The organism is Leptospiraceae bacterium, assembly GCA_016708435.1.
Lineage (GTDB): Bacteria > Spirochaetota > Leptospiria > Leptospirales > Leptospiraceae > UBA2033.
In genome coordinates, this window is record JADJFV010000010.1 from 1 (window position 1) to 57,671 (window position 57,671).

Sequence of the window (57,671 nt, forward strand, 5' to 3'; positions counted from 1 at the left end):
ACGTAACGGAGTAACTTATTTGCGACTTCTAGTCCAATGTTTCTTTGCGCTTCTTCTGTGCTTCCTCCAATATGGGGAGTGAGGATTACATTTGTTAGATTTTGAAGTGGACTGGTAAAAGGGTCTTTATTGGACTTAGGCTCTTCCGGAAAAACATCAATACCCGCTCCTGCGAGATGTCCTGACTTAAGGGCTGCGGCTAATGCGTCTATGTCCACCACTCTACCGCGAGACAGATTTAGAACATAGGATCCTTTTTTCATTGCTGCAATTTCTTTTGCTCCTAATAGATCCATTGTTTCTGGACTTTCTGGAACATGAAAACTTACAAAGTCAGCATTCTTTAGAACTTCTTCGTAAGAGTCAGCAGGCTGTGCATTTCCTAATGGAAGCTTTGTTTGGATATCATAGAAAATAACTTTCATTCCGAAGGATTCAGCAAGAATAGAAACCTGTGAGCCAATATGCCCGTAACCGATAAGACCTAATGTTTTACCACGCACTTCAAAACAACCGGTAGCAATTTTATTCCATTTGCCATTATGCGCATCTCTTGATTGATCTCCTGTCTTACGTGCAAGGAAAATAATCTCTGCGATCACTAGCTCTGCAACACTTCGGGTATTGCTATATGGCGCATTAAATACTGGTACGCCTTTTTTTTCTGCTTCGGAAAGATCTACTTGGTTTGTTCCAATGCAGAAGCAGCCAAGTGTTAATAGTTTGTGTGCGTTCTCAAAGACTTTTTCAGTTACGTTTGTCTTGCTGCGAATTCCCAATACATGAACGTCTTTAATCGCCTCACATAAATCCTCTTCCGTGTATGCATCTTTCATCAGTTTAACGGAAAAGCCATCATTCTTGAAAAGATTGAATGCATTTTCATGAATGTTTTCGAGTAAGAGAATGTTTATTTTATCTTTTGGAAATGAAATCATAATTACTAATTTTATAAAAAGACTATTCTTGTAATTGATTTTTTCGTAACGTTATTTAATTTAAAATAAAATTAGGAGTTTGTTTTAAAATGAGAAAAGTTCTTTTTTCCCAAATATTTTTTTTAAGTTTTTTGTTTTTTGTTATAAACTGCAATAGTTTGCAAGTCATACCCGAACCAAATCTAGAACAGGTAACTGTTAAATCAGAAACCATTTGCCCAGAGTTTACATGGTATTGGCCTTTTTGCACAAGAGGTAAAGCAAAAAGTTTAATGGTAAAAGGCGTTTACAATAACCTCACTGGAGATAAAAAATATTATCTAGACTACCATCTCGATATGTTAGATACCGATTTACCAGTTGGTCTTTCCGTCAATATTGATGGAACCTATTATAACCTCAAGAAGGTTTCAACAGATTACACTGACATTGTGAAATTAGAATCAGAGATAAGTTCAGAAGTAATTTCCAAAGTAAATTCTGCGAAAAACAATTTTATGCTAAGCTATTCCAATCGTAAGGATACTCACAATTTTACGCTAAGTTCAGGTGATACAAAAGAATTTGCAAAGCAATTAAATGAAGTCATCAAAAGAGTCGTGGCACAAGAAAAATTAAAGATTGTGAATTAAAGGGAAAATTAAAAGAGATTACGACCGACTTACACTGGGCTTAGTCGAATGTGTGAAAACATTCTATTGGTATCCTTAGAAAGCAACATTGAGTTTGATCAAATAAAAAAGTGTTTATTCTTCTAAGTGAGTCGGTTGTTACCTAACAAATAAAAATGAAAAAATATCAAATCATAAATCTATTCATCGTCATCCTTTTCTATTGTCAGTCATTCCCGGGCAAACGCGCATTAAACTTAATTTATATGAATCCCAAGAATTGTGGATTCGTTCAATTCTATAGAGATGGTAGCCTTAGATACTTTCTAGGAGATAAGTCCCAAGAAAAATGTGCGGATAATAAAACTATGCCAGCGCCACAAATAGGCGAAATCGGAAAGTATTCTTTCAAAGAAAAAACCGGTTTAACTCCCAAGCTACTTCTTACTTCTAAAGACCAAGACTCCTTTGAAATTAGATTTGAGGAAAATATGAAGACACTCTTCATAAAAAGAAAAAATGCTTTAGACGAAGAACTCTTTGAGAGAATGAAATGATGTATAGAATCTCGGATGATATAGTTAATTTTCTAGAAAATAATTTTTTAGAAATGGAACCAATTCTAGATCGAATAGAAAGGTTGATTGATTTCTTAGAGGAAAATGAAGTCAAAGAATCATTCGACAGAATCATTCGGTCTGTATTGTTTCTTTCTGCGGCTAATGAAAATTTGTTCCTACAATATCTAGAACTGGCAAGGCTTGATTATAGAGATTTAATTTATCTCGCTGAATACGAAGGCGAAAAGCAAGTTCGTGATTTCTCAGAGCCTTTTGTAAACTAGTAAGCGATGCCTACTCTCTTCTGAAATATAGCTTCTGTGCGAATGTTCTGCAAAAAGAAATCAGCAACGTCCTCTACTGCTATTCTTCTTCCATCAACGGGCAAATAATCTATAGCCGTTCTGTAGTTGCCTGTTCGTTTATCTTCAGGCATTTCAGGAGCACAAACAAGCGTCCAATTTAATTTTGTTTTTTGCAAAGCCTCATATACTTTCCAATTCTCTGCAGAGACAAGCTTAAATATCTCAGGATAATTAGGACGATTTCTTCTAAGCCCATACTCCGAGTCATCTAAGATTCCTGCACCGGCTACAATAAGTATCCGCTTGATACTAGCCTTTTCCATTCCAGAAACAATATTGTTCATCCCAACGGATAACACAGAGTAGTCGGGTTTTGTAGATCGCCCACTTAAAGCAGAGAATACTAAGTCCTTTCCAGCAATTGCATTTTCTACTTGTTCTGGATTGAATACATCTCCGGAAATTATTTCTAGATTCGAATCTGTTAGTTTTATTTTACTTCTATCTCGAACAAAAGCGGTTACTTTGTATTTGTCGGAAAGGGCATATTCGATAAGCCTTGTTCCTACACGACCACTAGCACCGAAGATAATAAGTTTATTCATAATGGGTTTTTAACCACGAAGAGCGCGAAGTTCACGAAGTTATTTAGTTTTTTCCTTCATTTATTCTTCGTGCTCTCTGTGTCCTTCGTGGTAGAAAAAAAAGTGTAAAGTAACCCTTTGCATGGTCATAGGTAATGAGACTAAGCAAAGGGTGGTTTGTCTTATAAACTATTTGGTTGAAATACAATCCAACTGAACAATACGAACAAAAGAGAAATTACAGTTGCAAAGGAAAGTCCAAAGCTTGGCTCTAGTGCTTCCGTTGCTGCTTCTCCCTTATCTTCTGTCATGAAGGCAGATACAGTTACTCGTAAGTAATAGTAAATCGCAATCGCTGAATTGATTACACCAATAATCAGTAAGAAGCGATTTAGAACTTGATCTGACTCTGCAATTTTTTGGAATAAGAATAGCTTTGTCCAGAATCCGCCTAATGGTGGTATACCGCCAAGCGAAAAGAAGATAGCAAGTAATCCTACTGCGGTTAATGGCTTTTTGCCTGCAAGGTATTTAATGGAATTGTAGGTTATGATATACTTTCCATTTTCCAGATAAGCAATCATAGCAAACGCAGCAATGTTCATGAAGGAATACATGATTAAATAATAAATCACTTCCATCTTAGCACCGCAAACAATCCCTGCGACTACGTAGCCCGCATGGGAAATAGAAGAATACGCCAAAACTCTTTTGAGATTGTCTTGTTGTAATGCAAACACGTTCCCCAAAGTCATAGAAAGAGCAGCAATTCCACCAATTAAATACATCCAAACACTTGGAGTCTCTCCGACTGGAATGTATTGAAAGATAATAAGCATTAACCCCATTGCTGCGGCTTTAGGACCTGATGCCATAAATCCAGTAATAGTAGTAAGAGCACCTTCATACACATCAGGAGTCCAAGAATGAAACGGAGCCAGAGCTACTTTGAAGCAAACACCTACAAGAAATAGTCCAAGTCCAACCTTAGTATACATTGGAATCTCGCCGCCCTGTGTGAGAGGTCTAAGTGCAACGCCCAATTGAGTAGATCCACTTCCTCCAAATAAAAAAGCAATCCCCATAAGCATAAACCCAGAAGTAAATGCACCGAGCAGGAAATACTTAAGAGTAGCCTCTAAGCTTCCCATTTCATTGTGTGCCATTCCGATTAATACATAAAGGCTAATCGAAAGTAGCTCTAATCCAACAAAGATAACAATTAGATCAGTGCCACTAGTCATAAAGAACATTCCCGAAACAGCAAATAGCATTAGCGGATAGAATTCAGGAAATGTAATTCCATGTTGGTTTAGTGTGCGGGGAGAAGCAATTACAGTCAAGAACGCTGTTACCATGTAGATGACATTTAGCCACATAGAGATTTCGTTTATTCCAATTTGGTTGTTAAAGAAAAGTCCTTTTCCCGGAGTTGTATTGTAGTTATAAATCACAGCATACAAAGCCGCCAAGAGGCTAATCCCTGTTAGGTAACGAATCACTCTATGATCGTTAGAATGAAAAATAAATTGAGTTAACAAAAAGAACAACCCAACGCTACAAAGTATGAGCGCAGGTAAAATAGAAAGTAGATCGTTTGTATTAGGAGTAAATACCATTACTTCTTCTCCTCTGTTACAGGTGTTTTTGGTTCTGGAGTAGGCTCTGGAGGCAATGGATTCACATTCACAGGAGCCGGTCCAAGTTTAGGATTTACGTTTAGGAGAGCATACTGAGTAGTATACCCAGCGAGTCTTTCTTCGAATGACTTCGGAGCTTTTCCTAAAGAGTTATAATCCTCTGTTAATACAAGTTTCTTGCCTTGCTCTAGATTGGTTCTTTCTCCAATCGCTTGCACGGATGCAGAGTTTAAATATACTCTAGCACTTGGCTCTAAGTATTTCATAAATGTTTGTGGGTAAACACCAAACCAGAATATCAAGATGACCATCGGGACTAAGACGAAAATTTCTCTTGCGTTTAAGTCAGATAGTAATTCGTTTTCTTTGTTTGTGATTTCTCCGAAGAGGAAACGCTTTGTAAACCACAACAAGTAACATGCAGCCCAGACAACTCCGCTTCCTGCTATAACACCAAGAACAACGTTTACTTTGAGTGTTCCAAGTAGCACTAAGAACTCACCCACAAATCCGTTCATTCCAGGAAGACCAACAGAAGATAACATAGCAATCATAAAGAAAGTTGCAAACAGTGGAACAATCTTCGCAATCCCACCGTAATCCGCTATCATACGAGTATGAGTTCTTTCGTAAATCATACCAATCATTAAGAAGAGCATTCCAGTTGACACCCCGTGGTTAATCATTTGGATCATTCCACCGAGAACTCCTTCTTCCGTAAATGTCATTAGACCGAGTAAACAAAATCCCAAGTGGGATACGGAAGAGTATGCGATGAGTTTTTTTCCGTCTTTTTGCACCATTGCAACGAGTGCGCCATATACAATTCCAATCACGCAGAAAATCATGATTAGCCCCTGATACTCAAGGGATACGATTGGAAAAAACGGAATACAAAAACGAATAAACCCGTAAGTTCCCATCTTTAAGAGAACACCGGCAAGTATTACAGAGCCAGCAGTGGGAGCTTCTGTATGCGCATCTGGTAACCAGGTATGAACCGGAAATACCGGAATCTTAATTGCAAAACTAATTGCGAAAGCAAAGAATAAAAATCCCTGTAGTGCAGGTGAGAAATTTGCAAACGACTTTGTAGAAAGGGATTCGATTGTGATATCACCTGTCTTAAAGTAGATAATCAAAATTGCCGCAAGCATTAAAACTGAGCCTGCCATCGTGTAGATGAAGAACTTGATTGCCGCATACAGTCTATTTTCCCCACCCCAAATACCGATGAGAAGTGCCATTGGTATTAACATCAATTCCCAGAAAACGTAGAATAATACTAAGTTAGCCGAAGCAAATACTCCAAGCACTCCAATCTCTAAAAATAAAAGTGCTATGTAGAATTCTTTGAGTCGTTTGTGAATGTATGTCCAAGAAGCAACACTGGAAATAAAAAACAAAAAGGAAGTTAATACAAATAATAGTAAAGCAACTCCATCGAGTCCAAAGTGGTAGTCTATTACCAATTTGCCGGAACTCATCCAATTTGGAATTCTATGCACAAATTGAAGCGCTGAACTATTTGTATTAAAATACCACATTAAAGGAGCACTTAAAACAAATGTAATTAAAGTAATGATGGCACTCGTCCATTTGATATGCTCTTCTTCTTTTAAGAAGGAAAGAATGGCAATTCCGAGGAGTGGTGAAAAGATAACCAAGGATAAAATTGATTCTGGCATGGTTAAAATCCTCCGTAAAGTAATACAACTAAAATGGCAATGGTTCCAATAACTATCGAGAGCGCATAATCACCTACTATCCCCGTTTGAATCTTACGGAAGATTTCAGAAATATGCATAAAGAATTTTCCAACTCCCACGACTAGTCCATCAATCAGAGCCTTGTCTACAGTTGCAGACAACCAATCTGACATTCTAAGAAGCGGCTTAATAATAGTAGCCTCATAGATTTCGTCTACATAATACTTATTGTAAACAACTTTTGTGAATCCTTTAAATCCCTCGTCAGAAGGAGGAACAGATTGTTTAATCTGGAATACAAAGTAGGAAAGAATAATCCCTGTTAGCGCCACGCAAATGGAAACAACAAGTAGAATTAACTCAGTCGATTCAGACATATGATGAGGCTCAGCAGTTATCTTCCAAGCAACTTCTACAATTTCTTTTCCGGGTGCAAAGATTGGTTTGAAGTAGTCAGTTAAGAAATGAGTTCCTCCAAAGAACAGGTGAGGCATTTGAATAAGCCCAGCACCCGCTGCACCAATCGCAAGAATCACAAGAGGAAGAGTAATCGTCCAAGGTGATTCATGTAAATGCTCTTTGACATGATGATCGATTCTTTCTTTTCCGTAGAAAGTTAAGAATACTAAACGGAACATATAGAATGCTGTGCAAAAAGCACCTGCAAGTCCAATCGCCCAAATTACATGTCCAATTCCGTGATGACCAAATGCTTTTTCTAATATTAAATCTTTTGAGAAAAATCCACTAAACGGAGGAATACCGCTAATCGCTAAAGTTCCAATCATGAAGGTAATCCATGTTATCTTCATATAGCCTTTTAGATTTCCCATATTTCTCATGTCTTGTTCGTGGTGCATTGCGTGAATCACAGAACCAGAACCAAGGAACATGAGCGCTTTGAAAAATGCGTGAGTCATTAAATGAAACATTCCTGCTTCATAAGCCCCAACGCCCATCGCAAGAAACATATATCCGAGTTGCGATACAGTCGAGTAAGCGAGAACTTTTTTAATATCAGTTTGAAATAAACCAATCGTAGCCGCAAAGAATGCAGTCACTGCACCGGTAATTGCAATGTAATTACTCGTAATCTCCGCTGCTAAGAAGATTGGATTCAAGCGGGCAATCATGAATACCCCCGCAGTCACCATCGTTGCCGCGTGAATGAGTGCAGATACAGGAGTCGGACCTGCCATCGCATCTGGAAGCCAAACATACAATGGAATTTGAGCTGACTTTCCAATTGCTCCAATGAAGAAAGCAAGTGCTACATAGTTAATGATTTCTTTAAATGGAATCGCAGCAGGCATTGCAGCCATGATGTCTACATATTTTACAGAGCCTAAATACCAATAGGTCAGAATAATTCCAACAGCAAATCCAACGTCTCCTATACGGTTAGTGATGAATGCTTTCATCCCAGCATTAGCGGCTGACGTTTTGTGATAGTCAAATCCTATGAGTAGGTAAGAGCAAAGACCCACACCTTCCCAACCTAGAAACATCAAAACAAGATTATCCGCTAGAACTAGATTTAACATCGAGAAGATGAATAAGTTCAGATAAGCAAAGAAGCGATTGAATCCACCATCGCCATGCATATAACCCGCGCTGTAAATATGAATCAAAGATCCAATCCCAGTTATGATAAGAGTCATATACAAAGAAAGTTGGTCTACTTGATAAGCGAAGTCTACTTGAAAAGCGCCAGCATGTATCCACGGAAGTAAAGTGAATAAATGAGGAGCGTTATTCGACATAGGGTGATAAGCTGTGAGAGAACCAAGTGTGATGAAAAACGGAATTAAGACCGCACTTGTTCCGATAATCGCCGCAGCCGTATTTGGCATTTTGCGATAATGAATCCCATTGACTAAAAATCCAATGAGAGGTAATAAAACTACAAGAGGAAAGTATTCTAACATAGTGCTACCATTTTAATAGATTGATTTCATCGACATTGGAAGTTTTCTTTTGTCTGTGTATTGCAATTACGATAGCAAGACCAATGCCTGCTTCTGCCGCCGCGATTGCCATAACGAAGAATACGATTACTTCCCCATTTACAATTGATAGAACTTTAGAAAACGCAATGAACACTAAGTTCACAGAATTTAACATCAGCTCTACCGCCATAAAAATAATTACTGCATTGCGTCTTGTAAGAACACCGAGCACCCCGATGGAAAATAAAATTCCTGCAAGAGAAAGATAATAATTAAGTGGAATTCCAGAAATATATGTTTGCAAAGTCTCCCCCTAGCCCTTCTTTACCACGTCTTTTTTGGCTATGATGACAGCCCCAATGACAGCTACTAAAAGCAAAATAGAAATGATTTCAAATGGAAGCAGATAGTCGATGAATGTAGATGCTCCGACTGCTGCCGTGTTTCCAGTAACGGTTACTTTTGATTCTGCGCTATCGCTTAGCTTGTATTCGTAATTCGGTGAAGTGATATTTGTAATCACTGTCGGATCAGAATCCTTTGTAGCTTTGAGAGAAACTAAAAGTAAAAACGAATACGAAATCACGATTAAAACAATGATTGTCTTCTTTACGGGATTACTCCAAATTTCTTTGTGTGTTTCTTCTCTTAAATTTAAAAGCATAAGAACGAATACTACTAACACCATAATCGCTCCCGCATAAACTAACACTTGCATGGTCGCAATAAAGACAGCGTTCATCAATGCGTAAATTCCTGCGAGAGAAAAGAAAGTAAGAACTAAGAATACAGCCGAAGCGACTGGGTTCCTATTTAATACTACTAAAAGTGCAGAGCCAACTGTCACTGCGGACAGGATCATAAATAAAATTGGTTGGATTTCAGTTAGGTTTAACATAATTAATTAAAAATCCCCTTCCAGTATTTTCCCCAATATACAACATAGGTTGAGGCTAATACGATATTAAACAGACACCAAGGGATAAGCTTTTTCCATCCAAGCACCATGAGTTGGTCATACCTAAATCTAGGCAATGTCCACCTCACCCACATGAATAAGAATGCGAAGAATAATACTTTTCCGACAAAGAACAAAAGACCGACTAATGGTTGTAATTCACTGCCATTTAAAATTCCAAATGGAACATTGTATCCACCGAAGAATAAAAGACTGACTACACAACTCATAGTAATCATGTTCATATACTCTGCGATAAAAAAGAGTGCAAATTTGAAAGCTCCATACTCAGTATGAAATCCCACAACAAGCTCAGACTCAGCTTCTGCTAAGTCAAACGGCAAACGGTTTGTTTCAGCAAACATGGCAACGGAGAAAATAAAGAAAGCAATCATTCCGGGTAAGGTAAAAATAAACCAAAGACCTTTTTGCGCGTCGTTAATATCTGTGAGTCGTAGTGACCCTGAAAGTAAAATCACAATCACAACCGAAAGACCAAGTGGTAACTCATAAGAAATCATTTGCGCTGTAGAGCGAATTCCACCCATAAGTGAGTATTTGTTATTGCTACTCCAACCTGCGAGGATAATGCCATACACAGAAAGCGAGGAAATCGCAAACATAAAAAGAATTCCAGTATTTGGATTAGCGATTTGCAAATCAATAGAAGGAAAACCAAATGCACTCGCTAAGAAAGGAGGAAGTGGAATTGTCCCCCCAAAAGGAATAATCGACCAAGCCATAATAGCACACACGATCGAGATGGCAGGTGCAATTAAATACATTACCTTGTTGACATTGACCGGAAAAACTTCTTCTTTGGTTAAGAATTTAATTCCATCGGCGACAGGTTGAAGCAGACCAAAAGGACCCGCTCTATTAGGACCCCTTCTGTCTTGAATATAACCTGCAACCACCCTTTCGGCTAATGTGTAATAGGCACATCCGGTGATGATGATAAAAAACAAAAATACGCTTTTAAGCGCCCAAACTAATACTAACATCCAATCCATAATTTATGCCGCATGTTCCTTTTGTAATCTGGCTTCGAAATCCGCTCTGAATTTTTGAATGGTAGGACGAACAGCACCAACGCAAGCATCTGCAAGCGGGCAAATCGTTGTTCCCCCCTCCATATTCACACTTAAAGATAAAATCAACTCTAAGTCTTTTTCAGTTCCATGACCTTCTCTTATTTTATGAAGTAAGTCTGCTACCCAATGAGTCCCTTCCCGACAAGGTGTGCACTGTCCACAAGACTCATGCGCATAAAACTCCGCCAAACGGTAAGTAGACTCAACTATATCGGTATCATCTGCGAGTACAATCACAGCACCACTACCAAGCATAGTCTTATGGTCTGCCATAGACTCAAAGTCCATGTTCGCAGTTTCGCATTCTTTAGCTGTGAGAATAGGAACAGAAGAACCACCGGGGATAATCGCCTTTAGCTTCTTACCATCTGCCATTCCACCGCATAGATCATTGATTAATGACATGAGAGGAGTTCCGAGTTCTATTTCATAAACGCCTGGCTTTTTAACAGGACCACTTACGCTGAACATTCTTGTTCCTGCTGACTTAGGTGTTCCCATTTTTGCATACCAAGCTGCCCCATTATTGATAATATGAGGAACAGCACTGAAGGTCTCCACATTATTTACGACAGTAGGACAACCATAAAGTCCTGCAACGGCAGGAAAAGGAGGCTTGAGTCTTGGATGCCCTCTTCTGCCTTCGAGTGAATTGATGAGTGCTGTCTCTTCTCCACAAATATAAGCGCCTGCTCCTGCATATAAACCTAGTTCAAAATCAAATCCTGAACCAAGGATATTTTTTCCAAGAAGTCCAGCGGCATACGCTTCATCTACCGCAGCTTGCACTCTATCGTAGGATAAATGATATTCACCTCTGATATAAATATAACCTTGGTGAGAGTCGATTGCACGAGCCGCGATAATCATACCTTCAATCATCTGGTGGGCAAATTCTTCTAGTAATACTCTATCTTTAAAAGTTCCGGGCTCCCCTTCGTCTGCATTGCATAGCAGATACTTAGGCTTATCCGTCTTTGGAATAAAAGACCATTTCATTCCAGTTGGAAATCCCGCTCCTCCACGACCACGAAGACCAGAATTTTTTACTTCTGTAACGATATCTTCTGGTTTCATACCGAGAGCTTTTTTAATGGCAGTGTAACCACCAACTGATTTATAATGAGCAAGTTTGTGGATGTCTTTCTCACCCTGGTGTTTAGTTAAAAGCTTTAATTCTGCCATTCTTTACTCCAGAGATTTTAAAATTTCGTCTATTTTTTCGGGCGTGAGGTGTTCATGATAATCATCATTGATCTGCGCCATGGGTCCGTAACCACATGCACCAAGACACTGCACTTCATCTACTGTGAATTTTTTATCAGCAGTTGTCTCACCTTTGTTAATGCCTAGCTTTTTACAGAAATGTTCTGTTACTTTGTCAGAGCCCATTACAAAACAAGAAATGTTTGCACAAACTTGCACATGGTATTTACCGACAGGCTTCTTATTGTAAAGAGTGTAAAAAGTAGCAACCCCGTATACATGAGAGACTGCGATCGGATTACCAATCTTAGCCGCAATGTATTCCATCCCCTCGGTATCTACATAGCCTCTATCTCTTTGTAATAGATAAAGGGCTGGCAAGATTACCGATCTTTTATCGGGAAACATAGTTAATAGTTTTTGAAAACGTTTTTCGGACGCTTCTGAAAATTGATAAGCCATACTAACAGTCTAACTCCCCTGCAATAACATTTAAAGAACTCATCGTTGCGATTGAATCTGCAATCAGGGAGCCTTTTACCATATGAGAAAATGCCTGGTAATACCAAAAACAAGGACGACGAACATGCACTCTCCAAGGAGACTTTTCTCCTTCTGAAACTACATAGAATCCAAGTTCGCCATTACCCCCTTCGGTAGCCATATAATATTCACCAGCAGGAACTTTGATTCCATGCATAATGAGTTTAAAATGATAGATTAATTCTTCCATACTTGTATAAACTTTTTGTTTCTCAGGAAGAAATATATGAGGAAGATCAGCATGGTAAGATCCTTCGGGAATACCATCAATTAGCTGCTCAATGATTCGAATCGACTGACGCATCTCTTCCATACGAACCAGAGTTCTATGAAGCACAGATCCATCTTCGCCAATTGGAATATCAAAATCGACTTTGTCATAGAGCATATAAGGAGTATCCTTACGAACATCAAAGTCAACACCCGCAGCACGTAAATTAGGACCAGAGAATCCAAAGGCTAATGCGTCTTCTGCGCTGATACCACCTACTCCCGCTGTTCTATCGTTGAAGATTTTATTACGAATGAGAAGTGTGTTAAATTCGTCCATTGCAGGCTTAAGCCCGTTAATCACTTCTTTTACTTCTTTTACAAAATCAGGATAGATGTCGCGTTCCATTCCACCTACTCGGCAGAAAGTCGTTGTTAGTCGCGCACCGGTGAGTTTTTCTAGAATGCTATGGATATTTTCTCTGTGGTGAAATAGATGAAGCATTCCAGAGAAGGCTCCTAAATCCACACCTAAAATTCCATTGCAGATAATATGATCCATGATACGAGAAAGTTCTGATATGATCATACGAACATAGGTAACTCTTTCAGGAACTTCAATCTGTAGCATTTTTTCGACAGTCAATATCCAACCGATATTATTAAGCGGTGTAGAAATATAGTTCATTCTATCCGTGCAAACTAGGAATTGATTGTAATCATAACGCTCGCCTAGTTTTTCAAAACAACGATGCACGTAGCCGATGATTGCATCTGCTTCTACAATTCTTTCTCCGTCGATTTGAATTACATTTTGTAGAATACCGTGTGTAGCAGGGTGTGAAGGTCCGAGGTTAACAAGGAGATGCCCCTCAGGAAGATTGTCAAATTTTCCTTTGAACTTCTGAGCTGTTTTATCATACATTGCCATGATTATTTCTCCTTATCTTCTTGGTGAATATGTAACAAGTCGGCAATCAGATAATCTTGTCCGAAGCCTTCTAGCGGATAATCCTTTCTTAATGGATGCCCCTGGAAATTATCAGGAAGTAAAATGCGCTCCATTTGAGGGTGTCCCGTAAATTCGATACCAAACATGTCAAAGACTTCTCTTTCAGGCCAGTTCGCTCCTCTGAAAATCGGAACAATAGTCGGAATGGTTTCCCCTTCTTCCAAAGGAACTTTTAACATGATTCGAAAATGTTTATTTGGAACAGAACGAAGCAAATAGCAAACTTCGAAGCGAGGTGTCTTTTTCCCGAGCCAATCAATTGCAGTTAAGTCATTCAAAAAATTGAATTGTAATTCTTTGTCTTCCTTGAGGGCTTTGATGACAGGGAAAATCCCTTCCGACTTGATAAAGAAGGTTGGTATATTGCTATTAACTGTTTCCTCTTTGAAAACGAAGGAAGACAGTTTGGATTTTATAAAGGATTCTACTTTTTCTTTCATCTTACTATAATTGGTTTGTTTTTCTCGTTGATCTCATCGATCTTTCTCATGACTTCTTGGCGTCTTGCTTCAAGTCCCTGGGTTTTAACTTTTTGTTGGAGTTTGATCAGAGCATCCATGATAGCTTCTGGTCTAGGAGGACATCCAGGAACATAAATGTCCACAGGTAGAAATCTGTCTACACCTTGGACAACTCCATACGTATCAAACATTCCACCAGAAGAAGCACAAGCTCCGACACTAACGACATACTTAGGCTCACAAAGTTGATCGTAAATTTCACGAAGAACGGGAGCCATTTTATAAGTAATCGTGCCAAGAACTAGAATCATATCAGATTGACGGGGAGAAAAGGAAGGACGCTCAGCACCGAAACGAGCGATATCATTGTCAGAGCAGGCTGTGCTCATAAACTCAATACCACAACAGGCGGTAGCAAATGGATAAGGCCAGAGTGAATAGCTCTTGCCCCAATTGACTACTGCATCTAAAGTTGAAACCTGCGCCATATCGCCGAGCATCTGCCCGGGTTTACTTAGAGTTTCGTTTAATCCCATTCTAAAGCTCCTTTTTTCCAGATATAGTATAAACCAACGACTAGAATGAATACAAATAAAAGCATCTCAATCAAAATGAAACCACCCAATCCAGCTTCAGTAAATTTACCTAAATTTACAGCCCAGGGATAGAGGAAAACAGCTTCAATATCGAATAAAATGAATAGAACCGCGACAAGGTAAAATTTTACATTGAATACACCGCGAGCATCACCATAATAGGGAACGCCACATTCGAATGTATCATGAGGTTTACTGCGCTTTTTGGGATTGAGAAGAAATGCGAGAGATAGGATTAATGTTGCGAAACCTACCCCAAATATGAGTTGAATGATGATTGGTCCAAAACCTTCAGGTGCACTGCCCACTTACAAACCTCCGTTTATCTGAATCTTTTTTGGCAAAAGGCTTTATGTCAATAAAATTAATCAAAATGAGTAAAAAAGAATAGTGAGAGATTTATTACAAATACATCGGCAAGGGCTTGCTCCCATACCGAGAGTATTGCACCCCGACGTAGTCTTCTGAAGCCATCAGGCGTGAAGGCATTATGGAACAACCCTAGGGAGTGACATTGAGTTAAGTCTGCTAGGTTTGTGCCTTCAGCACAAAGGGCGGGGGCTATTGTTCTAAAGCTCCAACGGAGCGAAATATCTGCCAGCATAGTCTGCAAGGACTATGCTGGTAACGGTAAAAAATTTAAAAGTAAACTTCGTTAGATTGTCCGTCTGCTTGATAAAGGTAGCAATTGTTATTTTACATGACCGTAAGCTTACTCTAATATAAAAGCCACCTTCGAGCCGAATTCGGCTTCTATGTGGCTTTTAGGTGGCTTCTATGTCAGTTCTAGATATATAAAAGCCACAAAGAGTGATACCCACTGCTCTGTGGCTCAATGCCATTGTGGCAAACGCTGCTTACCCAAAAAGGATTGGGTTACTGTTTTTTCTCTTCAGTAGAGAGTTTGAAAGGAACATAAAGTGGGCAAAATCTAAATATTGCAGTGCCAATTGGGATAATAGCTATTAACCCAAGCCAGGACGAAAAATAGAGACCTGCTCCAGCGATCACAAGTCCAATAACCCCTCTAATGATTCTATCAGTGTTTCCCATATTACATTTCATAGTTTTATTCTCCTTAAACCTATTATTTTACTTCGGGCATATCAGAAAGCCCGCCACCGTTTACGATGTTTTTAAATCCATTTGCTTCTAGAATACTTTTTGCTTTGGAAGACCTTCCGCCTGATCTACAGTATACAACGATTTTGCGGTCTTTGTCTCCAAACTCTTTAAGTCTTGATTCGACTTGGTCTACAGGAATGTTCTTTGCATTCGCATAGTGACCGGATGCATACTCTTCCCCAGTTCTAACATCTACGATCAAAGCCCCTTCTTTAATATGGCTAATAACTTCCTTTTTATCCACAGCTCCAATTCCTCCATTGAATAATCTCAAGGCAAGAAAAACACCAAGGACTCCCATTGCCAAGTAAATTAAATTTGTAATATTCATCTTCATATATACCATAGGGGGTATTATATAATATTTTGCAAGCGTTATTTTTTTATTTGACCAATATACGGTAGTGGGTATACTATGAAAAAAATAAAGTAGGTATATATGAACAAGCAAAGAACTGATTTAATTTCTAGACTAAGTAGAATCCAAGGACAACTTGAAAGCATCAAGAAAGGACTTGAATCTGATGTAGAAATGGAATGCATTAAGACAATGCACTTAATTAAAGCCGCAAATAATGCCTTAAAGAAATTCGGAGAAGCCTATGTTTCGAATCATATGGATGAATGCATGAGTGGAAAAAATCCAAAAAGAAATATCGAAAAAGATTTAAAATCAGTCATCGAAGCCGCATTTACTTTATAACTCACATTACGCAAAAGAGTAAAACTATGGAACAATTTATGAAATTAAAAATATTAGATAATCCTAATGGACTAATAAAATCAATAGCCCGCCTTATGTTGCGACCCTTAGGGAGCAACATTGAGTGGGCACGCTGGTCACTCACCTTGCGTAAGGTGAGTTTATAAGATTAAAGCCCTGTTTAAATACTTCTATAAATTCTTCCTCCTTCTCGCGGCTAACGTTTAGACCGAGAGATTGGAGAGAAACCATATTAGCCGCATCTTGTCCGCAGGGGTTAATCATGCGAAACGCACTTAGATCGTTACGAAGATTGAGTGCGACTCCATAACTTGTGAAATACGATTTAAAATAAACTCCCATAGAAACTAACTTTTTCTTTGGATTAGAAAATAAATAAAGTCCCGGTTTTTCTTTGTCGGCAATTACTTTTAGCCCCCAAACTGTTTCAATGGACTCCACTAAACAATCAGTTAGAGCCCGCAAATAGTCGCCGATTGTAATTTCTCTTTTCTTCAGATCAATATGTGGGTAGATGACTAGTTGCCCGATTTCATGAGCGGTAATATCACCGCCCCGATCTACCTTGCAAAACTCAACACTCTTCTCAAGTAAATATTCTTCTGTTACGAGCAGATTTTGAATATTATAGTTGCTACCAGCCGTTATCGTAGATGTATGCTCTAAAAAGATTATGATTTCTTTTCTTCTACTTCGCAAAGCAGATTGTAATTTCAAATATCTAATATAGGGAACGGAGCCAATTTTTTTAGTAAATTTCATTATCTGTTATATCTTCTATGGAAAAACTTCTTAGTTCAATCTATTACATCATTCAGAATTATCCGGCAAAATTGGATAGGAAAAATTTATCCAAACTACTCTACTATGCAGACGGTGTTTTTTTTCAAAGACATGTGGATATGATTACCAAGGAAAAATACATTCGCCTCGAAGATGGTCCCGAATTAATTAACCTGAATTTAGCAATTGTTCATCTAATCGGAAATGGAATCCTTACCGTCGAGCCGGATATTACAGCCATATCGGAACGAATTGATAAATTCTATTTACGAACCATCTCCCAAATGAATTCAAATCTCGAAAAGGAAGAAATCAGAATTCTGAATAAAGTATTGAAAGCATTTAAGGATGGAGTGAAACAGGAAGATAAGCAATACCCAAACCTTTATGAAAACTATGTAATTACTCCGATATATGGAGAAATTGTTTTCTCAGAGAAAACAATTAACACAAAAATTCACATTTTCAAGAAAAAAAGTCTTTTAACCTTGTCTGGAAAAATATTTAGGGTATTATTCGAATCATAATGCTAATCACAATTTTAAAAAGCAAAATCCATCGTGCAACAATCACCGATGCCAATCTAAACTATATCGGAAGCCTAACCGTTGATTTAGACCTAATGGATGCGGCAAAAATGATAGAATACCAACAAGTCGCAGTCGTAAATATCAACAATGGCGCTAGACTTGAAACCTATCTAATTAAAGGCAAGCGCGGTTCTGGTGAAATTTGTTTAAATGGAGCAGCCGCTAGACTCGGTGAGCCGGGTGACAAGATTATCATTATGACCTATGCAATGGCAGATGAGAAAGAAATCCCAAGCGACTATGACCCTATCGTTGTCCATGTGGATAGTAAAAACCACATTACTAATCCGTAAAAACTTTCTCTTTTTGATTCCAATATTTGCCTTTACATCTAATTATATTATAAAAAAAATACGATAATGATTAATATTACACCAACGGATGACTCAAATCTATGAATAAACTATTTAAGTACCTTTTTTTATCTCTAACCATTGCATTGACTCTTACTTTAATTGCTCAGGAGCCTGCTAAGAACACTGCTCCACCAGCTAAAGATGGAGCAAAAGCGGATGCTAAAAAAGATGATCTAGCGCTCCTAAAAGAGTATACTCCAATTCCTCAATTGGATCCTTCTTTTACAGTTAGTGGAACTTCCTATCTGCGCAGAGCAGCACACAATGGAAAGGGAGATGTTCTAGATGTGCAAATCAATATCGCAAATAATGAAGCTTCTTTAAGAGATTACTCTATTTACGTTTTCGCATACAATGAAACCAAAATTCCTATTGTGAATCCTCTCGCTCCACCACCAGCTTGGAGAGACAATGATCCAAACAAACTAAACACCACAGTTGATTTTTCTGTTTTATGCCCGGAAAAAATCACTCCAGAAGATGTTTGGGGAAAAGAAGGACTCAAAGCAAAGCAAGATAAATCAGAGAAAGAAAAACTCAAAGGATTCACTTATGTAGTTGGTGAGCCAAGTCTCAACGAATACATGCTTTATCTTACAAAGAAACCAGAGAAAGCTTTAAAGTTCAAACTTTACTACGAAGATGTTCCTAAAGACAAAGTAACGGAATCCAACTTCAAAAACGACGAAGCTGAATTGAAACGTGACATGAACAATAAAGCAGTAGATTCTCATACTTATACAATTTTTAATTCCAAGTATAAAACTACTATCACGACTCACCACTACTCTCAACACAGAGCAAACTTCTTCTTCTTTAACAGAGTTGCCGTTTTAATCTTTGATTCTAAGAATGCACTTGTTTACAGAAGCATCGAAGACATTGGTAAAAAAAGAGAACATAGATAAAATTTTAATTCTTTAAGTCTAATAACGATTTACCAGTCCCCGGTATTGCGAAAGCGGTATCGGGGTTTTTAGTTTCAATATAAAAGCAGAAATAAACCACAGAGAACGCTGAGAGCACAGAGAAAAAAAATTGCAGAAATCCATGATCTCTTATTCTCTTCTCGAAGGAGATAGACTAATTCGTGTATATCAATGACTGAATCATCTGCATAATCCTTTTCAAACATTATTCCATTATCTCCTGAATAAGTCTGAGTATGGTTATGCTTATTATCCCAAACTTCGAAAGGTATTCCATTCGGAAATGCTTTACAAGCAAAGGACTTATTACTCGGTAATGTGCTTCGATCTAAGTGTTTGCAAGATGTGCACTGCGGAAATTTCATCATAAATTATTCTTTCTAACTAGATTAGTTTTAAAATAGTCATCTTGTAAATCTTGTTAATCCTGTCAAAAACTCTTCGAGACAAGATGGACAAGATTAAGGTTTTATGTTCCTTCTCCTTTCTTCGTGTTCTTCGCGTCCTTCGTGGTTAAATTTTTCTTGGTTTTTCTTAACTTAATGACATTGAGCGATATCGGGCAATGTCATTAAGATAAGAGTTTTTCACCACGAAGAGCACGAAGTTCACGAAGGGGTTTATGAAGAAATCCTGTCTTTTCTTCGTGTTCTTCGTGCCCTTCGTGGTTAAATTTTTCTTAGTTTTCCTTAACTTAATGACATTGCCCGATATCGCTTGGCAGTCGTGTGAGCGAAGTTCCACCCATTTGCTTAGCCGCAAATCCAACGCCTTCGCCAGGGTGGAATTTCGGGGGTGACAGAATAGAATAATCCTTTCATCGAACTCAGTTAATTATCAAATCCTTAATGCATGGTAATCTTTCAACTTAGGTCGAAGTCTTGATTTGTGTTCGGGTAAATTGGCTGTTTGCGCTTTTTGCTTTCGTAGTTGTCGTTGTTCTTCTTGGGGCAAATGGTAAATATCCTGACATTCACGCGAGCAACAATTCTCGTATTCCTTTGCACAGTCTTCGCATTGGATAAACAATAGATGGCAGGCATCGTTTGCACAGTTGATATGTCTATCACTAGGCTTGCCGCATTGGTGGCAACTACTGATTATCTCTTCGCTGATTCGCTCTCCTAGTCTTGCATCAAATACAAAGTTTTTTCCTTTAAATTTAGATTCTATTCCTAGTTCTTTCACTTCTCTTGCATAAGAAATGATTCCGCCGAAGAGTTGGTTTACATCTACAAATCCTTTGTGTTTTAAGTAAGCACTTGCCTTCTCGCAGCGAATTCCGCCTGTGCAATAGAGTAGAACTTTTTTGTCTTTTTTATCCTTTAACAAATCTACAATCATAGGAAGCTCTTCTTTGAATGTATCTGCATCTGGCAGGATTGCATTTTCAAAATGACCTACTTCACTTTCGTAATGATTTCTTACATCTACTACGACTACATTTGGGTCTTCGAGTGCAGCATTAAATTCTACAGCTGATAGGTGTTTGCCTACGTTAGAAGGATCGAAGCTCTCATCATCGAGTCCATCCGCTACAATCTTTGGTCTTACTTTGATGATGAGTTGGAAGAAAGATTTTCCATCATCTTCAATCGCAATCTTTAACGGCATGTCTTTTAAATAAGAAACAGAATCCAATTGTGCTTTGAATTTTTCAAAGTTAAATTCAGGAACACATAACTGTGCATTCACTCCTTCTGTAGCAAGATAGATTCTACCGAATACTCCCAATGCACCCCACTCTACTAAAAGCTTTGTTTGTAGATCTTCTGGATTTTCAATTTTACAATATCGATAAAAAGAAAGTGTGATTCGCTTGAAATCTTCTGCTAATAGTCTTTTCTTTAATTCTTCTTTGCTTAGAATACCTTGCTTCATCGGTTAATACCTATTACTCAACTGATTTTTCTTTGCCGGCGCGAAAGATGCCTAGATACATTACGGCAAGACTTGGAATAGAAATGCAAAGTAAGATAAACAAATAGCCGAGCCATTTTTTATTTAGATATTCTTCATAGTTTGCAATCGTTCCAGTGCAAAGGCTATGTGCTGTTTCTACTTTAATAGGATTAAGTGCTGTGATTTTTCCAACTGCTGAAATGCTAACACCGGATAAAATACCGAGCACTCTACTCTTCTTTGGAATAGAGTCCGAAATTTTCACAGCGTCCCCACATGGTAAATAGTCATTTGCCACGGAGACTTCTATATCAGGAACTCCATCAACTTTTATCTGAACAGGTTGTAAATACAATTCTTCTTTCACCCATTCGGAGCGTTTTCCATTTTGTCCTTTCTTGAATACTTCTTTTACGGCTAACACGTATTCATCTTTCACACGGGGATTTCTCTCGGACAAATTGCCGGAGAATTTTACCATCTCACCAACTGCTAATGTCTGGATGGAATTTGTATCTAAAAGCTTTGCTGATTCAAATAAGTCTTTTCGGTCATCCTTTAGAAAAAAATTCAATACAAAAATGGAAAACAATAACGGGATTAAACCGCCAACAATCAAAATATAGTCTCTTTTCATTCGCTTTTCATACTCTATCGCTTAAATTTACCAATACAATAATTTGATTGGAAAGAAATTAGGAAAGACAAATATTGTAGAAGTTTATTTAAAGAAAAGAAAACCTAATTTAGCGAGAATTTCATGAAGAAAAAACAATTTCTTAAATCTATCCTCATCCCTCTATTTTTTATAAGTTACACAGCGTGTGCGAGCCACAGTCCAAGAGCTGAAAAGGTAAAAGCGGTTATACCTCAAAAATTTCTAGTCATCGGACATCGTGGAACCGGCGACAATTCTATTGCTCCAGAAAATACCCTCTCCTCTTTTCGGTTTGCTCAAAAGAATAACTCCGCTTTTGAACTAGATACCATGTTTGCCAAAACGGGTGAGCTAGTAGTCATTCACGACTCTGACGTAGACAGAACCACAAACGGAAAAGGAATGGTAGATACGCTTACACTCGCTGAATTAAAGCAACTCGATGCAAGTAAACTCTCTACACCAAAATTTAAAGGAGAAAAAATTCCAACCCTAGACGAAGTACTCACAGAATTTGGTGGAAAAACTTTAGTCGACATCGAAATCAAAGCCCAAGCACCAAAAGAAGAAGCGCAAAGAATCGGCACAGCCGTAGCAAAGCTCTTAGCTGAGAAAAAAATGGAAAAGCAAGTATTTGTTACGAGCTTTAACCCCTATGTATTAGAAACAATCAAGACAACTAATCCAGAAGTTTTACGGGGACAGTTGTATTCTTCCTTTGATGATGTGAAGGAATTGGGCTGGCTTGCAAAATTTGTCCTAAGAAACCTACTTTTAAATGGAAAGGCTGAGCCAGATATCCTCGCTCCAAGAAAAGACATGGTAGACGCGGATTACGTAGCCAAATACCAAGGATTAGGATACAAAATATTCCCTTGGACTGTAAATGATCCAAATGAAATGGAAAAATTAATCAAACTTGGAATTGACGGTCTAATAACTGATAGACCAGATTTAGCAAATGAAATCTATACGAAGCTAAAAAACCAATAAAGTGTTTGGCAGTAAAACAACCTCCGAATACTTTACTTTTAAATCAATAATAAAGAGCAGTCACAAATGTTCCATTTAGGTAAATCCAATTCAATCATTGCATCCATTCCGCCGGAAACAATTCCAATCGTCATCATCATTGTTTCCATTGTTGCCTTTACGATTATCATTGAAAGATCCGTCTACTTTTGGAAATTAAAATCCATCAACCCGGAAGACTTTCGAAGAGTAAAGGATTTGCTCATTGAAAAAAAATGGGACGATGCAAAGGACTACTTAGCTACTTGTAGCAAAGGTCCCACCACTGCCATTTTACAAACTGGTATTGAATACAAAAGAAGAGATTCCAAGTATTTTGAAGACGAAATGAAATCAGAAGGATACAGACAGATTTTTAAAATGGAAAAGTATCTCACCGGACTCGGAACCATTGCGACTATCGGTCCACTTCTTGGAGTATTAGGAACTGTTGTGGGTATGATTCGTTCTTTCGCAGAAGGTGCGGGAACGAAAGGTGCTGAGGTTGGTATTAGCGAGGCGCTCATTACGACTGCAATGGGTCTTTCTGTTTCTATTCCCGCTTATATTTTTTATAACTACTTAGTTCGTAAGAAAGAAGAAAAAATCGCTGAGATGGAAAATATTTCTGATCAATTTATCCAAGTATTTCACAGAGAGAAAGTATGAAATTTAGAAGGACGATGAAAACATTCGATCGAATTGATATAACCTCACTCATTGACGTTGTATCTTTCATCGTAATTTATTTTTTAATTAACGCAACTTTAGAAAAAGGAACTAGTATCAAAATCGAACTTCCTAGATCTTCAACTAGTTCAGCAAAAGAAAAAAATCAAGATGAATTAATCATCACAGTAAACAGAGACGGCAAAGTGTTGTTAGACCGTGATCCTACGCCTGTCCCTCTCGATAAACTAAAAGACAAAATCATTTCTTTTCTTGGTCCTAAAAAAGGTAGGGACCCTAAGAAAAATAAAGTAATCATTCGCGGAGACAGTGGTGCAAACTATCAAACCGTTGTCAAAGTCATAGATGAAGTAAATGCTGCCGGAGTAACTAGGTTTAATCTAGCAATGGTAAAAGGCACGAATTCGGGAAGCCCTCCTCCGGCTGAAGAAGAGCAATAGTAACGAATCACATTTGAAAGTAAGAACTGCCTTTAAAATCGTAGCCATTATCCTATTAGCCACTCTGATTGCGCTGGGTGGAACAGGAAAGCTTTTATCAGAACGATCTCTCCATATAGGAAAAGTTATTTCTGAGATAAAATTTGTAGGCAACCTAAATACAAGTAAGGAAGATATTTTAGGATTTATAGAAATGCGCAAAGGCGCCATTCTCACTGAAAAACTTTTAAACAACGATTTAAAAGCGTTATTCGCCACAGGTTACTTTTATAATATTGATATTAAAGCAGATACAACTCCTACTGGTGTAATCGTAGTTTTTGAATTAAAAGAACGACCGAGAGTAGAAGAAATTGAATTCATTGGTGCAGATGAAGTATTCCCTTCGGACCTTCGCGATAAAATGCCCATCAAAGAAAACGAAGTCATTACTCCCGAAAAAGTAAACGCAACCAGAGAAGTCATCTTAAAGAAATACAGAGATGAAGGATTCTTTCATGCCTATGTAAAATTTGAAATGGGAAAGATTAATCCTAAAACAAATCTAGTGAAAGTAAAGTTCATTATTGATGAAGGAGATGAAATTCCTGTTTCTAAAATCAATATCATCGGAGCCAAAGCAATTGATCCGGGCGAAATCATGGGCTTTCTGGATTTAAAAGAAGCAGGTCTAATAGAAAGTGGACACTTCAAAGAAGCTTCCTTTGAATCAGACAAACAAAAGATTGTAGGCTATCTCAAATCAAAAGGTTATCTAGATGCAGACTTAGTTCCGGAAGGAACGAACTGGGAAATCAGATGGGAAAATGCAAAACTTAAAGATAAACGGGTAATTATCGTTAACTACAAAATCAAAGAAGGCGATGTATATTACTTCAACGGATATGAGGCTAAGCACGATTATACTCTAGATGAAAAAGGGAATGCAATGTTCCTGAATAAAGAAAAGAACCCGGAAGGAACACCCAAAGAAGATTTAAAACCAATCTATACAATCAAGGAACTAGAAAAGCTATTTGAATTTTCGAACGATGACATTGGAGATATTTTCGATGAAGGAAAATTTCAAAGAGACAAAGGTCTAATCAACGAACTCTACAGTAGCAAAGGTTATCTTTATGTGCAGGTCATGCCTAAAAGAAAAAATATTGAACTTACGCATGAAAATCTTTTAACCTATGAAAACTGTGTTGGCTTTGCTGATAAAGCATCTTGCGATGAAGAAAAGAAACGACTCAATATTGAAAAATTAAGAAAGCTTCTAACTAAAAACCCGACCTATGCAGGAAGAAAATTTGAACATGTAGACTTTACAATTCGGGAAAACTTTCTTGCTTACATCGAAAACATTGTAATCAAAGGAAACAAAAAAACTTTAGACAAAGTAATTCGTAGAGAGCTTTTAATTAAGCCGGGAGAATTATTTAACTCTGCGTTAGTGAACAGATCTAGAGAAAGAATTTTTAACCTTGGATATTTCAAAGAAGTAAACTTCAATACTCGCCCCGGCTCAAGCGAGACTAAGATGAATTTAATCATCGACGTTGTAGAGCAACCCACAGGAACTATTTCTATGGGGGGCGGTTACGGGACAATATCCGGCTTCTCTATTTTTACTGAGCTTGGAGAAAACAACTTAAACGGAACAGGACAAAAAGTATCCGGTCGTATTGAATTTGGTCCTCTCAGAAAATTCTTTCAATTGTCATGGACAGAGCCGTGGATCTATGATAAGCCCTGGTCTTTGACACTGAGTATGTTCTACTCTTCGCGGATCATCAACGTTGGCGCTGCGTCGATTACGGATACACAAACTCAATCAATTAAAGAGAGAGCCTCCTACGAAACATCGGGTGTTGGTTTTTCTGTTGGTCTTGGTCATAGATTATCTTTTAATGGAACTCTTTCAAACTGGACGCATTTTCACCGTTATTCGCCAAGCTTCTTTCGATCAAGCAATGCAACTTCTTTAGTAGGCGATACCATTCGAGCGCAAGAAGACAGAGGTTGGCAATTTAGATCTCAAATCACAAATGGTATGGGTTACGATTCACGGGATAACGTCTTTAATGCGACTAGCGGGTTTAATACTTATTTTTCTATTTCAAACACGGGACAGTTCTTAGGCGGACAAAGTCATTTCGATCAATTCAATCCTGTAATGGAATTTTATCATAGTTGGTTTGATTATACTTTAGGCGGACTCATTCGCTCCAATACACTCAGAAGATGGAAAGTAGTGCAAGAGTTTAGAACCTCAAGTGTATTCACGTTTGAAAGAGTTCCCAAATATGGAAGACCAGATGCGCTTGTGCGTGAATCAGATAGACAAAGAAATCCTTATATCTTACAACAAGACTTACAGTTCATCGGGGGATACGAGTCATTACGCGGTTGGTTTTTCCAAGACAATAATTATCCGCGCGAGTGGCAAAACGGTGCTAACCACAGAGTTCTATTTAGCTCCGAGTTACGATTTCCAATTGAGCCTTCTCTCTTATGGCTCGTATTATTCTTTGATTCTGGTGCCATGTATGAAGATGTGAGTAAATGGACAGGCACAAGAAAAACAGATGCTCAAGCCTACGACCAGTTGGTGCTGAACCAAAGATGGAATTCCAATTCAGACCAAGCGCTGAATATTTATTTTAGAGAGCACTATGATCCATTTAGTTTAAAGCCATTAGCTGAAAGTCCATTGGAATTAAACAATCCCGGCAAATTAGTATTAAGCGGAGATAATCTAGCTTTAGATCGTTTTCGTTATTCCTGGGGATTTGGTTTAAGAATTCAAATTCCTGTGTTACCTCTGCGTCTCTACATGGCGCAAAAGCTTCGTTATACGGGAGTTGCCGATCATCCATTTAGCACATACAATGACAGCAAGAACTTCCAGTTTGTATTTGGTATTGGAGACATTCGATTTTAAAGTATGGAGTATCCTCTCTTAGACAAATTAAATGAAGAACAAAAAAAAGCAGTTCTTCAAACAGAAGGTCCTGTCCTAATACTTGCGGGGGCTGGCTCCGGCAAAACGAGAGTAATCACACATAGGATTGCGCATTTAATTTTAGACAAAGGTATTTCTCCTTACAATATTTGTGCCTTAACATTTACAAACAAAGCAGCCGCAGAAATGAAAGAGCGGGTAATTGGTCTAATCCCAAACTCCTATCATGGAATTTCGATTAAAACATTTCACTCTCTTTGTTTAAGTTTACTTCGCTCGAATGCAGATACGGTTGAATTAAAATCTGGCTTTACTGTATATGATACATCTTTGCAAGAAGCACTGATCAAAGAAATCATAAAGTCAATGGGACTCGATATTAAACTATTTGCTCCTTCTCAAATTGCAAATCGAATCAGTCATGCAAAAGACTCTATGATATTACCCGAAGAGTTCGGTGCTGAGTTAAGAAAAGATTTCTATTTAGAAAATGTAAAAGCAATTTATAAAAAATACGAAGAAAGAAAAAAGCAAAACAATGCAGTAGACTTTGGAGATTTAATTTTAAAAACAGTTTTGCTATTTAAGAATCATCCCTCTGTGATTGAACGTTATAATATTCTATGGAAATATATCATGGTAGATGAATACCAAGATACAAATAAAATCCAATATGAACTCACAAAGCTTCTAGCAGGTCATCATAAAAATATCTGTGTTGTAGGAGATGATGACCAATCTATTTATTCGTGGCGCGGAGCGGATATTCGCAATATTCTAGACTTCGAAAAAGACTTTGATAATACATTTACAGTCAAGCTAGAAGAAAACTATCGCTCTTTCGCAAACATCATAGAAGCGGCAAGCAATTTAATCAAGAACAACTCGGAGCGCAAAAGTAAGAATATCTTCTCAAGCAAACCTCCAGGGGATAAGATTACTTTGACGCAATTCTATAGCGAGCACGAAGAAGCAAACGCAATCGTAAAACAAATTCAAAAGCTCTATAAGACTGAAAACTCTTACACGAAATTCGTTGTATTCTATAGAACAAACGCGCAGTCTCGCTACTTCGAGGAAGCTCTTCGTTCTTCTTCTATTCCTTATAAAATCTTCGGTGGATTTAGATTCTTTGATAGACAAGAAATCAAAGACATCATCGCCTACCTTTCAGTAGTTGTTAATCCAGGAGATGATACTTCTCTATTAAGAATTATCAACTCGCCTCCGCGCGGAATTGGAGATACTACATTAGAAAAAGTAAAGGCACTTGCTCTCAGTAGAGGCATGTCAGTATTAGACGCTCTTAATACAGAAATTTCTGATATCAGAAAAGGAACTTTTAAGAACATGAAGGAATTATACAATAAATTCCAGGACTTAATTGATATGCAAAGAGTAAATGATACTCCTTCTAAAATTGTATTACAATTACTAGAAACAATGGGAATTCATGAACACTATCGAAATGAAGATTCTCTTGAGTCGAGTGATAGAATCGAAAACATTGAACAGTTCGTAACTGCGATTAAAGAATACGAAGAGAATGCAGAAAATCCAAGCCTATCGGAATACTTAGGAGACATTGTGCTTCTAACAAGTGAAGAGAATACAAAAGAATTAACCGACTATGTAACACTCATGACAGTGCACAATTCCAAAGGTCTAGAATTTGACTATGTATTTCTAACTGGAATGGAAGAAGGAACTTTTCCTCATAGAATGTCAATGGAATCAGAAAGCGAAATCGAAGAAGAAAGAAGACTCTGTTATGTAGCCATTACCCGCGCGAAGATAAAACTATTTATCAGCCATGCCTCCTTCACTCGCAAATACGGAAACGTAGAAGATAGAATTCCTTCTCGTTTTCTAAAAGAAATCCCATATGAGTTATTTGAAAATGGAAGAACACAACCAGAAGAGCGGTATACACCCAGTTATTCTCCCAAAGCTGGAGACAGAAAAGAAAACACAACTCTCGATCATAAGAAGCGTTCAATCACAACTGCTGACCAAAAGAATCTTTCTGTAGGGGATAAAGTCAAACACAAAGACTACGGCATTGGTAAAATAGCCGAAATCTCCGGTAGTGGAGACAACCTAAAAGTAAAAATCTCTTTTGGTTATTCTCAAAAGAGCTTTTTACTTGCTTATACAGTCTTAGAAAAAGTAAGTTAGGTTTTTAGTTTTGTATCTTATCTGAATTTCCAAAAAGAGAATACCAATCCACATTGCGGGTAAAATACATTATACCGCTGAGAAGCAAGAATAAACCAATACTTCCGGTTACTAACGAGTATTCCTCTAAGTTGATTAGAATATACAAGAATCCATAGAGAATAGAAATTCCGGATCCTAACACAAAGGCTCTGTATTTACTTCTTAATACTACTATCGCATAACCATAGATTTGCACTAGAACTGCAAGGGCTGCAATTAAATAAGCAAATGCAAAGCCGATGTATTCTGAAAAGGAAAGTAAAAGCAAATAGAATAAAAGGAGTGCAAAGCCCACAAATATATATTGAATCAAATGCACTCTGAGAGAATAGATTGCTTCGAATACAAAAAATCCAGCAAGTGTAAGTCCAATGAATAAAAATCCATACTTAATCACTCGGTTGATTAAATGATATCCATCCACGGCAACAATGAGGCTAACGCCAAATATCTCCTCTTGCAAGTTTACAAACTCAGAGCTTTCTTCCATCATATTGTATAGATGTATTTTTTGATTTAAGTCTTCGCTGTTTTTATAATTCCAAATAGCCTTAAATCCATTTTTATCTATGGTTCGAGTATCCGGCAAAGACCTTCCTGTAAACGATGGATCACCCCAATTAGAATCAATTTCTAGTCGTATATTATTAGCCATTGGAAGGATATGAAATTTTTCCATACCGGTAAGTTTTACTTTGAGTTCGTAGGAAATTTCTTCTTCGTCTGTTTCGGGAACAATTTTAAACGCAATGAATCGGCTGTCGTTTTTAATTTGCTTGATCGGCTTATTGCCATACTTCGCAGATTCAACAGATACTCTTAACAAGGAAGAGACTGGAAAGACTAAATAATAAGTCTTATCTTTACTAGCCGGAAGAGAAACTTTTCCAGAAATATCTAAATCTAAATTGTAAAAGGGAATCTGATAGGTTCCTTTTTTACGTATTTCTACAGATTGTTTTCCTTTTATATCTACATTAGAACTAAAAGACATTTGATCTATCGCTGCATTTGGTTGCTTGGAAAGAAAAGGCATTGCAATCAACTGTGCCCCGCCCCAGACTCTTCCTAATTGTAAGGCGACTGCCTCTCTTCGTTGCCTTCTTTCATCCGCCAAATTACTAATCAACGCAAGCGGTATACAAAGCATTAACCCTAAAAACCCAATCCAAAATAATTTCATTGAATATTCTTTTTTCATACTTTCCTCTACTTTTTAACATACTATACCCAAAAAAGAAGAAAGCACAAGCACCTGAGTGCAAAATGAAAAAGATTTTATTAGCAGGCTCGGTGATTCCCTTTAATGCTTTCCCACAACTTTAGATCAGTTCCTCTTTAAAAGAAGTTTAACTAATTCTCTATATACTCGAACGGCAGCGCAATATAGAGGCTCATCCTTCCAAATGCCTTTGGAACAAAATCAGGATCACATTGCTTAGGCTCTTGGTTTTTAGTTAATTTTCGAAGAGAGAAGCCTTCTTGTATATCATCTTGGTTTCTTTTGGTCGGTTTCTTTAAAATTTCTTTTACAATCTCTCTTTTAATCAATGGGAAGTATTCATTAAATTCACAGTCCCCAGAAAATTCAACAATCCCTGGTTTACAATAACCTCCACCTACTTGACGTTCAAAATCATATTGCGCTTTTTCTTTGTCACTCATTCGATAGGTAGGTAGACAAGATTCTTTAATACTTATTCTTATATCGCCATTGAATAACTCCCATTTGCCTTTCTTATATCCGATTATTCCTTTCTCATTTCTTACGCAATAATCTTTACTTAATAAAATAGCAATGCCACCCTTGCATAAATAGTAAAGCAGTGCATCTCTAGGATTTTGCTCTTTGATCAAACCTGCAACAGTATTTTCATTATAACTATATTCCTGTCGCCATTTTTGAATTTTTTCTTTCCAATCTGGCTGCTTACGAAGATTTTCCATATCAGGATCTTTTTCGATATAGGCAAATGCATTGTAGCCTCTATCAACGGCTTGCGCTAAATAGGTATATGCCTCATCTAATTGATTTAATCGACTGTGAGAACATGCAAGATTATAAAATATTAACTCTGGCCGACTATAATCATCGTTGAAATCCCAATTTGAAATAGAAAGTGAAATCTTGTAAGCATGAATAGAATCCTCTAAACGATTCAAATTAGCAAGGCTATTTCCATAATGATAATAAAGTTCAGATAGCGGATAAAGATCAATAGCCTCTTCATACTCTCGAATTGCATCAGAATCTTTTTTCATTCGATACAAAACAATTCCCTTCTGCATTCTCGATTTTGCCTTGATTTTTAATTCTTGGATCGTTTCATATTCTCTATTTCTTTCCTTTAAAAGTAATAGATGATAGCTTACCCATTCCCTAGAAAGAAAACTCTTTGTAGGAATTACAAATTCTTTCTCTTTAGATGCAGTAGGCTCTGACTTTTCTTTGCACGAAATGCAAAGAGTAAACAAAGTAATTAAAAGTAGTAGGATCGATTTCAAATTTATTCTCCTTTGTTGAAAGAAAAACGATGAATGAATATGGAAATCAATTTGATTATGCGCAAGTGCGTAATTTCTATTAAAAATTTTCTTATTCTAAGAAAAATACTTTTCTGACTTTTGGTGAATGAAAAATCAGGAGATGATGAAAACCTTTTATACTCCGACTTTTTACAATGAATGCAACAATCTCACAGAAGAGCAGCATAATTCTTCTCTACTCATTCCCGCTCATCTGTTAGATTTTTGGAACGATAGAACTAACGATGACGAAGACAGTCGAAGAGATTATCTTCATTTGCTGCTGAAAAAGTATCGTTTTCTAATTTACAATGGGATTCTCGAAAAATCAGAGGCTCTGATGACGAAATACCAAGAAAAGGAACAACGCCTTCGTAAAGTGGCTATTCGTCCTTATCCGAAAGACTGGGCGGAGTTGAAACAACTAAAAGCTTTCTTTAACAAGAGTATTTGCCTAATTGTAACCTTTCTCATAATGCTTGACTTTCTCGGTGTTGCAGAATCCATCCCCGAACACCTAGCGAGCTTCGGAGTTCCTATGCAATCACAATTTCGACTATACACTAGAGCCATACTCTCTAGGAAAAATACTTTTTATAACAGGGAGATGCAATATCGAAGGGATATTTATCACAAAAAGATATAGCTTACGACGAAAATTTTCCAAAATCTAATGCACCTCCCCAAAATGCTAGGCGGAGCCATACACAAAACGACTTATCTTTTTCCGAAAAGTTCCAACATAAATAAAGAGTCTTAGTGTTAGGGATAGAAGCGGTGTCAAGAAATTGCTTATTGGAAAGGATTTATCAAAGAAGGTTGGTCACAATTTCTTGACAAGAGCGGATAGCCCGACCCTTGCTTTGGTTTTATTTGTTTTTTAGATTTATAAAGAATTGCAAGGGGAACACCCAAGGAAGAAAAGAGAATCTGCGGAGCTGACGGGACTCGAACCCGCGACATCCTGCGTGACAGGCAGGCACTCTAACCAACTGAGCTACAGCTCCTAGACGTTTTCCAACTTAATATACTCGCTTTGTAGGTCAAACTTTTTTCTTAAAAAAGTTCTTGCTCTTGTAAGATTCTTTTGTCCAATCAGCATATGAAGAAGTTCCTCATCCTAGTTTTGGCAATCGCAATGGCTTTTAGCATCGATTGCAAAGACTTGATGAACTCAAAGCATATCATTTGCCCAATTCAGAAAAAAACAAAACAGACTGTGAACCATGCCAACTGCCACAAGTCCAAGAAAAATGCGACAAAAGACTGCTCATGTCCTGAAAAGAAAACCATCTCATTGCTTGAATCCTCCAAAGTAATTAAGAATTCGATTTCCTTAGAGCTTGCCTTTCAGGCTCCTGTCAATTTCGTATTGCAACTCAACCTTACGCAAAATAAACATTATCCTCCGTTACATTTAGACATTTTACATATTCCTTTTCTAAGTCCCACCAAAACAATCCATCTTCTTATTTGATTTAAGCCACAACTAACTCCGAACTAAGTATCTTCGGATCAGATTCTCATTTTAAATTCTTACGCATTACCCATTTACCCTAAGGAGGGAAGAAGTGAATAAATTATTAGTTATTTTTTTAATTCAGCTAACAACTGTTATCTACTCAGAAGAATTGAACATTCTGATAGAGGACTTAATCACCACTCATCCAGAAATTCAATCCTTGCAGTCCGAGCTAAAATCAAAAGCCGCCGCCGCAAATCACGAAACAACCTATCCCGATCCCAAAATAGGAATCGCGTTTCGGAACTACCCTACTCGTTCGTATTCCTTAAATGATCGAGCCTATGACACTCCGAGCATGACCGGTATTGAGTATAGCATTTCCCAAGAAATTCCTTTTCCAGGGAGACTAACTTTACAGGGTAAAGCCAGCAAACTAAACGAAATAGAATTTTCTCATTTCTCAAAATCTCGCAAGAACCAATTTATCTTAGAATATATTTCTGGACTCATTCGCTTGAAAAGTTCTGAGAGAAAAATTTTACTCAACGATCTAATTCGAAAAACTCTTGAGAGTCAAAAAACAATTTCCTCTTCGACCTATGCTACCGGCAACTCGGCATTATCCAAGACTCTAAAGCTGCAAGTCGAGGCTACTCGCTCTCAGGAAAGAGAAATCGAATTCATTCGCGATAAAAAAAATGCTCTTGCCTCTCTAGAATATTTTAAGACGGATAATTCTGATCTTACTAAAATTGTTCAGGCGGATACGGGCAAATTTCTTTCTGATAAGGGAAATTTAATTAAAACAGAAAAGCAAAATTTGAAACAAAAATTATTGGAAAATCCAAACTATAAATTAGCCTCTGTTGCCATTGAGCGCTCTAAGAATGAAAGTAGGCTCTCTTCTCTTTTGCATGCTCCCGATACAGAAATTTTCTTTGCCTATATGAAAAGAAGAAATCAGATTGTCACCGTTGATAACGGACCTCTCAATTATCAAATTATGGACAATACAGAATACCGCGGAGATTTATTTTCCTTTGGAGTCAATGTTCGCGTTCCTGCCTGGTCTTTTTTTTCCAGTCATAACTTAAAGGAAAGATCAGTCGAAAACACAAAATCAAAAACATTTGAACTCGAAAGAAATAAACTTTTTTTAGAATCAAACTTTGATAAATTGTTGGCTACACTTGAATCAATCGACTCCCAATTAGAACTCTATCAAAAAAGACTTATCCCCGAACTAAATAAAAGCTTATCCGCATTATCCTCACAATACGGCACAGGAAAAATTGACTTAATCGAAGTCTTAAGTGCAAAGCTAGAATTACAAAAGACTTATATCTCAGAAGAAGAGTTCTTGAGAAAAAAAAACTCACCACTCTACTCATTCTTGAATTAACCGATAGCCTAGTTCTATCAAAGGAAAATTAATATGAAACGAAATTTAAAACTACTAATTCTAATCCTTTCTCTATTCTCTTTTTTACAATCCTGTAAAAAAGAAAAAGAAAACTGGTATTGCCCTATGCATCCTACTTATACTTCAGACAAAGCCGGGCAATGTCCCATCTGTAATATGAATTTGGTCAAGAAAGAAAGATTGGAAAATTCTACTTCCAAGTCCGATACACATTCCCATCACGAGAAGGAAACGACAGAGAATAAAAATTCTAAGACTGAGGATACTCTTTATTTACCAGAAGAGAAACAAAGACTCATTGGAATTAAAACTGCCAAAGTAGAAATTCTCAATTTAAGTAAGAAAATCCTCGCCTACTCTACAGTTGCCTACGACCCTGAGCTTTACACAGCCATCTTAGAATACCGCGAAGCAAAAAAAGCAACTCAGTTATTGGCTGATGAAACTAGCTCTTCATCGAATTCTCTTTTAAATTCCAGCACCGTTCGATTAAAGCAGTTAGGACTTTCTGAATCACAAATTCTAGAATGGGGAAATGGAAATCGTAACCCTGAGGAATTAATTCTAGGAAGTAAAAATGGGCGAGCTTATATCTATTCCTCCATCTATGAATCCGATATTGGTTATATCAAAAAAGGCTTAAAGGTAAATCTAAAAATTGATTCTTTTCCCGATAAAATTTATACCGGCACGATTCAAAGTGTAGACTCTATTCTAGACGAAAAAAATAGAACTCTTCGTTTTCGGTCTTATGTTCTTAGATAGGGATAATACACTTAAACCGCAAATGTTTGGTAATATTGAAATTTCAATTCCACTTAAAAAAGCTCTTTCGATTCCAAAGTCGGCTCTTTTAAATACCGGCAAACATAAGTTAGCCTACAAGAAAGTTTCGAACGAAGAGTTTACTCCTGTCTTTGTAAAAACGGGAATGGAAACAGATGATTTCTATGAAGTATTAGAGGGCTTAAAAGGGGGAGAAGAAATCGTAGTAGAATCCAATTTTCTCTTAGACTCAGAAAGTAAAATTAAACTAGGAGGATCATCGAATGAACACTCCCATTGATTCAAATTCTATTACTTCTAAAATCATTCGTTTCTCTGCACACAACCCTCTTTTGATTCTTGTGATTACCGGGATAATGCTGATTATCTCCTATTACTCTATCAAAAATATTCCTCTCGATGCAATTCCCGACCTCTCCGACACACAGGTGATCGTTTATTCCCGCTGGGATCGAAGTCCCGATATCATTGAAGACCAGGTTACCTATCCAATTATCACAGGTCTTTTAGGTGCTCCAAAAGTAAAAGTCATCCGTGGATTTTCTGATTTCGGTTACTCTTTTGTATACGTTATCTTCCAAGATGGAACTGATATATATTGGGCGAGATCGCGTGTATTGGAATATCTATCCCGCATACAATCAAGGCTCCCCGATGGTGTCCAAACAGAACTGGGTCCCGATGCAACAGGTGTCGGTTGGGTATTTCAATATGCCCTAGTAGACAAGAGCGGCAAAAACTCATTAACCGACATTCGCTCCTTTCAGGACTTTAAACTTCGTTATCTTCTAAATGCAATTCCTGGTGTCGCAGAAGTTGCAGGTATTGGCGGTTTTAAAAAACAATACCAGGTCACTGTCAATCCAATTGCACTACAAGCCTATGGCATCTCGATGGAGTCTGTCGTTCAAAAGATTAGAGAGTCAAATCAAGAGACAGGGGCTCGGCTCATGGAACTAAGTGGAGCTGAATACATGATTCGCGGGAAAGGCTATATTCGTAGTCTTTCTGATATCGAAACGATCAGCCTTGGAACAGATACTACAGGCACTCCTGTTCTAATTAAAAATGTTGCCAAGGTAGACTTAGGTCCTGATTTGCGTAGAGGAATTTCTGATCTAGATGGAAATGGTGATACAGTGGGGGGAATCATTGTTATGCGTCACGGAGAAAATGCACTTTCCGTGATTGAAGAAATTAAAAAGAAAATAACAGACATTACCCCTTCTCTGCCCAAAGGACTAGAAATAATTACAACCTACGATCGCTCTGAGTTGATCCTAAATGCAATTCACAATCTAAAAGAAAAACTTTTAGAAGAAATGATTATCGTATCTCTTGTGATTTTAATTTTCCTCTGGCATTTTCCTTCTGCCATTGTTCCAATTCTTACGATTCCAATTTCTGTGATTATTTCTTTTATTCCTATGTATGCCTTTGGAATTCATTCGAATATCATGTCCCTTTCTGGAATTGCAATATCGATAGGAGTTTTGGTTGATGGTGCGATTGTAGAAGTAGAGAACGCTTATAAAAAGTTAGAAGAATGGGACTCAAACGGTAGAGTCGGTGACTATCACACTGTTAGGCTCGAAGCACTTTTAGAAGTTGGTCCTTCTGTATTTTTTTCTCTTCTTGTGATTGCGATTGCTTTTTTGCCTGTATTCACCTTAGTCGATCAAGAAGGAAGACTCTTTCGTCCACTCGCCTACTCTAAAAATCTTGCCATGGCGATAGCGGCTATTCTTGCTTTAACCCTTGATCCTGCTTTTAGAATGCTATTTACTAGAATGGATCCATTTACTTTTAAGAATAAATTTCTAAGTCAAGTGGCTACTACACTCTTAGTTGGTAAATACCACAAAGAAGAAAATCATCCGATTAGTAAATTTCTTTTTAAATACTATGAGCCTGCTTGTTCTTGGGTTTTACTTCATCCTAAAAAAGTAATTCTTGCTTCTTTTTTTGCAGTCCTTCTTACCATTCCTGTCTATCTACACTTAGGCTCTGAATTTATGCCTCCTCTCTATGAAGAATCTTTGCTCTATATGCCTACTACTCTACCGGGAATCTCAGTTGCAGAAGCAGAGCGGCTAATGGTAAATATGGATAGAAAACTAAAATCTATTCCAGAAGTAGTAAGAGTCTTTGGTAAAGCAGGAAGAGCGGACACAGCTACCGACAACGCTCCTTTTTCTATGATGGAAACAGTAGTCTTAGTGAAGCCACAAAACGAATGGAGAAAAAAAGAAAGATTCTATTCCAAGCTTCCAAACTTTACTCATTTTCTATTTAGAAGTTTTGGGACAGATAGAATTTCAAAAGAAGAATTGATTGATATAATGGATAAAGAGCTTTCTTTTCCCGGTGTGTCAAACGCTTGGACAATGCCAATTAAGACTAGAATAGATATGCTTTCTACCGGTCTTAGAACTCCAATTGGAATTAAAATACAGGGTGAATCGTTAGACGAAATTGAAAGACTTGGAATTGAAATAGAAAGAGTCTTAAAAAACCTAACAGGTGTTCGCTCTGTATTTGCCGAGCGGGTAACAGGTGGTTATTTCCTAGACATCAATCTTAAAAGAGAGAAGCTTGCCCGCTATGGTATTACAATTGCCAGTGCGCAAAATATCATTTTAACCGCAATAGGTGGAGAACCAATTACACAAACCATTGAAGGCAGAGAGCGCTATACGGTTAATATCCGTTACCCAAGAGCCCTGAGGGAAAATATCGACCAACTAAAACGAATTCTAATTCCTACTCTTACAGATTCCCATATTCCAATTGGAGAGATTGCAGACTTGGAATACAAAACAGGTCCCGCCATGATTCGTGATGAAAATGGATTTCTTACTGGTTATGTGTATTTGGATACAGGAGAGTCTGACATCGGTGGATTTGTAGAAAGCGCGAAATTAAAAGTATCCGAATCAGTAAAATTGACGCAAGGGTATACATTGATATGGACAGGGCAGTATGAAAATATCATCCGTGTAAGAGAGAGAATGAAATTTGTAATTCCAATTACTCTTTTTATCATCTTCTTTTTGATTTACATGAATACTAAATCCTACACGAAAACTTTTATTGTAATGTGCGCTGTTCCCTTTTCCCTCATTGGCGCTTTTGCAATTCTCTTCCTATTAGATTATCAAATGTCCATTGCTGTCTGGGTGGGAATGATTGCACTCATGGGACTCGACGCCGAGACAGGGGTATTCATGTTACTCTACTTAGATTTATCCTATGAAGATGCAAAAAAGAAAGGCTTATTAAAAAATGATTTGGAACTACGAGAGTCAATTTTACATGGAGCCGTAAAAAGAGTCCGCCCTAAAATCATGACTGTCCTCTGTGCTATGATGGGGCTACTCCCTATTATGTGGTCAACTGCAACTGGCTCCGATGTAATGAAGCGAATTGCTGCTCCGATGGTCGGTGGACTTGTTAGTAGCTTTGCTTTAGAGCTCTTAGTCTATCCGGCGATTTACTATTTATGGAAGCGAAAAGAATTTAAAAATGTAAAAGATGCTCCAGCTAAAGATGCACCTATTAAAAAGTAATCTCTGATTAGCTTTTAATTTAAGAATATCTCTCCAGTGTTTCGCATCGGAGAGATATTTTTTTATTCAGAACAACCTTCCTTCCTGTGTAGAATTTTCTCTTTCCAATTCCAATAGATATCTTTTATTTTCTATGCCGCCCGCATAGCCAGTTAAACTACCATTAGCCCCAATTACTCTATGACAGGGAATAATAATTGATAATTTATTTTTTCCATTTGCAGAAGCCGCTGCTCGAATGCATTTTTCATCACCGAGCCTCTTCGCCAATTCCAAGTAGGTAATTGTTTCCCCGTAAGGAATTTTTAATAGCTCAGTCCATACTCGTTTTTGGAAATCAGTTCCTTCCATGGAAAATGGAATTGTAAACTCTTTGCGCTTTCCGGAAAAATATTCTTCCAATTGAACAATGCATTGGCGGATAATGCCTGTTATTTCTTCTTTCGGCGTGCCTAAATTATTAGAAGAAGAATGTGAAAACAGAATGGATTGAATTTTATCATCTGTTCCTTGAATTTCTAATTTGATATTTTGAAAGGTAAATTTGCAAAAAAAAAGCCGGCTTTAACACCGGCTTTCTGAGTAGAAAATCACTGTTACGCGATCTTCGATTTTTTAAAATCAGACTACCATCTGTAGTGACTGAAAGCTTTGTTAGCTTCTGCCATCTTACGAATATCTTCTTTCTTCTTGATTGAAGATCCTGTGCCTTTGTGAGCATCTAGTAATTCTGCGGCTAGTTTAGAAGCCATGGATTTTTCGTTGCGATCCCTAGAGTAGCGGATAATCCATTTAATCCCAAGAGCAAGTCTTCTTTCAGGACGAACTTCGATAGGAACCTGGTAAGTTACCCCACCGACTCTTCTAGACTTTACTTCTACTTCCGGTTTAACGTTGTTAAGCGCTTCGTGGAATACTTTGTAAGGATCTGTGCTGAGTTTGGTTTGGATATTATCCATTGCAGTATAAAAAATTTGTTGTGCAGTGCTTTTCTTTCCATCATACATTAAGCAATTGATAAACTTGCTGATAACTTTATCATTGTATTTGATATCTGGAACAATATGTTTTGTTTCTGCTTTCGTTCTTCTTCTAGACATATATTTCTCCTAACCTTAAGCCTTTGGTCTTTTTGCGCCGTATTTAGAGCGACTTTTTCTTCTTTTGTCTACACCAAGTGTATCAATAGTTCCACGGATAATGTGATAACGAACCCCAGGTAAATCCTTTACCCTTCCACCACGAATCAGAACAACGTTGTGCTCTTGTAAGTTGTGACCTTCTCCAGGTATATAAGCAGTAACCTCAATACCAGTCGTAAGTCTTACTCTCGCAACCTTACGCAAAGCAGAGTTAGGTTTTTTAGGAGTAAATGTCATTACTCTTGTGCAAACCCCTCTTCTTTGTGGGCAGCTTTTTAAAGCAGGAGACTTGGTCTTCTTTTTTTGTTTGTTTCTTCCGTGTCTAATTAATTGATTAATTGTTGGCATTCATTCCTCTAAATATATAATAACAGTGTTATACTGTCAGATTTTTTCATTATTCCTTTTTGTAAAGTGAAAACTGTATTTAATACAGTTCTCATTCATCCTCATCATCGTCATTATCAGCTTCTAGCTCATTCTTATCAGTGATATGAACCGCTAAAGAATTTGTTTGAAGTGGAGGGAATCTTTCCTCTTCTTCTTCTCCAGCCTGTCTTTCTAAATCCCCGTAGAACTCTTTGAAAACATCAATCTCTTGGTATTTTCTCATTCCAGTTCCAGCAGGAATCATATGACCGATAATTACATTTTCTTTTAAACCGATTAACTGGTCAGTTTTTCCTTTAATTGCAGCATCTGTTAAAACCTTTGTGGTTTCTTGGAAAGAGGCAGCAGAGAAAAAGGACTCTGTATTGAGTGATGCTTTTGTTAAACCAAGAAGAATTGGAGTTGCATGAGAAGGACTTCCTCCCTCTGCGTCTACTCGTTTGTTTTCTTCTCTAAATGTAAAACGATCTACTTGTTGTTGAGATACAAAAGAAGTATCCCCACTATCAGTAATCATCACTTTACGAAGCATTTGTCTAACAACTACTTCAATATGCTTATCATTGATATGCACACCTTGTAGACGATAAACTTCTTGCACCTCTTTTACTAAATAAGCATGAAGAGCGTTAGTTCCTCTCACTCGTAAAATATCATGTGGGTCAAAGTTTCCATCATCTAACTGATCGCCTTGCTTCACATAATCCCCATCAGCCACACGTAACTGTTTAATGACAGGAATAGCAACTTTCACTCGTTCCAAATCAGGGTTATCGGGGATAATATAGAATACGCGCTTTTCTTTAATGATTTCGCCTTTATCTTCGATACGTCCACTTGTTTCTGCAAGTGTTGCCGCATCTTTAGGACGACGTGCTTCAAAGAGTTCGTCTACTCTTGGTAAACCACCGGTAATATCTCTCGTCTTCTCTGCGATAGAAGGAATCTTAAAGAGAATATCTCCAATTTTAACTTTATCTTCAGATACAATATTGATAAGCGCATCTACAGGAACCGCATATTCTTCAGAGCCTGCTTCTCCACTAACAACCATACGAGGATTTAACTTCTCTCTTTTTTGCTCGATTACTTTGTAAATGACGTTCGATGTTTTTACATCTTCATCACGACGAACGTTCTTACCAACTTCCAAATCTACCCATGCAACTGCTCCATCAACTTCTGATACAACTAAGTCGTTGAACGGATCAAACTCTGCTACAGGGCTATTTGCTTTAATAATATCATTTTCTTTTACTAAAAGAATCGTTCCAATCTTAACAGGAATGACAATGTCTTCCCCGATAATTCTAAAACGCTCATTTGCAATTTCAATTCTTCCAGGCATTTCAGCGTGAATCATTTCGCCCTTGGAATTAGTAGAAATTACTTCTCCCTTAAGAACGTTTTGTCCATCGCGAACACGAATATTTAATAGGTCAACAAGAAGTAAGTCTTGAATTAAATGTTGAACCACAATCGAACCACGGCGGCTAAACACTGTTTGCCCTTTTTGGTTTTGAATTAATTTACCATTTACTAATTTTACAACTGACTGGAAAGAAACCTTATGCTCTTTCTCTTTCACTTTCGCAGACGCAGCACCCCCGATGTGGAAAGTCCGCATCGTCAACTGTGTTCCAGGCTGACCAATCGACTGAGCCGCAATCGTTCCCACTGCTTCTCCGATTTCCACCGGAACAAGTCTCGCCATATCCATACCGTAACACTTAATACAAATACCTTGTTTAGCATCACAGGTAAGTGGAGAGCGCACTTTGATTTTTGTGTAACCAAGATTTTCTATCTTTTGTCCAACAGAGCGCACAATCAAAGTATTCTTTGGATAAACTACTTTTTCAGAGACAGGGTCAATTACTTCCTCTGCCGTATAACGTCCGAAAACTCTATCAGCGAGAGACACAATCACGTTCTCCCCTTCTTTTACAATGCTTAACTCTACGAATTGATCCGTTCCACAATCAGGCTCGTTGATAATAACATCTTGTGAAATATCTACAAGTCTTCTTGTTAAATAACCAGCATCGGCAGTTTTAAGAGCCGTATCTGAAAGACCTTTTCTAGCACCGTGAGTAGAAATGAAGAACTCTAAGATACCAAGACCTTCGCGGAAATTAGAACGAATAGCAAGTTCAATGATTTCTCCAGAAGGTTTAGCCATTAGCCCCCGCATACCGGCTAACTGACGAATCTGTTGTTTAGATCCTCTAGCACCGGATGCCGCCATGACGTAAACAGGATTAAATCCACCCTTGTCCTTTTCTAGCTCTTTGAACATACTGTCTGTAATACGATCATTTGCTTTTGTCCAAATTTCGATTACTTTTTTCTTACGCTCTTCGTTTGTGATAATACCTTTACGATACTCCATATCCGCTTTTTCTACTTCTTTGTTTGCTTCTGTAACAAGAATTTGTTTTTGCGGAGAAACACGAATATCTTCAATTGAAATTGTCGGAGCAAAGATTGTTGCATAACGATAACCAAGTTTTTTAATTTCGTCAAGCATGACCACTGTTGCAGCAGGACCGAATGTATCATATACATCCGAAATAATTTTGTTTGTTTCTTTGTCACCAAGAACGCGGTTAACAAAGTTATACCCCTTAGGCATTGCTGTGTTAAAGATCATACGACCTGGAGTTGTCTCAATGATTTTTTCATTGTAGAGAACACTGATCTTTGCTCTTAAATCTAACCAGCCTCCATCGAGTGCATAGTGAATTTCTTCTAAGTTCGTGAAGAATTTTCCATGACCTTTGGCATTCGGCACTTCAGAGGTTAAATAATATATACCAAGAACAATATCCTGTGTAGGACCGCAAATAGGATGACCATTTGCAGGATTCAGGATATTATGCGGTGAAAGCATAAGCATCCAAACTTCTAATTGCGCTTTCGGAGACAATGGAACGTGAATCGCCATTTGATCCCCATCAAAGTCAGCGTTAAACGCATGACATACAAGCGGATGAAGTTTAATTGCTTTTCCTTCTACTAGAATTGGAAGGAATGCTTGGATACCAAGTCTATGTAAAGTAGGAGCACGGTTTAATAATACTGGATGCTCTCTTACTACTGTTTCTAATGCTTCGAATACATCTTTGTCTTCTGCTTCTACTTTTTTCTTCGCAGACTTGATGTTAGGCGCAAGTTCCAAATCAACTAAACGCTTCATAATAAATGGTTTGAATAATTCAAGAGCCATTTTCTTAGGAAGTCCCATTTGATGGAATTTTAATTCAGGACCAACAACGATCACAGAACGACCGGAATAATCTACGCGTTTACCTAAAAGGTTTTGTCTGAATCGACCTTGTTTCCCTTTGAGCATATCAGAGATAGACTTAAGAGGACGATTTCCTTTTCCTTTTACAGTTCTCTTACGGCGAGAGTTGTCGAATAACGCATCCACTGCTTCTTGTAGCATACGTTTTTCATTACGAACAATAATTTCTGGTGCTTTAAGAGTTAAAAGTCTTTTGAGACGGTTGTTACGGTTAATCACACGCCTGTATAAATCGTTCAAGTCAGAAGTAGCAAATCTACCTCCATCTAATTGAACCATTGGACGAAGTTCAGGCGGGATAACAGGAACGTTATCAAGCACCATCCACTCAGGACGGTTTCCTGAATCACGGAAGGCTTCTAACACTTCAAGACGTTTGATTAAACGTTTATCAGTAACTTTTTTCTCTTGAATTTTTTGGCGGATAACACGGGCTTCCGCATCTACATCAATACGAGCAAGGAGTTCTTTAATCGCATCTCCCCCGATACCAGCGATAAATTTATCGCCGTATTCATCAAGGTATGAGTGATATTCATCTTCGTCTAACAACTCACCTTTGAGTCTTCCTGAATCAGCAGGATCAATGATTACATATTTTTCAAAATAGAGAATCGTCTTGAGAGCATTCATGGTCATATCGAGTAAGAGTCCCATTCTAGAAGGAACGGAACGATAATACCAGATATGAGAAACAGGAGCGGCTAACTCAATATGCCCCATTCTCTCTCTTCTAACTTTAGAGTGAGTTACTTCCACTCCACACTTATCACAAATTACGCCTTTGTAACGGATAGATTTGAATTTACCGCAATAGCATTCCCAGTCTTTGGTTGTTCCGAAAATCTTTTCACAGAACAAACCTTCTCTTTCTGGTTTTAATGTACGGTAATTAATTGTTTCCGGTTTTTTTACTTCTCCGTAAGACCATTCTTTAATTCTTTCCGGAGAAGCGATTTTAATAGTAATTGAGTCAAAGCTTGTATAATTTTTCATTCAGTCGTAGCCTCTAGATATTCTCTATAGATTCGATTTTAATTTTCTTTTTATTTCTGGAATACTCATCTTCATAATCTGCTATATCGACTGTCGATCCTTCAGTGTCAGTGATGATAATATCCAGAGCCAAACCTCTTAATTCTTGAACTAATACGTTAAAGGATTCAGGAATTCCGGGGCGAATCGAGTTTATCCCCTTCACAATCGCCTCGTAAATACGAGCACGTCCGAGCATATCATCGGATTTAATCGTGAGTAACTCCTGGAGTGTATGAGAAGCACCGTATGCTTCGAGTGCCCATACTTCCATCTCCCCTAATCTCTGTCCACCAAACTGCGCTTTACCGCCGAGAGGTTGTTGTGTAACGAGAGAGTAAGGACCAGTTGATCTTGCATGTATCTTGTCATCGACCAAATGGGCGAGCTTCAACATATAAATATGTCCACAGAATACTTCGTTTAAGAACGGCTCCCCTGTTCTTCCATCATAGAGTTGGAATTTTGAATTGGATTGAGTTCCTGCTTGTTTCGCATACTCTTCAATATCCGCTTCATTCGCACCATCAAATACAGGTGTCTCAAAATTAATTCCTAGCTTATCTGCTATAAATCCTAATTGAGTTTCAAAGATCTGACCCAAGTTCATACGAGAAGGAACCCCGAGTGGATTTAAAACGATGTCAAGAGGTGTTCCATCTTTCATATAAGGCATATCTTCTTCTGCCGTAACACGAGCCACAACCCCTTTGTTTCCATGACGTCCTGCCATCTTATCTCCAACTAGAAGTTTACGTTTACGAGCTACGTATACTTTTACTAGTTCTTCAACGCCAGCAGCTAAATCATCTCCACGCTCTCTATAGTAGCGTTTAATATCGATTACAGTACCTTCATTTCCATTCGGGAGACGTAGAGAAGAATCTCTTACTTCTTTTGCTTTCTCTCCAAAGATAGAATGTAAAAGTTTGTATTCAGGGGTTAAGTCAGTTTCTCCTTTTGGAGTTACCATTCCCACAAGAATATCACCGGCTTTTACTTCTGCACCAATGCGGATAACGCCTGTTTCATCCAAATCACGGAAAGCTTTATCCGAGAGATTTGGAATATCGCGGGTAATTTGCTCTTGTCCTAGTTTTGTTTCTCTTGCTTGGATTTCAAATTCTTCTATGTGAATAGAAGTAAAAATATCTTGTTTTACAATTTTTTCGCTGATGATGATAGCATCCTCAAAGTTGTAACCTTCCCATGGCATAAATCCAACAAGAACGTTCTTTCCGAGAGCTAAGTAACCATTATCAATTGCAGGACCGTCAGCAAGGATTGTTCCCTTTACGAGAATATTTCCCATATCGTCCATTTTCTCGCCTTCGATGACTTGACCAGCAAGAGTATCCCCTTTAGCAACTGTAGCACCTTCTTTTACGATCGGCGAAAATTCTTTCGTTCCTTCTTGGAGCAAATAAGCAACCTTATCCTCACCGTATTGAACTTCTAATTTTTCTTTGGTTATTTTTATAACTTTTCCATCTTGCTCTGCCATTAAAACAGAAACAATCGGTCTTTGATTAAAGCAAGTTCCCTGATTCGTCTTCTTGTATTTGATTAAAGGATAAACGACAGGATCTTTTGTTCCTTCTTCTTTTACAATAACTGCTTTTGAATCTACCTTTAAAACAATACCGGGTTTTTTAGCTACGATACAAATTCTAGAATCATAAGCTGCTCTTCCTTCCATGCCAGTTCCGACATACGGTGCTTGCTCTACCATTAAAGGAACAGCCTGACGTTGCATGTTTGAACCCATGAGTGCGCGGTTCGCATCATCATGCTCCAAGAAAGGAATCAGTGCAGTCGATACAGATACAACTTGCATTGGAGCTAAGTCCATGTATTGAATTTCATTTGGATTTCTAAAAGGGAAATCAGAACGGTGACGAGTAGAAATCAATTTACTTTTGAAATCTCCCTTTTCATCAATCGAAGCAGAGGCTTGCGCAATATAGTGATATTCCTCTTTGTCTGCTGTTAAGAATTCAATTTGTTTTTGCACCTTTCCTGCTTTCACAGTTTTATAAGGTGTTTCTAAGAATCCGTAGTCATTTACTCTCGCATATGAAGACATAGAAAGAATCAAACCAATGTTTGGACCTTCAGGAGTTTCAATCGGACACATTATACCGTAGTGAGAATAATGAACGTCACGAACTTCGAAACCTGCTCTATCGCGAGAAAGACCTCCAGGACCTAACGCATTTAATCTTCTCTTATGAGTTAACTCAGCAAGTGGATTTGTTTGATCCATGAACTGTGATAATTGAGAAGATCCGAAAAATTCATTTACAACGGCAGTTACGGGTTTAATGGAAATTAATAATTGGGGAGTTTGTTGTTCAATTTCTTGAACAGTCATTCTTTCTTTGATAACTCTTTCCACACGAGAAAAACCAAGTTTTAATTGATTGGAAAGTAATTCACCAACAGATCTAACACGTCTATTTCCTAAATGGTCAATATCATCATGGTAGTAGTTTTCTACTTCGGACATGAGCATGACTAGATAGCGAACTGTTTCCATAATATCTTCTGGACGAAGAGTTCTGTTATCACAGTTAGTAAATTCTTTTGGTTTATGAAATTCAAATTTGCTATTAATTTTATAACGACCCACTTTTCCTAAATCAAATGTTTTAGGAGAGAAGAAAAGTCTCTTGAGCTCTGATTCTGCATTTTCAATTGTAGAAGGCTCACCCGGACGCATAATCATGTGTAACTTCTTGATTGCTTCTTCGTAGTCGTTTACACCGTCTTTTTCTAGACAGTTGATGATGATGGAATTATCCTTTCCATTTGGGAAATCAATTACATTGACTTCTTTGACTTTCATCTCTTTGAGAATATCAATATTATCCTCATTGATCTTAGAGCCAGCTTCGAGCATTACTTCACCATTCTCGAAATTTATAATATCAGAAATAGTTCTTCTACCGATTACTTTTTTTAATTCTTTCGGAGAAGCACCGTAGATTTTTACTTTTGAGGAAGAGTAAAATAATTTTAATACATCTTCATTGAGTCCGACTTTGAGAGCTTTTAATAAAAGAGTTGCTGGAAATTTTTTCTTTCTGTCAATCTTTGCAACAAGGATTCCCTTATTGTCGATTTCAAACTCTAACCAGGAACCACGATAAGGAATCACACGTGCTGAATAAGTTGATTTAACTTGATCGTAAGCGAAAAAAATACCAGGCGATCTATGTAACTGACTAACTACAACACGCTCTGCTCCGTTGATGATAAAAGTTCCTTGGTCAGTCATGATAGGCAAATCGCCCATGTACACAACTTGCTCTCTTATCTCACCGGTCTCTTTAATAATTAATCGGATAACAGATTTTAACGGAAGTGCATAACTTGAATCAGTGTCTTTGCATTCCTGTTGATCTCTTCTTCTCTCTCCAAGAATATAATGACTGTATTCCATGATGACGTCACCATTCGGACTCTCAATCGGAAAAGTCTCTTGAAACACTGCCTCCAGGCCCTGATTTTTACGTTTGGTTGGGTCTTTTACGTCTGCTTGTAAAAACCAATCAAAGGATTTTTTTTGAATCTGAATTAAATTAGGAAGAAAGTCAAGATTCGTAATTTTACCAAAGTTTACCCTTTTGCGTTCATTATGAGTAATCATTAAAATTTAAACTCCTGGAGTGTGAGCCTTTCGGCTTATTAAGAAATATAAAATAAGATAGAAAATATAATACCGCCTAATACAAATTATCTCATACTAGAAAATACAAATTTGCTATCCAAGTTCAGGGGAGAAAAAAAATTAAAACCACGAAGTGCGCGAAGAACGCGAAGAGTAAAAATTCTTACAGAATTAACTTCGTGACCTTCGTGCTCTCTGCGGTTAATTATCTTTTCTCATTTCCCTACGAAAATAAGATTTGCTTAGTAGAAATTATTTTTTAATTTCTACTTGAGCACCAACTTCTTCTAATTTCTTTTTGATTGTATTAGCTTCATCAGGGGAAATACCTTCTTTAACTGCTTTTCCACCTGCTTCAACTAGGTCTTTTGCTTCTTTTAAGCCTAGACCGGTAATTTCACGAACCGCTTTGATCACGTCGATCTTTTTATCACCATGTGCTTTTAAGATAACACTAACTTCAGTTGGCTCTTCTACAACAGGAGCTCCTCCTCCGCCACCACCTGCAACCATTACTGGGGCTGCAGCAGAGATACCAAACTTAGCTTCCATAGCTTTTACTAGTTCAGCCGCCTGAACCAAAGTAAGATTTCCGATTTGCTCTAATAAACTTTCTGTTGACATGTTTTCTCCTTGTCGTCTTTAAAAATTGTTATACTAAACGTTTTAATATTAGCTTTGCGCCTAATTAAAAAAAGCGGTCACTGAGTGATTTTCATTCCCATGAAAATTGCATCGAAGTGACGACTATTTGGTGTCCTATTACTCGGCTGCTGGTGCTTCTGCTGCTCCACCTGCGTTCTTTTCTGCAACAGCGTTGATTGCTCTTGCGAGAGTAGACATTACATTGTTCATACCGAATGCGATTTCTGTGAGGAGTTCTTCTCTTGATGGAAGTCCTGCGATTCCTTCAACACCCTTTGTATCAAGAACTGCTCCATCAAAGAAGCCGCCCTTCATAACTAGGTTTTCATTTCCCTTTGCAAAGTCTTTACAAATCTTTGCTACGGTTGGTAAATTGTCTTTAGAAAAGATTGCTGCTAACGGACCCTTGTAGCCTGCACCAAAATCAATATTCTGAGAAGAATGATTAGAAGATTCTTTCAATGCTCTAAGAAATAAATTGTTCTTTAGAACTTTCATTTCAGAGCCTTCTTTTCTTAGATTTGCTCTAAGATCAGTCATATGCTTTACAGTTAAACCACTGTAAGCCGCTAATATAAAATTAGGCTTAGCTTCTAATTTTGATTTTAATTCAGCTACTGCTGCGATGTTTTCTTGATTTGCCATGATATATTTCTCTCTTTCTTAAATAACAGAATTTGCTAATTCTTTAGAATCTACTTTTACACCAATACCCATTGTTGCACTGACTGCAAAATTCTTTAGATAATCCCCTTTTGCATCAGAAGGACGATCTTTGAATAAAGTAGCAACTACCGCAGTTATGTTTTCGATTAACTTTTGTTTGTCGAAAGATACCTTACCAACACCAAGATGAATCACTCCACCTTTGTCTGGACGATATTCTATTTTACCACTTTTGAGTTCTGTAACAGCTTTGATAACATCATTTGTAACAGTTCCAGCTTTTGGTTTAGGCATTAAGCCTTTACGACCAAGAACAGGACCTAACTTACCAACTTCTTTCATCATATCAGGTGTAGCAACGCAAGCGTCGAAATCAGTCCATCCACCAGCTACTTTTGCAATCAAGTCCATATCGCCAACAAACTCTGCTCCAGCAGATTTTGCTTCGGCTTGTTTTTCCCCTTTGCAAAATACTAGAACACGAACAGTCTTTCCAGTTCCGTGAGGAAGAGAAACTGTTCCACGAATGTTTTGTAAGCTTTTGTAATTTACTTGGGTTGCAATTTCGATAGAGCCATCAAATTTTGTGTAAGATGTTTCTTTAGCAAGACCAACTGCGTCAGTTAGATTATATAACTTTTCTCTGTTTACTTTATCTTTTAGTGCTTTGTATTTTTTACCGCGTTTCATAATTACCTACTTTTAAAATTAGCCTGCTACAGTTACGCCCATTGAGCGACATGTGCCTGCGATGATATTCACTGCTGCATTTAGATCATTTGCATTTAAATCTGCTTGCTTGGTCTTTGCAATTTCTTCTAATTGTTTTCTTGTAATGGTTCCCACTTTAGTTACGTGTGGTGTTCCCGATCCAGATTCAATTCCGATTGCTTTTTTAACTAAAAGGGCAGCCGGTGGGGACTTGGTCACGAAGGTAAAACTTTTATCACTGAATACACTGATTACAACTGGAAGCTTCATTCCAATCTGTGTTTTAGTTTTCTCATTGAATTGTTTACAAAATTCCATGATATTCAGACCTGCTTGACCTAATGCTGGTCCAACAGGAGGGGCTGGATTTGCTTTCCCTGCCTCTACTTGTAATTTAATCTGTTTAACAAATTTTTTAGCTGCCATTTTAATAGAAATCCTTACTTAAAATAAATTTTAACTTTTTCCTACTTGTAAAAAATCCAATTCTACTGGTGTAGAGCGTCCAAAGATTTCCACCTTGACACGGAGTCTTCCCTTATCAGGAAATATCTCATCTACTACCCCACTGAAATTTGCGAATGGTCCATCCACAATTTTCAAGGTTTCCCCGACATTGAAAAGAAGTCGAGGCTTTGTGCTTTCTTCTGACTTAACGTCACCCATTTCATTGAAGAGGTTTTTGATCTCCTCTAGTGTAAGTGGCTCAGGCACTTTGTTTCCTACAAAAGTAGAAACAGAAGGCAGGTTTTGAACCCTAAACTGAGTATCTGGATCCATGTCCATTTCAATCAGAACATAACCAGGCATTAGTTTTTTCTTGGTGATAGTTTTTTTGCCGTTGCGCATTTCTGCAACTTCCATAGTAGGAATTTTGATTTGGGTAATCTTTTCCTCTAGAGAATGCTGGGCTACCATCTTCTCGATGTTGGTCTTGACTTTGTTTTCATGACCAGAATAAACTTGTAATGCGTACCACTTTATTGCCATAATTTCTAAACCTATTAACCCGAAAGACTCCAAAACCATTTGAGGAGTCTTACAAATAGAGAATCAGACACAAAAAGGAACATGGAAAACACTACGACCGTTCCCAATACGACCATTGTAGAGTTGATAACTTCTTCTCTAGAAGGCCACTGTACTTTTTGTAGTTCTGCTCTACACTCTTGTAAAAATGTTATTGCTTTCATAATAATTACTCTATACTTTCTTGCCACTTGGCAGGCCCGGAGAGAATCGAACTCCCACCAAGGACTTTGGAGATCCTAGTTCTACCATTAAACTACAGGCCTAACTCAAACTAACACAGCCCTCTGCCAGGCTTGAACTGGCGACCCCTTCCTTACCATGGAAGTGCTCTACCACTGAGCTAAGAGGGCAAGACTAGCCTTCTAACTGACTAATAATAGCCCGAAATATCAGTTTTTTTGAAGTAGGTTTAAAGTCAACCCATAAGATACATAGTTGCGATAAAAAATCCTTGTTTTTTAAATCAAGTTCTTTTATATATACTGCCAAAGACAAACTTTCTTGCCACAGAGGCACATTATGCTGCGCCCCAAAGAAGTAGCATTGAGTTTGACACAGAGAGGGTGATGTGGTTGTTACCGTAGAATTTATAAAGGTATTAAAAAACTCATAATTACTCAAAATTTAAAAATGAGATTTAACTTTAAAACTAGTTCGAAATGACAGAAAAAGCTCTTTTCCTCAAAGGCTCTGTAGCAAAAACTTATATGAAAATACAGTTAGATAAATTAAAAGCGGGAACGATTTTAGATGGAAAGATCACGAGAGAAGATGGAAGTGTTCTTTTCCCCAACCGAACTGTAATCACAAAAGATATTTTAAAAAAACTAAAAGCAGAAAATATCCAGGCAATTGATTTCTTTCCACTGCAAGAAAAAGCAAAGGTGACAGACCAAGAAAAAAGAGAAGATGAAAATCTAGATAGAATCGTAGATGGGTTTCACTATGGAGGCATTACAAAAGAAGTAATCAAAGAATCAATTGCAAGCTTTCGAAGTATTACGTTTAACCTACTGAATGGAAATGATTCGATTGACTTTGACTCGTGTAAAAATTCTATCATTGCAATCTACGAGCAAATCAAAACTAACCCCTCCGCATTAATCAATCTACTCGATATTAAAAATCATGATGACTACACTTTCTGTCACTCAATCAATGTAGGAATCATATCGCTCGCACTAGCGCAAAAGATGGGTTATCCCGACCAAGAAGTAAAACTAATAGGACTCGGCGGATTCTTACACGATATAGGAAAAATTGCAATCCCTGCAAGTCTAATCAATAAGACAACCGTTCTTTCAGAAGAAGAAAAACGGATCATGAAGTCTCACCCCTCCCACTCCTATCGAATCATGAAGCTTGACAAAAATCTAAATCGCAGAATTGTAAATATGGCTTATGAGCACCACGAGAGATTTGATGGAAAAGGATACCCACTTGGAATATCAGGAGACAAGCTCGACGACTACTCTGTAATAGTCGCACTCGCTGACGTTTACGACGCATTAACCACTGTGAGATCTTATAAGCCTGCCTTCTCACCAGAAGAATCAATACAGGTAATCGAAACCTATACAGGCACACACTTCGCACCCCGTATCGCTGAAAAATTCATTTATGATATTCAAAACTCTCTAGCGGCTAAGAGCCAATTAACCAAAGGTTCTCTCGTATTACTCTCCACTAACGAACTCGCTCAAATTCTCCAATACAAAACAAACCCGGACGGAGCAGATATTATCGTTCAACTCTTAACAGATGGAAAAAACAGTCGTCTCAGAAAACCAATTCGAATCAATATAAAAGGCGATGTAACAAGAACAATCAAACGCGGTGTAAAAACTTCTGAATTAGACGGGGATAGTCTAAGAGTGAATTTGACTAAGTCTACTAGTTTATAGGGATTAGCCGCTCTTCCAAAGGAATTAGAATGATTGCTCCCAAAGTTCTTTGTTGTTTTTTCTGTAATAGTTTCATGGTCTTCATAATATATTCTTTAGACCAAAAAAGATTGCAAGCAATATTAAAACTGAACCAAACAATTTTATTGCAGCTTCCCAATCCCATTTCTGGTATTGCTTAACATATTTATGCTTATTTAGAGAAAAGATTTTTTATTTTCTCTATCATCTATCCCATTAAACTGGTTTAGGCTATGCAGGGGAATTGGAATTAGTCATGCCAGAGTGAATGGATGACGCAAAACATACATTATCTTCCATAGCAATTTTTTTGTATTAACACCTAAACGAAGACAATAAGTGCATGTGAGTCTGCACCTATATACAAACTGTGACTAATAAAGTTAAGCCAGTTTGGATTGTGGGGAGTGGGAAATGCCGAACGACGGATTGTAGTATTCTCTCGCGAGTGGCTACTTAGAGTTAGATGGTGTTTTGCTTTTTCTAGTCCTAAAAAGTAAAAATATTGACGCACTTATACTTAAATCCCCTGAGCCACGGATACGCTTATGCTATTCGATTAAACTCTGTGCAAGTGTCGAACGTTGGTTTCTTTTATATTTCAATTTTAATTTTGTTTACTATTTCTGAATATACATCAACCGTATTACTATTAGTTTTAATTGTAATCAATAGAGCAAAGCGAATCTTTTTATTATACTTACCTAATTTCTTTCTTGTTCTCCACCAACCACCTACAGGATAAACACAAATACTTTCTTTCCTTGCTAATTGCGCCGCCTTACCTAGCCAAGTATCAGAATGAATGGATCCATAATTTCTTAGCCCAGACTTAAAGACCCAATCAGAGTTTTCAGGGTTTGAGAACCCTGATTCATGCTTCCCTTCTTCCAACATTTCTCGGTTCTCTTTATTAACCCTTTTCTTGAAAGTCTCTACATCTTCGGTTGCCGCCATAGAATCAAACCTTAACGCGCAGGAAGAGTAAGTTTTAGAATACTTCGTATTTAATCTTTTAAGATTCGGTTCTATAAAATAAGACAGAGTAACTTTCAATTCAACATCTTCCAATGGGATTTGATTTAATGCGATTGTAGGTAACGGTAAATTATAAAATTTAATTTCATTCGTTTTAATTGAACTTCCATCCTTTAAGAAAGGTTGAAGTTCATCCTGAATAATTAAAGTGCAAAAACTTTTTCCACTACTAAGTGCAATACTCAAGTCGGGATGCCCATATCCAAACTTCCGAAGAATATTTATTTTACCTGGTTTGCTTAGTTTTTGTATTTGCGGATAACCAAGATTTAACTTTTGATAGTCAGCAGAATGAACAAGTATTCCACGAATTGTTTCTAACCAAAATTCAGGATATTCTGCAGCTACCAAAGCGGCATACCTGGAAGCCTGTGCAGTTGCGGCACTTGTATCTAAACACTGAGTAAGTAATTTACTTTGAAAATCTTTATTGGTAGTAATTAGAGAAAGGGATTCATTATTCGTAATAAATCCTGTTTTGTCCTTCGCATAATTTCCGCCTTCCATTACGATTTCTGGCTTAATTGGCCAATCGGATTCATTCCATAAGAGAGAGGTTGTGCTTGTAGGGGATAATTCCCCTTTGCCGGAAATTGCCTCTAATTCAGGATATCTAGTTTTTTCAATATCAACTTTCTCTGTAAAAGCTCCCACAGTTATGCAATTCCATGCTTGAGCAGGATTCTGAACTGTATTCAATTCATTAGAATTTGGATAATCTTTTATATCTTCATATTTTAAATTTCCACCAGAGATAAAAAATAATCTCTTTGGTTCTTTTGCTTCTTCATTTCCAAAAGCAATTTGATCAATGGAGCCAGACCAAGAACTGGGTTCTCCTTCTTTGATATTAACTTTATCAGAAGTTACAGCCATATTGAAGAATCGCTTTTTATCGATTCCAATCAACTCGGCTCTTGCAACACAATCTTTTGTAATTACTCCCAATAAATCTTTTGGATTACTTCCATTAGGCGGTAGTATTTTAACAGATTCAAGGCTATGATTTAAAACAACTTTTTCTTTACTGATAAGCAAAGGATATAAATCTCCATAGAGTGAAAGACCAGCCATTTCTGTTCCATGACCAGCATGATCAATTGTTCCCCAATTGGTGTTATAAGAATCAGCTTCTTTTTCAGATATACTTTCCTTGAGTAGCGGATGAGAATAATTTACACCTGTATCTAAAATACAAATTGCAATTTCTTTATGATTGCCAGCATAGAAATTCTATCCTGTAAATCTTTTATCCATTCCATTTCTTCCAATGGTTCCATCTCTAAAAAGATGCGGGCGTATCTTTATAAATTCTGATTTCCGAAATGCAATCGAGTATTAAAACAGATTGTTTTAATTGATTCATAGAAGCATGAATTAAAAATACAGTAGTTTCTGGAAATTTTAAAGGATTTTCAGAAACAAATATATTTGCTTTCCTTGCCTGTTCTCTAAATCGATTTATAATTAAATCTCTATTATCCCCAACTCGGAGCCATGCTTCTAAAAAGTGTTTTTGTTCGAGGTCTTGTGGGAATGATTCGCTATCTGACCAAAAATTTTCCAAAGCGGATAACTTTATTTTTTCTATATTCGCTACTAGTTCAAGATTTTTCGGTTTTCCGCCTTTATTTTCTTTACTAGGATCAAGATAGTTTTGTATTTTTTTTATGAAGACTTCCAGTTTTCCTTCCGGAATTCTTACTGTTGTAAAGAATTTATTATTTTCCTCTTTAACTGAAAGAATTTCAATTTTTGCTCTTGGATCTTCTAAACTTTCAAATTTTAATTCAAAGCCTTCCCAGCTTTCCAAAGTAATCTTTATTCCCGGTTGAAATTCTAGCGAATCTTTATCTTCTTGATTTATTTGATCTAAAAGTTCTGCCTCAGCTTTTTCTAAATCAGAAATTAATCCCTGACCTTGTTCCGTTCTATTTGGAACTATTTTTATTCTATTTTTTAAATATTCTTCACTAGGTTTGAATGTACTCGGATTTGTATATTTGCCCGTATCCGCTTGTATTCTTAAAAGAAGATGCTTATAATTTTCTTCTACCATTATAAATCTACTGTGTCCTTAGTTTTCTTAAATCCTTTTCGATCTTCTAAGCATTGAATCAAATCTTCTTCCGATAATTCATCTTTATCCCGAATAACAGTCTTCTTAATAGTATCATCACAGGATTTTATTATATCAGCAAAACTTAATTGCGCGGCTACCTTTGTAACTTTCTTTAAGGATCCAGTAAATTTAAAAAGACGAATTCGATTTTTAATTATCTGCTCAATTAGTTTTTCATCTGGTAAGTCATATTCTAGTATATCATCGAATCGACGATACAAGGCATGATCCAAACTATGCTGATTATTCGTTGCAGCACAAATTAAACTATTAGAAGTATCCTGCTCCATAAAAACAAGAAAACTATTTAACACTCTACGAATTTCGCCAACATCATTTGTGAAATTTCTAGTTGTTCCAATTGAATCAAACTCATCAAATAAATATACTCCTCTGGTATCTACCATTGAATCAAATATCAGTCGGAGCTTTGCAATGGTCTCACCCATATACTTACTCATGAGTCCATCTAGTCGAACGGCAAACAGCGGTAATCCCAACTCTCCCGCTAATGCAGAGGCAGTCATTGTTTTTCCACAACCAGGAGGACCTACAAATAAAATCTTTCTACGCGGATATAAATTATGTGATTGTAATTTGGTATAATGTCTTTGCTCTTCTAGTATTCTCTCGATTCTAGTAAATATTTCTTTCTTTAAAACCATATCCGCAAATCGAATTTTTGGATACGATACAGCTAGAATTTCAGACAGCTCTCCTTTAGGTCTAATAATTGGAATCGGAGCTTCTTTCTTCTTGGAAAGTAAAGATAAAGACTTAGCTTCATCTATCATGGATTTTAATTCCTGCGCCAATTTTCCATGCCCGCTTCTTGCTTCTGTTGCAGCAATTTGCATAGCAATAGAATAAAACCGATCTTCATCGCCATCTAAATGACTCTTGAGTAATGCCTTTAATTGATCTGATGTTGCCATAGTTAGATTATACCTTTATTGTCGGACAAAATAGAATCCTCATTCTTAGTTTTCAAGTCCGCAATCTTCATTCTAGTTTACTAATCCCTGTTTGAACAAGCGTCTTCGTTTGTTTCCCTAATCAGTAGTTGCATGCGTCTGACAACTATACTCAAACTGTGGCTAATACAATTATGCCGGTTTGGAGCAAGAGGCTCACGCGAAGTGAAGAAGGTGCGGTCTATGGAATGATGTTCTACTCCGTAAAATAATCAATGTCCATTTTCTTGACATTATATATATTCTCTACTGTCACACCAAGTTCATATTCGATCATAAGTTTTGTCAATAAACTTCCGTCAATTAGAACGACAGAGGCATCTACATTAGATGCATATTCAATAGCAGTTTTTTGAAAACTAGATGTTGTTATAAAAATTCCCTTCTTCGCCCTTTTACCTTCCAAGGCACCTACAAATTTTTGAATTTCAGGACGATCTATTTTATTAGCTGTCCACTTTTTTGCTTGAATGTATATTTTATCT

General features: G+C 37.4%; 51 protein-coding genes, 3 tRNA genes and 3 pseudogenes (1 of these 57 running past the window's edge). 18 read left to right on the forward strand and 39 right to left on the reverse strand.

Annotated elements, in window-relative coordinates:
* Nucleotides 1-938 (reverse strand): phosphoglycerate dehydrogenase (gene serA / locus IPH52_14895; GenBank protein MBK7056305.1); only part of this gene is annotated, 938 nt, incomplete at its 3' end.
* Nucleotides 939-1,027: 89 nt separating this feature from the next.
* On the opposite strand from serA, the gene IPH52_14900 reads away from it, so the two are divergent.
* The 3 genes from IPH52_14900 to IPH52_14910 all read left to right on the forward strand — a co-directional run bounded on the left by IPH52_14900 (nucleotide 1,028) and on the right by IPH52_14910 (nucleotide 2,393).
* Nucleotides 1,028-1,570, forward strand: coding sequence for a hypothetical protein (locus IPH52_14900; protein MBK7056306.1), 543 nt, complete (start codon nucleotides 1,028-1,030; stop codon nucleotides 1,568-1,570).
* A 155-nt stretch (nucleotides 1,571-1,725) separates the two neighbouring features.
* Complete coding sequence (locus IPH52_14905; GenBank protein MBK7056307.1) at nucleotides 1,726-2,106, forward strand: hypothetical protein; 381 nt, start codon at nucleotides 1,726-1,728, stop codon at nucleotides 2,104-2,106.
* Complete coding sequence (locus tag IPH52_14910) at nucleotides 2,103-2,393, forward strand: hypothetical protein (protein ID MBK7056308.1); 291 nt, start codon at nucleotides 2,103-2,105, stop codon at nucleotides 2,391-2,393. Before IPH52_14905 ends, IPH52_14910 begins: the two co-directional genes overlap by 4 nt.
* On the opposite strand, the gene IPH52_14915 is transcribed toward IPH52_14910, so the two are convergent.
* The 15 genes from IPH52_14915 to IPH52_14985 all read right to left on the reverse strand — a co-directional run bounded on the left by IPH52_14915 (nucleotide 2,390) and on the right by IPH52_14985 (nucleotide 15,832).
* A complete protein-coding gene (locus IPH52_14915; protein MBK7056309.1) occupies nucleotides 2,390-3,019 on the reverse strand; it encodes an SDR family oxidoreductase in 630 nt (209 codons plus the stop codon). The genes IPH52_14910 and IPH52_14915 overlap by 4 nt on opposite strands.
* Nucleotides 3,020-3,180: 161 nt before the next feature.
* Nucleotides 3,181-4,617 carry an NADH-quinone oxidoreductase subunit N gene (locus IPH52_14920; GenBank protein ID MBK7056310.1) on the reverse strand — a complete coding sequence of 479 codons (1,437 nt, stop codon included), beginning with the start codon at nucleotides 4,615-4,617 and terminating at the stop codon, nucleotides 3,181-3,183.
* Nucleotides 4,617-6,326, reverse strand: a complete 1,710-nt coding sequence (locus IPH52_14925) for an NADH-quinone oxidoreductase subunit M (GenBank protein ID MBK7056311.1) — start codon at nucleotides 6,324-6,326, stop codon at nucleotides 4,617-4,619. Before IPH52_14925 ends, IPH52_14920 begins: the two co-directional genes overlap by 1 nt.
* Before the next feature lie 2 nt (nucleotides 6,327-6,328).
* On the reverse strand, nucleotides 6,329-8,275 hold the full coding sequence (nuoL, locus tag IPH52_14930) for an NADH-quinone oxidoreductase subunit L (protein ID MBK7056312.1): 1,947 nt from the start codon (nucleotides 8,273-8,275) through the stop codon (nucleotides 6,329-6,331).
* Nucleotides 8,276-8,279: 4 nt separating this feature from the next.
* Nucleotides 8,280-8,600: an NADH-quinone oxidoreductase subunit NuoK gene (nuoK, locus tag IPH52_14935; protein MBK7056313.1), complete on the reverse strand. Its 321-nt coding sequence runs from the start codon at nucleotides 8,598-8,600 to the stop codon at nucleotides 8,280-8,282.
* A gap of 9 nt (nucleotides 8,601-8,609) precedes the next feature.
* The gene (locus IPH52_14940) at nucleotides 8,610-9,194 is read right to left on the reverse strand and encodes an NADH-quinone oxidoreductase subunit J (GenBank protein MBK7056314.1); all 585 of its coding nucleotides are present in this window, start codon (nucleotides 9,192-9,194) and stop codon (nucleotides 8,610-8,612) included.
* Between the two features lie 2 nt (nucleotides 9,195-9,196).
* The gene (nuoH, locus tag IPH52_14945; GenBank protein ID MBK7056315.1) at nucleotides 9,197-10,267 is read right to left on the reverse strand and encodes an NADH-quinone oxidoreductase subunit NuoH; all 1,071 of its coding nucleotides are present in this window, start codon (nucleotides 10,265-10,267) and stop codon (nucleotides 9,197-9,199) included.
* Nucleotides 10,268-10,270: 3 nt separating this feature from the next.
* Nucleotides 10,271-11,533 carry an NADH-quinone oxidoreductase subunit NuoF gene (gene nuoF, locus IPH52_14950; protein ID MBK7056316.1) on the reverse strand — a complete coding sequence of 421 codons (1,263 nt, stop codon included), beginning with the start codon at nucleotides 11,531-11,533 and terminating at the stop codon, nucleotides 10,271-10,273.
* A 3-nt stretch (nucleotides 11,534-11,536) separates the two neighbouring features.
* A complete protein-coding gene (gene nuoE, locus IPH52_14955) occupies nucleotides 11,537-12,016 on the reverse strand; it encodes an NADH-quinone oxidoreductase subunit NuoE (protein MBK7056317.1) in 480 nt (159 codons plus the stop codon).
* 1 nt (nucleotide 12,017) lies between these two features.
* A complete protein-coding gene (locus IPH52_14960) occupies nucleotides 12,018-13,232 on the reverse strand; it encodes an NADH-quinone oxidoreductase subunit D (GenBank protein MBK7056318.1) in 1,215 nt (404 codons plus the stop codon).
* An 8-nt stretch (nucleotides 13,233-13,240) separates the two neighbouring features.
* Complete coding sequence (locus tag IPH52_14965; GenBank protein ID MBK7056319.1) at nucleotides 13,241-13,759, reverse strand: NADH-quinone oxidoreductase subunit C; 519 nt, start codon at nucleotides 13,757-13,759, stop codon at nucleotides 13,241-13,243.
* Nucleotides 13,756-14,316: an NADH-quinone oxidoreductase subunit B gene (locus IPH52_14970; protein MBK7056320.1), complete on the reverse strand. Its 561-nt coding sequence runs from the start codon at nucleotides 14,314-14,316 to the stop codon at nucleotides 13,756-13,758. The genes IPH52_14965 and IPH52_14970 overlap by 4 nt, the downstream gene beginning before the upstream one ends.
* Complete coding sequence (locus IPH52_14975; protein MBK7056321.1) at nucleotides 14,307-14,684, reverse strand: NADH-quinone oxidoreductase subunit A; 378 nt, start codon at nucleotides 14,682-14,684, stop codon at nucleotides 14,307-14,309. The genes IPH52_14970 and IPH52_14975 overlap by 10 nt, the downstream gene beginning before the upstream one ends.
* A 568-nt stretch (nucleotides 14,685-15,252) precedes the next feature.
* Nucleotides 15,253-15,441 carry a DUF2892 domain-containing protein gene (locus IPH52_14980; protein ID MBK7056322.1) on the reverse strand — a complete coding sequence of 63 codons (189 nt, stop codon included), beginning with the start codon at nucleotides 15,439-15,441 and terminating at the stop codon, nucleotides 15,253-15,255.
* Between the two features lie 22 nt (nucleotides 15,442-15,463).
* Nucleotides 15,464-15,832 carry a rhodanese-like domain-containing protein gene (locus IPH52_14985; GenBank protein MBK7056323.1) on the reverse strand — a complete coding sequence of 123 codons (369 nt, stop codon included), beginning with the start codon at nucleotides 15,830-15,832 and terminating at the stop codon, nucleotides 15,464-15,466.
* A 108-nt stretch (nucleotides 15,833-15,940) separates the two neighbouring features.
* Here IPH52_14985 and IPH52_14990 point away from each other — a divergent pair, with 108 nt between their 5' ends.
* Nucleotides 15,941-16,204, forward strand: coding sequence for a metal-sensitive transcriptional regulator (locus IPH52_14990; protein ID MBK7056324.1), 264 nt, complete (start codon nucleotides 15,941-15,943; stop codon nucleotides 16,202-16,204).
* 141 nt (nucleotides 16,205-16,345) lie between these two features.
* Here IPH52_14990 and lipB read toward each other — a convergent pair whose 3' ends face one another.
* The gene (gene lipB / locus IPH52_14995) at nucleotides 16,346-16,990 is read right to left on the reverse strand and encodes a lipoyl(octanoyl) transferase LipB (GenBank protein MBK7056325.1); all 645 of its coding nucleotides are present in this window, start codon (nucleotides 16,988-16,990) and stop codon (nucleotides 16,346-16,348) included.
* Nucleotides 16,991-17,004: 14 nt separating this feature from the next.
* Here lipB and IPH52_15000 point away from each other — a divergent pair, with 14 nt between their 5' ends.
* From IPH52_15000 to IPH52_15010, 3 genes are all read left to right on the forward strand, one after another.
* A complete protein-coding gene (locus IPH52_15000) occupies nucleotides 17,005-17,535 on the forward strand; it encodes a DUF4065 domain-containing protein (GenBank protein MBK7056326.1) in 531 nt (176 codons plus the stop codon).
* Nucleotides 17,535-17,891, forward strand: a complete 357-nt coding sequence (locus IPH52_15005; protein MBK7056327.1) for an aspartate 1-decarboxylase — start codon at nucleotides 17,535-17,537, stop codon at nucleotides 17,889-17,891. Before IPH52_15000 ends, IPH52_15005 begins: the two co-directional genes overlap by 1 nt.
* A gap of 101 nt (nucleotides 17,892-17,992) precedes the next feature.
* Nucleotides 17,993-18,862, forward strand: a complete 870-nt coding sequence (locus tag IPH52_15010; GenBank protein ID MBK7056328.1) for a hypothetical protein — start codon at nucleotides 17,993-17,995, stop codon at nucleotides 18,860-18,862.
* Between the two features lie 74 nt (nucleotides 18,863-18,936).
* Here the strand turns inward: IPH52_15010 and IPH52_15015 are convergent, their stop codons facing one another.
* The 3 genes from IPH52_15015 to IPH52_15025 all read right to left on the reverse strand — a co-directional run bounded on the left by IPH52_15015 (nucleotide 18,937) and on the right by IPH52_15025 (nucleotide 21,422).
* On the reverse strand, nucleotides 18,937-19,251 hold the full coding sequence (locus IPH52_15015) for a hypothetical protein (protein MBK7056329.1): 315 nt from the start codon (nucleotides 19,249-19,251) through the stop codon (nucleotides 18,937-18,939).
* A gap of 469 nt (nucleotides 19,252-19,720) precedes the next feature.
* Nucleotides 19,721-20,764, reverse strand: a complete 1,044-nt coding sequence (locus IPH52_15020; protein ID MBK7056330.1) for a rhodanese-related sulfurtransferase — start codon at nucleotides 20,762-20,764, stop codon at nucleotides 19,721-19,723.
* A 13-nt stretch (nucleotides 20,765-20,777) separates the two neighbouring features.
* Nucleotides 20,778-21,422, reverse strand: coding sequence for a hypothetical protein (locus IPH52_15025; GenBank protein ID MBK7056331.1), 645 nt, complete (start codon nucleotides 21,420-21,422; stop codon nucleotides 20,778-20,780).
* 123 nt (nucleotides 21,423-21,545) lie between these two features.
* On the opposite strand from IPH52_15025, the gene IPH52_15030 reads away from it, so the two are divergent.
* The 5 genes from IPH52_15030 (at nucleotide 21,546) to IPH52_15050 (ending at nucleotide 28,712) form a co-directional block, all read left to right on the forward strand.
* The gene (locus tag IPH52_15030; GenBank protein ID MBK7056332.1) at nucleotides 21,546-22,436 is read left to right on the forward strand and encodes a glycerophosphodiester phosphodiesterase; all 891 of its coding nucleotides are present in this window, start codon (nucleotides 21,546-21,548) and stop codon (nucleotides 22,434-22,436) included.
* Between the two features lie 66 nt (nucleotides 22,437-22,502).
* A complete protein-coding gene (locus tag IPH52_15035; GenBank protein MBK7056333.1) occupies nucleotides 22,503-23,123 on the forward strand; it encodes a MotA/TolQ/ExbB proton channel family protein in 621 nt (206 codons plus the stop codon).
* Nucleotides 23,120-23,584 (forward strand): biopolymer transporter ExbD, encoded by a 465-nt coding sequence (locus tag IPH52_15040; GenBank protein MBK7056334.1) that lies wholly within the window; start codon nucleotides 23,120-23,122, stop codon nucleotides 23,582-23,584. Before IPH52_15035 ends, IPH52_15040 begins: the two co-directional genes overlap by 4 nt.
* 13 nt (nucleotides 23,585-23,597) lie before the next feature.
* Complete coding sequence (locus IPH52_15045; protein MBK7056335.1) at nucleotides 23,598-26,513, forward strand: BamA/TamA family outer membrane protein; 2,916 nt, start codon at nucleotides 23,598-23,600, stop codon at nucleotides 26,511-26,513.
* Nucleotides 26,514-26,516: 3 nt separating this feature from the next.
* Complete coding sequence (locus IPH52_15050; protein ID MBK7056336.1) at nucleotides 26,517-28,712, forward strand: UvrD-helicase domain-containing protein; 2,196 nt, start codon at nucleotides 26,517-26,519, stop codon at nucleotides 28,710-28,712.
* Between the two features lie 4 nt (nucleotides 28,713-28,716).
* On the opposite strand, the gene IPH52_15055 is transcribed toward IPH52_15050, so the two are convergent.
* Both IPH52_15055 and IPH52_15060 read right to left on the reverse strand, forming a co-directional pair.
* A complete protein-coding gene (locus IPH52_15055) occupies nucleotides 28,717-29,955 on the reverse strand; it encodes an inner membrane CreD family protein (GenBank protein MBK7056337.1) in 1,239 nt (412 codons plus the stop codon).
* A 152-nt stretch (nucleotides 29,956-30,107) separates the two neighbouring features.
* Nucleotides 30,108-31,259 (reverse strand): hypothetical protein, encoded by a 1,152-nt coding sequence (locus tag IPH52_15060; protein MBK7056338.1) that lies wholly within the window; start codon nucleotides 31,257-31,259, stop codon nucleotides 30,108-30,110.
* Nucleotides 31,260-31,401: 142 nt separating this feature from the next.
* On the opposite strand from IPH52_15060, the gene IPH52_15065 reads away from it, so the two are divergent.
* Nucleotides 31,402-31,926, forward strand: coding sequence for a DUF1564 family protein (locus IPH52_15065; GenBank protein MBK7056339.1), 525 nt, complete (start codon nucleotides 31,402-31,404; stop codon nucleotides 31,924-31,926).
* Between the two features lie 287 nt (nucleotides 31,927-32,213).
* Here IPH52_15065 and IPH52_15070 read toward each other — a convergent pair.
* Nucleotides 32,214-32,287: transfer RNA gene (locus IPH52_15070), tRNA-Asp, on the reverse strand.
* Between the two features lie 95 nt (nucleotides 32,288-32,382).
* On the opposite strand from IPH52_15070, the gene IPH52_15075 reads away from it, so the two are divergent.
* From IPH52_15075 to IPH52_15090, 4 genes and pseudogenes are all read left to right on the forward strand, one after another.
* On the forward strand, nucleotides 32,383-32,757 hold the full coding sequence (locus IPH52_15075) for a hypothetical protein (GenBank protein MBK7056340.1): 375 nt from the start codon (nucleotides 32,383-32,385) through the stop codon (nucleotides 32,755-32,757).
* 94 nt (nucleotides 32,758-32,851) lie between these two features.
* Nucleotides 32,852-34,179, forward strand: a pseudogene (locus tag IPH52_15080) (TolC family protein).
* A 1-nt stretch (nucleotide 34,180) separates the two neighbouring features.
* Nucleotides 34,181-35,234 (forward strand): annotated as a pseudogene (locus IPH52_15085) (efflux RND transporter periplasmic adaptor subunit).
* A gap of 10 nt (nucleotides 35,235-35,244) precedes the next feature.
* A complete protein-coding gene (locus tag IPH52_15090) occupies nucleotides 35,245-38,523 on the forward strand; it encodes an efflux RND transporter permease subunit (protein ID MBK7056341.1) in 3,279 nt (1,092 codons plus the stop codon).
* 66 nt (nucleotides 38,524-38,589) lie between these two features.
* Here IPH52_15090 and IPH52_15095 read toward each other — a convergent pair whose 3' ends face one another.
* From IPH52_15095 to IPH52_15155, 13 genes are all read right to left on the reverse strand, one after another.
* Nucleotides 38,590-39,051: a methylated-DNA--[protein]-cysteine S-methyltransferase gene (locus IPH52_15095; GenBank protein ID MBK7056342.1), complete on the reverse strand. Its 462-nt coding sequence runs from the start codon at nucleotides 39,049-39,051 to the stop codon at nucleotides 38,590-38,592.
* A 98-nt stretch (nucleotides 39,052-39,149) separates the two neighbouring features.
* A complete protein-coding gene (rpsG, locus tag IPH52_15100; protein MBK7056343.1) occupies nucleotides 39,150-39,623 on the reverse strand; it encodes a 30S ribosomal protein S7 in 474 nt (157 codons plus the stop codon).
* Between the two features lie 15 nt (nucleotides 39,624-39,638).
* A complete protein-coding gene (locus IPH52_15105) occupies nucleotides 39,639-40,013 on the reverse strand; it encodes a 30S ribosomal protein S12 (protein MBK7056344.1) in 375 nt (124 codons plus the stop codon).
* Between the two features lie 91 nt (nucleotides 40,014-40,104).
* A complete protein-coding gene (gene rpoC / locus IPH52_15110) occupies nucleotides 40,105-44,361 on the reverse strand; it encodes a DNA-directed RNA polymerase subunit beta' (GenBank protein ID MBK7056345.1) in 4,257 nt (1,418 codons plus the stop codon).
* 13 nt (nucleotides 44,362-44,374) lie between these two features.
* Nucleotides 44,375-48,052 carry a DNA-directed RNA polymerase subunit beta gene (rpoB, locus tag IPH52_15115; GenBank protein MBK7056346.1) on the reverse strand — a complete coding sequence of 1,226 codons (3,678 nt, stop codon included), beginning with the start codon at nucleotides 48,050-48,052 and terminating at the stop codon, nucleotides 44,375-44,377.
* Between the two features lie 273 nt (nucleotides 48,053-48,325).
* A complete protein-coding gene (rplL, locus tag IPH52_15120) occupies nucleotides 48,326-48,697 on the reverse strand; it encodes a 50S ribosomal protein L7/L12 (protein MBK7056347.1) in 372 nt (123 codons plus the stop codon).
* A gap of 138 nt (nucleotides 48,698-48,835) precedes the next feature.
* Nucleotides 48,836-49,363 (reverse strand): 50S ribosomal protein L10, encoded by a 528-nt coding sequence (locus IPH52_15125; GenBank protein MBK7056348.1) that lies wholly within the window; start codon nucleotides 49,361-49,363, stop codon nucleotides 48,836-48,838.
* Between the two features lie 18 nt (nucleotides 49,364-49,381).
* Complete coding sequence (locus tag IPH52_15130) at nucleotides 49,382-50,074, reverse strand: 50S ribosomal protein L1 (protein ID MBK7056349.1); 693 nt, start codon at nucleotides 50,072-50,074, stop codon at nucleotides 49,382-49,384.
* An 18-nt stretch (nucleotides 50,075-50,092) separates the two neighbouring features.
* Entirely contained in the window at nucleotides 50,093-50,521 is a 429-nt protein-coding gene (gene rplK / locus IPH52_15135) for a 50S ribosomal protein L11 (GenBank protein MBK7056350.1), read from the reverse strand.
* 30 nt (nucleotides 50,522-50,551) lie between these two features.
* Nucleotides 50,552-51,088 (reverse strand): transcription termination/antitermination factor NusG, encoded by a 537-nt coding sequence (gene nusG, locus IPH52_15140; GenBank protein MBK7056351.1) that lies wholly within the window; start codon nucleotides 51,086-51,088, stop codon nucleotides 50,552-50,554.
* 11 nt (nucleotides 51,089-51,099) lie between these two features.
* Complete coding sequence (secE, locus tag IPH52_15145) at nucleotides 51,100-51,288, reverse strand: preprotein translocase subunit SecE (protein MBK7056352.1); 189 nt, start codon at nucleotides 51,286-51,288, stop codon at nucleotides 51,100-51,102.
* A gap of 28 nt (nucleotides 51,289-51,316) precedes the next feature.
* A tRNA-Trp gene (locus IPH52_15150) sits at nucleotides 51,317-51,390 on the reverse strand.
* Between the two features lie 15 nt (nucleotides 51,391-51,405).
* Nucleotides 51,406-51,477 (reverse strand) — tRNA-Thr (locus IPH52_15155).
* 309 nt (nucleotides 51,478-51,786) lie between these two features.
* Between IPH52_15155 and IPH52_15160 the strand changes: the two genes are divergently transcribed.
* Nucleotides 51,787-53,031 (forward strand): HD-GYP domain-containing protein, encoded by a 1,245-nt coding sequence (locus IPH52_15160; protein ID MBK7056353.1) that lies wholly within the window; start codon nucleotides 51,787-51,789, stop codon nucleotides 53,029-53,031.
* A gap of 615 nt (nucleotides 53,032-53,646) precedes the next feature.
* Here IPH52_15160 and IPH52_15165 read toward each other — a convergent pair.
* From IPH52_15165 to IPH52_15175, 3 genes and pseudogenes are all read right to left on the reverse strand, one after another.
* Nucleotides 53,647-56,149, reverse strand: a pseudogene (locus IPH52_15165) (S8 family peptidase).
* Nucleotides 56,149-57,147: an ATP-binding protein gene (locus IPH52_15170; GenBank protein MBK7056354.1), complete on the reverse strand. Its 999-nt coding sequence runs from the start codon at nucleotides 57,145-57,147 to the stop codon at nucleotides 56,149-56,151. The pseudogene IPH52_15165 and the gene IPH52_15170 overlap by 1 nt, the downstream one beginning before the upstream one ends.
* Before the next feature lie 235 nt (nucleotides 57,148-57,382).
* Nucleotides 57,383-57,671, reverse strand: the 3' portion of a protein-coding gene (locus IPH52_15175) for a restriction endonuclease (protein ID MBK7056355.1). 626 nt of this gene lie beyond the right edge of the window; only the last 289 of its 915 coding nucleotides appear in the window; its start codon lies beyond the right edge, outside the window; it ends in the stop codon at nucleotides 57,383-57,385.

What these genes read in the sequence shown, in the direction of transcription:
- IPH52_14900 (MBK7056306.1), top strand. Translation starts at nt 1,028, where the DNA reads ATGAGAAAAGTTCTTTTTTCCCAAATATTTTTTTTAAGTTTTTTGTTT.
- IPH52_14905 (MBK7056307.1), top strand. Translation starts at nt 1,726, where the DNA reads ATGAAAAAATATCAAATCATAAATCTATTCATCGTCATCCTTTTCTAT.
- IPH52_14910 (MBK7056308.1), top strand. Translation starts at nt 2,103, where the DNA reads ATGATGTATAGAATCTCGGATGATATAGTTAATTTTCTAGAAAATAAT.
- IPH52_14915 (MBK7056309.1), bottom strand. Translation starts at nt 3,019, where the DNA reads ATGAATAAACTTATTATCTTCGGTGCTAGTGGTCGTGTAGGAACAAGG.
- IPH52_14920 (MBK7056310.1), bottom strand. Translation starts at nt 4,617, where the DNA reads ATGGTATTTACTCCTAATACAAACGATCTACTTTCTATTTTACCTGCG.
- IPH52_14925 (MBK7056311.1), bottom strand. Translation starts at nt 6,326, where the DNA reads ATGCCAGAATCAATTTTATCCTTGGTTATCTTTTCACCACTCCTCGGA.
- nuoL (MBK7056312.1), bottom strand. Translation starts at nt 8,275, where the DNA reads ATGTTAGAATACTTTCCTCTTGTAGTTTTATTACCTCTCATTGGATTT.
- IPH52_14940 (MBK7056314.1), bottom strand. Translation starts at nt 9,194, where the DNA reads ATGTTAAACCTAACTGAAATCCAACCAATTTTATTTATGATCCTGTCC.
- nuoH (MBK7056315.1), bottom strand. Translation starts at nt 10,267, where the DNA reads ATGGATTGGATGTTAGTATTAGTTTGGGCGCTTAAAAGCGTATTTTTG.
- nuoF (MBK7056316.1), bottom strand. Translation starts at nt 11,533, where the DNA reads ATGGCAGAATTAAAGCTTTTAACTAAACACCAGGGTGAGAAAGACATC.
- nuoE (MBK7056317.1), bottom strand. Translation starts at nt 12,016, where the DNA reads ATGGCTTATCAATTTTCAGAAGCGTCCGAAAAACGTTTTCAAAAACTA.
- IPH52_14960 (MBK7056318.1), bottom strand. Translation starts at nt 13,232, where the DNA reads ATGTATGATAAAACAGCTCAGAAGTTCAAAGGAAAATTTGACAATCTT.
- IPH52_14965 (MBK7056319.1), bottom strand. Translation starts at nt 13,759, where the DNA reads ATGAAAGAAAAAGTAGAATCCTTTATAAAATCCAAACTGTCTTCCTTC.
- IPH52_14970 (MBK7056320.1), bottom strand. Translation starts at nt 14,316, where the DNA reads ATGGGATTAAACGAAACTCTAAGTAAACCCGGGCAGATGCTCGGCGAT.
- IPH52_14980 (MBK7056322.1), bottom strand. Translation starts at nt 15,441, where the DNA reads ATGAAATGTAATATGGGAAACACTGATAGAATCATTAGAGGGGTTATT.
- IPH52_14985 (MBK7056323.1), bottom strand. Translation starts at nt 15,832, where the DNA reads ATGAATATTACAAATTTAATTTACTTGGCAATGGGAGTCCTTGGTGTT.
- IPH52_14990 (MBK7056324.1), top strand. Translation starts at nt 15,941, where the DNA reads ATGAACAAGCAAAGAACTGATTTAATTTCTAGACTAAGTAGAATCCAA.
- IPH52_15000 (MBK7056326.1), top strand. Translation starts at nt 17,005, where the DNA reads ATGGAAAAACTTCTTAGTTCAATCTATTACATCATTCAGAATTATCCG.
- IPH52_15005 (MBK7056327.1), top strand. Translation starts at nt 17,535, where the DNA reads ATGCTAATCACAATTTTAAAAAGCAAAATCCATCGTGCAACAATCACC.
- IPH52_15010 (MBK7056328.1), top strand. Translation starts at nt 17,993, where the DNA reads ATGAATAAACTATTTAAGTACCTTTTTTTATCTCTAACCATTGCATTG.
- IPH52_15015 (MBK7056329.1), bottom strand. Translation starts at nt 19,251, where the DNA reads ATGATGAAATTTCCGCAGTGCACATCTTGCAAACACTTAGATCGAAGC.
- IPH52_15020 (MBK7056330.1), bottom strand. Translation starts at nt 20,764, where the DNA reads ATGAAGCAAGGTATTCTAAGCAAAGAAGAATTAAAGAAAAGACTATTA.
- IPH52_15025 (MBK7056331.1), bottom strand. Translation starts at nt 21,422, where the DNA reads ATGAAAAGAGACTATATTTTGATTGTTGGCGGTTTAATCCCGTTATTG.
- IPH52_15030 (MBK7056332.1), top strand. Translation starts at nt 21,546, where the DNA reads ATGAAGAAAAAACAATTTCTTAAATCTATCCTCATCCCTCTATTTTTT.
- IPH52_15035 (MBK7056333.1), top strand. Translation starts at nt 22,503, where the DNA reads ATGTTCCATTTAGGTAAATCCAATTCAATCATTGCATCCATTCCGCCG.
- IPH52_15040 (MBK7056334.1), top strand. Translation starts at nt 23,120, where the DNA reads ATGAAATTTAGAAGGACGATGAAAACATTCGATCGAATTGATATAACC.
- IPH52_15050 (MBK7056336.1), top strand. Translation starts at nt 26,517, where the DNA reads ATGGAGTATCCTCTCTTAGACAAATTAAATGAAGAACAAAAAAAAGCA.
- IPH52_15055 (MBK7056337.1), bottom strand. Translation starts at nt 29,955, where the DNA reads ATGAAAAAAGAATATTCAATGAAATTATTTTGGATTGGGTTTTTAGGG.
- IPH52_15065 (MBK7056339.1), top strand. Translation starts at nt 31,402, where the DNA reads ATGATGAAAACCTTTTATACTCCGACTTTTTACAATGAATGCAACAAT.
- IPH52_15075 (MBK7056340.1), top strand. Translation starts at nt 32,383, where the DNA reads ATGAAGAAGTTCCTCATCCTAGTTTTGGCAATCGCAATGGCTTTTAGC.
- rpsG (MBK7056343.1), bottom strand. Translation starts at nt 39,623, where the DNA reads ATGTCTAGAAGAAGAACGAAAGCAGAAACAAAACATATTGTTCCAGAT.
- IPH52_15105 (MBK7056344.1), bottom strand. Translation starts at nt 40,013, where the DNA reads ATGCCAACAATTAATCAATTAATTAGACACGGAAGAAACAAACAAAAA.
- rpoC (MBK7056345.1), bottom strand. Translation starts at nt 44,361, where the DNA reads ATGAAAAATTATACAAGCTTTGACTCAATTACTATTAAAATCGCTTCT.
- rpoB (MBK7056346.1), bottom strand. Translation starts at nt 48,052, where the DNA reads ATGATTACTCATAATGAACGCAAAAGGGTAAACTTTGGTAAAATTACG.
- rplL (MBK7056347.1), bottom strand. Translation starts at nt 48,697, where the DNA reads ATGTCAACAGAAAGTTTATTAGAGCAAATCGGAAATCTTACTTTGGTT.
- IPH52_15125 (MBK7056348.1), bottom strand. Translation starts at nt 49,363, where the DNA reads ATGGCAAATCAAGAAAACATCGCAGCAGTAGCTGAATTAAAATCAAAA.
- IPH52_15130 (MBK7056349.1), bottom strand. Translation starts at nt 50,074, where the DNA reads ATGAAACGCGGTAAAAAATACAAAGCACTAAAAGATAAAGTAAACAGA.
- rplK (MBK7056350.1), bottom strand. Translation starts at nt 50,521, where the DNA reads ATGGCAGCTAAAAAATTTGTTAAACAGATTAAATTACAAGTAGAGGCA.
- secE (MBK7056352.1), bottom strand. Translation starts at nt 51,288, where the DNA reads ATGAAAGCAATAACATTTTTACAAGAGTGTAGAGCAGAACTACAAAAA.
- IPH52_15160 (MBK7056353.1), top strand. Translation starts at nt 51,787, where the DNA reads ATGACAGAAAAAGCTCTTTTCCTCAAAGGCTCTGTAGCAAAAACTTAT.
- IPH52_15170 (MBK7056354.1), bottom strand. Translation starts at nt 57,147, where the DNA reads ATGGCAACATCAGATCAATTAAAGGCATTACTCAAGAGTCATTTAGAT.